Origin of the sequence: Micropruina sonneratiae (genome assembly GCF_025972045.1) — a bacterium.
Taxonomy (GTDB): Bacteria; Actinomycetota; Actinomycetes; order Propionibacteriales; family Propionibacteriaceae; genus Micropruina; species Micropruina sonneratiae.
The window spans coordinates 115,344-173,014 of record NZ_JAPDHX010000004.1; the positions used below are offsets into that span (position 1 = coordinate 115,344).

At 69.8% G+C, this 57,671-nt stretch carries 50 protein-coding genes and 1 pseudogene (2 of these 51 cut by a window edge); 13 read left to right on the plus strand and 38 right to left on the minus strand.

All coding sequences use genetic code 11. The annotated features are described in order from the left end of the window. From purF to purL, 3 genes are all read right to left on the minus strand, one after another. Nucleotides 1-1,348, minus strand: partial view of an amidophosphoribosyltransferase gene (gene purF, locus OIE40_RS11670; protein ID WP_264702458.1) — the 5' portion only. 125 nt of this gene lie to the left of the window's left edge; the window shows 1,348 of its 1,473 coding nt (coding positions 1-1,348); the start codon lies at nucleotides 1,346-1,348; its stop codon lies beyond the left edge, outside the window. Between the two features lie 82 nt (nucleotides 1,349-1,430). Continuing rightward, the gene (locus tag OIE40_RS11675; RefSeq protein WP_264702460.1) at nucleotides 1,431-3,554 is read right to left on the minus strand and encodes a DUF4870 domain-containing protein; all 2,124 of its coding nucleotides are present in this window, start codon (nucleotides 3,552-3,554) and stop codon (nucleotides 1,431-1,433) included. Nucleotides 3,555-3,721: 167 nt separating this feature from the next. Next, complete coding sequence (gene purL, locus OIE40_RS11680) at nucleotides 3,722-5,980, minus strand: phosphoribosylformylglycinamidine synthase subunit PurL (RefSeq protein ID WP_264702462.1); 2,259 nt, start codon at nucleotides 5,978-5,980, stop codon at nucleotides 3,722-3,724. Nucleotides 5,981-6,346: 366 nt separating this feature from the next. Here purL and OIE40_RS11685 point away from each other — a divergent pair, with 366 nt between their 5' ends. Then, nucleotides 6,347-7,279 carry an N-acetylglucosamine kinase gene (locus OIE40_RS11685; RefSeq protein ID WP_264702463.1) on the plus strand — a complete coding sequence of 311 codons (933 nt, stop codon included), beginning with the start codon at nucleotides 6,347-6,349 and terminating at the stop codon, nucleotides 7,277-7,279. 96 nt (nucleotides 7,280-7,375) lie between these two features. Here the strand turns inward: OIE40_RS11685 and purQ are convergent, their stop codons facing one another. After that, nucleotides 7,376-8,056: a phosphoribosylformylglycinamidine synthase subunit PurQ gene (gene purQ, locus OIE40_RS11690; RefSeq protein WP_264702464.1), complete on the minus strand. Its 681-nt coding sequence runs from the start codon at nucleotides 8,054-8,056 to the stop codon at nucleotides 7,376-7,378. Beyond that, entirely contained in the window at nucleotides 8,053-8,295 is a 243-nt protein-coding gene (purS, locus tag OIE40_RS11695) for a phosphoribosylformylglycinamidine synthase subunit PurS (protein ID WP_264702465.1), read from the minus strand. The genes purQ and purS overlap by 4 nt, the downstream gene beginning before the upstream one ends. 136 nt (nucleotides 8,296-8,431) lie before the next feature. On the opposite strand from purS, the gene OIE40_RS11700 reads away from it, so the two are divergent. Continuing rightward, entirely contained in the window at nucleotides 8,432-10,096 is a 1,665-nt protein-coding gene (locus OIE40_RS11700) for a glycosyltransferase family 61 protein (RefSeq protein WP_264702467.1), read from the plus strand. 27 nt (nucleotides 10,097-10,123) lie between these two features. Here OIE40_RS11700 and OIE40_RS11705 read toward each other — a convergent pair whose 3' ends face one another. From OIE40_RS11705 to OIE40_RS11720, 4 genes and pseudogenes are all read right to left on the minus strand, one after another. Then, nucleotides 10,124-10,897 (minus strand): trans-aconitate 2-methyltransferase, encoded by a 774-nt coding sequence (locus tag OIE40_RS11705; protein ID WP_264702469.1) that lies wholly within the window; start codon nucleotides 10,895-10,897, stop codon nucleotides 10,124-10,126. A gap of 96 nt (nucleotides 10,898-10,993) precedes the next feature. After that, nucleotides 10,994-11,842 (minus strand): annotated as a pseudogene (locus OIE40_RS11710) (phosphoribosylaminoimidazolesuccinocarboxamide synthase); the annotation flags it as partial. 97 nt (nucleotides 11,843-11,939) lie between these two features. After that, nucleotides 11,940-12,791, minus strand: a complete 852-nt coding sequence (locus OIE40_RS11715; protein WP_264702470.1) for a serine protein kinase RIO — start codon at nucleotides 12,789-12,791, stop codon at nucleotides 11,940-11,942. 185 nt (nucleotides 12,792-12,976) lie between these two features. Beyond that, complete coding sequence (locus OIE40_RS11720) at nucleotides 12,977-13,843, minus strand: alpha/beta hydrolase (protein ID WP_264702471.1); 867 nt, start codon at nucleotides 13,841-13,843, stop codon at nucleotides 12,977-12,979. Nucleotides 13,844-13,941: 98 nt separating this feature from the next. On the opposite strand from OIE40_RS11720, the gene OIE40_RS11725 reads away from it, so the two are divergent. Next, nucleotides 13,942-15,075, plus strand: a complete 1,134-nt coding sequence (locus tag OIE40_RS11725; RefSeq protein WP_264702473.1) for a DUF3048 domain-containing protein — start codon at nucleotides 13,942-13,944, stop codon at nucleotides 15,073-15,075. 43 nt (nucleotides 15,076-15,118) lie between these two features. On the opposite strand, the gene purB is transcribed toward OIE40_RS11725, so the two are convergent. The 4 genes from purB to OIE40_RS11745 all read right to left on the minus strand — a co-directional run bounded on the left by purB (nucleotide 15,119) and on the right by OIE40_RS11745 (nucleotide 19,451). Then, on the minus strand, nucleotides 15,119-16,549 hold the full coding sequence (purB, locus tag OIE40_RS11730) for an adenylosuccinate lyase (protein WP_264702475.1): 1,431 nt from the start codon (nucleotides 16,547-16,549) through the stop codon (nucleotides 15,119-15,121). Between the two features lie 167 nt (nucleotides 16,550-16,716). Then, nucleotides 16,717-18,066, minus strand: a complete 1,350-nt coding sequence (gene purD, locus OIE40_RS11735; protein ID WP_264702477.1) for a phosphoribosylamine--glycine ligase — start codon at nucleotides 18,064-18,066, stop codon at nucleotides 16,717-16,719. A gap of 135 nt (nucleotides 18,067-18,201) precedes the next feature. Further along, on the minus strand, nucleotides 18,202-18,858 hold the full coding sequence (locus OIE40_RS11740) for a class I SAM-dependent DNA methyltransferase (RefSeq protein WP_264702479.1): 657 nt from the start codon (nucleotides 18,856-18,858) through the stop codon (nucleotides 18,202-18,204). 56 nt (nucleotides 18,859-18,914) lie between these two features. After that, complete coding sequence (locus tag OIE40_RS11745) at nucleotides 18,915-19,451, minus strand: CGNR zinc finger domain-containing protein (RefSeq protein ID WP_264702481.1); 537 nt, start codon at nucleotides 19,449-19,451, stop codon at nucleotides 18,915-18,917. Between the two features lie 67 nt (nucleotides 19,452-19,518). Here OIE40_RS11745 and OIE40_RS11750 point away from each other — a divergent pair, with 67 nt between their 5' ends. Continuing rightward, entirely contained in the window at nucleotides 19,519-20,460 is a 942-nt protein-coding gene (locus OIE40_RS11750) for an EamA family transporter (RefSeq protein WP_264702482.1), read from the plus strand. Nucleotides 20,461-20,578: 118 nt separating this feature from the next. Beyond that, complete coding sequence (locus OIE40_RS11755; RefSeq protein ID WP_264702484.1) at nucleotides 20,579-20,851, plus strand: hypothetical protein; 273 nt, start codon at nucleotides 20,579-20,581, stop codon at nucleotides 20,849-20,851. A 9-nt stretch (nucleotides 20,852-20,860) separates the two neighbouring features. On the opposite strand, the gene OIE40_RS11760 is transcribed toward OIE40_RS11755, so the two are convergent. Next, complete coding sequence (locus tag OIE40_RS11760) at nucleotides 20,861-22,147, minus strand: adenylosuccinate synthase (RefSeq protein WP_264702485.1); 1,287 nt, start codon at nucleotides 22,145-22,147, stop codon at nucleotides 20,861-20,863. Nucleotides 22,148-22,525: 378 nt separating this feature from the next. Beyond that, nucleotides 22,526-22,957 (minus strand): DUF3151 domain-containing protein, encoded by a 432-nt coding sequence (locus OIE40_RS11765; RefSeq protein WP_264702487.1) that lies wholly within the window; start codon nucleotides 22,955-22,957, stop codon nucleotides 22,526-22,528. Nucleotides 22,958-23,126: 169 nt separating this feature from the next. Here OIE40_RS11765 and OIE40_RS11770 point away from each other — a divergent pair, with 169 nt between their 5' ends. Together OIE40_RS11770 and OIE40_RS11775 are read left to right on the plus strand one after the other, a co-directional pair. Further along, complete coding sequence (locus OIE40_RS11770; RefSeq protein ID WP_264702489.1) at nucleotides 23,127-24,086, plus strand: nitroreductase family protein; 960 nt, start codon at nucleotides 23,127-23,129, stop codon at nucleotides 24,084-24,086. 31 nt (nucleotides 24,087-24,117) lie between these two features. Then, nucleotides 24,118-25,995, plus strand: a complete 1,878-nt coding sequence (locus tag OIE40_RS11775) for an amylosucrase (RefSeq protein ID WP_264702491.1) — start codon at nucleotides 24,118-24,120, stop codon at nucleotides 25,993-25,995. 150 nt (nucleotides 25,996-26,145) lie between these two features. Here OIE40_RS11775 and fbaA read toward each other — a convergent pair whose 3' ends face one another. From fbaA to OIE40_RS11790, 3 genes are all read right to left on the minus strand, one after another. Further along, nucleotides 26,146-27,168, minus strand: a complete 1,023-nt coding sequence (gene fbaA / locus OIE40_RS11780) for a class II fructose-bisphosphate aldolase (protein WP_264702493.1) — start codon at nucleotides 27,166-27,168, stop codon at nucleotides 26,146-26,148. Nucleotides 27,169-27,308: 140 nt separating this feature from the next. Further along, a complete protein-coding gene (locus tag OIE40_RS11785; RefSeq protein WP_264702495.1) occupies nucleotides 27,309-27,833 on the minus strand; it encodes a hypothetical protein in 525 nt (174 codons plus the stop codon). Next, nucleotides 27,830-28,450 carry a TrmH family RNA methyltransferase gene (locus OIE40_RS11790; RefSeq protein ID WP_264702884.1) on the minus strand — a complete coding sequence of 207 codons (621 nt, stop codon included), beginning with the start codon at nucleotides 28,448-28,450 and terminating at the stop codon, nucleotides 27,830-27,832. Before OIE40_RS11790 ends, OIE40_RS11785 begins: the two co-directional genes overlap by 4 nt. A 167-nt stretch (nucleotides 28,451-28,617) precedes the next feature. Here OIE40_RS11790 and OIE40_RS11795 point away from each other — a divergent pair, with 167 nt between their 5' ends. After that, nucleotides 28,618-29,313, plus strand: a complete 696-nt coding sequence (locus OIE40_RS11795) for a DedA family protein (protein ID WP_264702497.1) — start codon at nucleotides 28,618-28,620, stop codon at nucleotides 29,311-29,313. 69 nt (nucleotides 29,314-29,382) lie between these two features. Here OIE40_RS11795 and OIE40_RS11800 read toward each other — a convergent pair whose 3' ends face one another. The 6 genes from OIE40_RS11800 to OIE40_RS11825 form a co-directional block, all read right to left on the minus strand. Beyond that, nucleotides 29,383-30,294: a LemA family protein gene (locus OIE40_RS11800; protein WP_264702499.1), complete on the minus strand. Its 912-nt coding sequence runs from the start codon at nucleotides 30,292-30,294 to the stop codon at nucleotides 29,383-29,385. Between the two features lie 186 nt (nucleotides 30,295-30,480). Then, nucleotides 30,481-31,026 carry an orotate phosphoribosyltransferase gene (gene pyrE, locus OIE40_RS11805; RefSeq protein ID WP_264702501.1) on the minus strand — a complete coding sequence of 182 codons (546 nt, stop codon included), beginning with the start codon at nucleotides 31,024-31,026 and terminating at the stop codon, nucleotides 30,481-30,483. A gap of 28 nt (nucleotides 31,027-31,054) precedes the next feature. Continuing rightward, entirely contained in the window at nucleotides 31,055-31,591 is a 537-nt protein-coding gene (locus OIE40_RS11810) for a sortase domain-containing protein (protein WP_264702503.1), read from the minus strand. Between the two features lie 26 nt (nucleotides 31,592-31,617). Next, the gene (locus tag OIE40_RS11815; protein ID WP_264702504.1) at nucleotides 31,618-31,749 is read right to left on the minus strand and encodes a hypothetical protein; all 132 of its coding nucleotides are present in this window, start codon (nucleotides 31,747-31,749) and stop codon (nucleotides 31,618-31,620) included. A 66-nt stretch (nucleotides 31,750-31,815) separates the two neighbouring features. Continuing rightward, nucleotides 31,816-32,628, minus strand: a complete 813-nt coding sequence (locus OIE40_RS11820) for a spermidine synthase (protein ID WP_264702506.1) — start codon at nucleotides 32,626-32,628, stop codon at nucleotides 31,816-31,818. Continuing rightward, a complete protein-coding gene (locus OIE40_RS11825; protein ID WP_264702508.1) occupies nucleotides 32,625-33,215 on the minus strand; it encodes a CPBP family intramembrane glutamic endopeptidase in 591 nt (196 codons plus the stop codon). The genes OIE40_RS11820 and OIE40_RS11825 overlap by 4 nt, the downstream gene beginning before the upstream one ends. A 48-nt stretch (nucleotides 33,216-33,263) precedes the next feature. Between OIE40_RS11825 and OIE40_RS11830 the strand changes: the two genes are divergently transcribed. Continuing rightward, complete coding sequence (locus OIE40_RS11830) at nucleotides 33,264-33,644, plus strand: DUF6394 family protein (protein WP_264702510.1); 381 nt, start codon at nucleotides 33,264-33,266, stop codon at nucleotides 33,642-33,644. A 17-nt stretch (nucleotides 33,645-33,661) separates the two neighbouring features. Then, on the plus strand, nucleotides 33,662-35,386 hold the full coding sequence (locus OIE40_RS11835) for a potassium channel family protein (protein ID WP_264702512.1): 1,725 nt from the start codon (nucleotides 33,662-33,664) through the stop codon (nucleotides 35,384-35,386). A gap of 87 nt (nucleotides 35,387-35,473) precedes the next feature. Here the strand turns inward: OIE40_RS11835 and OIE40_RS11840 are convergent, their stop codons facing one another. The 8 genes from OIE40_RS11840 to OIE40_RS11875 all read right to left on the minus strand — a co-directional run bounded on the left by OIE40_RS11840 (nucleotide 35,474) and on the right by OIE40_RS11875 (nucleotide 45,687). After that, a complete protein-coding gene (locus OIE40_RS11840) occupies nucleotides 35,474-36,730 on the minus strand; it encodes a hypothetical protein (protein WP_264702514.1) in 1,257 nt (418 codons plus the stop codon). A 10-nt stretch (nucleotides 36,731-36,740) separates the two neighbouring features. Continuing rightward, the gene (locus OIE40_RS11845) at nucleotides 36,741-38,018 is read right to left on the minus strand and encodes a sulfate adenylyltransferase subunit 1 (RefSeq protein WP_264702516.1); all 1,278 of its coding nucleotides are present in this window, start codon (nucleotides 38,016-38,018) and stop codon (nucleotides 36,741-36,743) included. Further along, a complete protein-coding gene (gene cysD, locus OIE40_RS11850) occupies nucleotides 38,018-38,920 on the minus strand; it encodes a sulfate adenylyltransferase subunit CysD (RefSeq protein ID WP_264702517.1) in 903 nt (300 codons plus the stop codon). The genes OIE40_RS11845 and cysD overlap by 1 nt, the downstream gene beginning before the upstream one ends. Next, entirely contained in the window at nucleotides 38,917-39,675 is a 759-nt protein-coding gene (locus OIE40_RS11855; RefSeq protein WP_264702519.1) for a 3'(2'),5'-bisphosphate nucleotidase CysQ, read from the minus strand. The genes cysD and OIE40_RS11855 overlap by 4 nt, the downstream gene beginning before the upstream one ends. Continuing rightward, on the minus strand, nucleotides 39,665-40,894 hold the full coding sequence (gene cysC / locus OIE40_RS11860) for an adenylyl-sulfate kinase (protein ID WP_264702520.1): 1,230 nt from the start codon (nucleotides 40,892-40,894) through the stop codon (nucleotides 39,665-39,667). Before cysC ends, OIE40_RS11855 begins: the two co-directional genes overlap by 11 nt. A 1-nt stretch (nucleotide 40,895) precedes the next feature. Continuing rightward, nucleotides 40,896-41,888: a sulfite exporter TauE/SafE family protein gene (locus tag OIE40_RS11865; protein ID WP_264702522.1), complete on the minus strand. Its 993-nt coding sequence runs from the start codon at nucleotides 41,886-41,888 to the stop codon at nucleotides 40,896-40,898. Nucleotides 41,889-42,099: 211 nt separating this feature from the next. Continuing rightward, the gene (gene clpB, locus OIE40_RS11870; protein ID WP_264702523.1) at nucleotides 42,100-44,682 is read right to left on the minus strand and encodes an ATP-dependent chaperone ClpB; all 2,583 of its coding nucleotides are present in this window, start codon (nucleotides 44,680-44,682) and stop codon (nucleotides 42,100-42,102) included. Between the two features lie 117 nt (nucleotides 44,683-44,799). Continuing rightward, nucleotides 44,800-45,687 (minus strand): class I SAM-dependent methyltransferase, encoded by an 888-nt coding sequence (locus tag OIE40_RS11875; RefSeq protein ID WP_264702524.1) that lies wholly within the window; start codon nucleotides 45,685-45,687, stop codon nucleotides 44,800-44,802. Between the two features lie 102 nt (nucleotides 45,688-45,789). On the opposite strand from OIE40_RS11875, the gene OIE40_RS11880 reads away from it, so the two are divergent. Together OIE40_RS11880 and OIE40_RS11885 are read left to right on the plus strand one after the other, a co-directional pair. After that, a complete protein-coding gene (locus OIE40_RS11880; protein ID WP_264702526.1) occupies nucleotides 45,790-46,899 on the plus strand; it encodes an OmpA family protein in 1,110 nt (369 codons plus the stop codon). 117 nt (nucleotides 46,900-47,016) lie between these two features. Next, on the plus strand, nucleotides 47,017-48,744 hold the full coding sequence (locus OIE40_RS11885) for an NAD-dependent malic enzyme (RefSeq protein WP_264702527.1): 1,728 nt from the start codon (nucleotides 47,017-47,019) through the stop codon (nucleotides 48,742-48,744). 202 nt (nucleotides 48,745-48,946) lie between these two features. On the opposite strand, the gene OIE40_RS11890 is transcribed toward OIE40_RS11885, so the two are convergent. From OIE40_RS11890 to OIE40_RS11915, 6 genes are all read right to left on the minus strand, one after another. Continuing rightward, the gene (locus OIE40_RS11890) at nucleotides 48,947-50,200 is read right to left on the minus strand and encodes a glucoamylase family protein (RefSeq protein ID WP_264702528.1); all 1,254 of its coding nucleotides are present in this window, start codon (nucleotides 50,198-50,200) and stop codon (nucleotides 48,947-48,949) included. Nucleotides 50,201-50,245: 45 nt separating this feature from the next. Next, nucleotides 50,246-51,256 (minus strand): LacI family DNA-binding transcriptional regulator, encoded by a 1,011-nt coding sequence (locus OIE40_RS11895; RefSeq protein WP_264702529.1) that lies wholly within the window; start codon nucleotides 51,254-51,256, stop codon nucleotides 50,246-50,248. 72 nt (nucleotides 51,257-51,328) lie between these two features. Next, on the minus strand, nucleotides 51,329-53,206 hold the full coding sequence (locus OIE40_RS11900) for an ABC transporter ATP-binding protein (protein WP_264702531.1): 1,878 nt from the start codon (nucleotides 53,204-53,206) through the stop codon (nucleotides 51,329-51,331). A 3-nt stretch (nucleotides 53,207-53,209) separates the two neighbouring features. Then, entirely contained in the window at nucleotides 53,210-54,151 is a 942-nt protein-coding gene (locus OIE40_RS11905) for an ABC transporter permease (RefSeq protein ID WP_264702533.1), read from the minus strand. Continuing rightward, nucleotides 54,148-55,140, minus strand: a complete 993-nt coding sequence (locus tag OIE40_RS11910) for an ABC transporter permease (RefSeq protein WP_264702535.1) — start codon at nucleotides 55,138-55,140, stop codon at nucleotides 54,148-54,150. Before OIE40_RS11910 ends, OIE40_RS11905 begins: the two co-directional genes overlap by 4 nt. Nucleotides 55,141-55,228: 88 nt before the next feature. Continuing rightward, nucleotides 55,229-56,917, minus strand: coding sequence for an ABC transporter substrate-binding protein (locus OIE40_RS11915; protein ID WP_264702537.1), 1,689 nt, complete (start codon nucleotides 56,915-56,917; stop codon nucleotides 55,229-55,231). Between the two features lie 167 nt (nucleotides 56,918-57,084). Here OIE40_RS11915 and OIE40_RS11920 point away from each other — a divergent pair, with 167 nt between their 5' ends. Further along, nucleotides 57,085-57,671, plus strand: the 5' end (the start) of a protein-coding gene (locus OIE40_RS11920; RefSeq protein ID WP_264702538.1) for a hypothetical protein. 2,719 nt of this gene lie beyond the right edge of the window; 587 of the gene's 3,306 nt are visible here — the first part of the coding sequence; its start codon is at nucleotides 57,085-57,087; its stop codon lies off the right edge, out of view.

A 57,671-nucleotide genomic window follows, 5' to 3' on the forward strand; every position in this document is an offset into this window, starting at 1 on the left:
GACCCTCAAGACTGATGTAGCCCAGCGAGTCGGCGCCGATCGAGCGGCAGATCTCCTCGGTGCTCAACCCGGGCGCGATCAGCTCGGCGCGGGTGGCGAAGTCGATGCCGTAGAAACACGGCCACTGCACCGGCGGCGAACTGATCCGCACGTGCACCTCGGCCGCCCCGGCCTCGCGCAGCATCTTCACCAGCGCACGCTGGGTGTTGCCGCGGACGATCGAATCGTCGACCACCACCAGCCGCTTGCCCTCGATGACGTCGCGGATCGGGTTGAGCTTCAACCGGATGCCGAGCTGCCGCATCGTGTTGGAGGGCTGGATGAAGGTGCGGCCCACGTAGGCGTTGCGGGTGAGCCCCAGCCCGTACGGAATGCCCGAGGCGTCCGCATAGCCGATGGCGGCCGGGATGCCGGACTCCGGGGTGGGGATGACCAGGTCGGCGTCCGCCGGCGATTCCAGGGCGAGGGTGCGGCCGATCTCGACGCGCACCGAGTGGATGCGCCGGTTGCTGATCTGGGTGTCCGGCCTGGCCAGATAGACGTACTCGAACAGGCAGCCCTTCGGGTCGGCCTCGGCGAAACGGGTGGAGCGCAGGCCGCCCTCGTCGATGGTGATCAGTTCGCCCGGCTCGACCTCGCGGATGAACGTCGCGCCGACGATGTCCAGCCCGGCGGTCTCCGACGCCACCACCCACCCGTTGGAGAGGCGTCCGAGCACCAGCGGGCGGATGCCCTGCGGGTCGCGCGCCGCATAGAGGGAGTGCTCGTCCATGAACACGAAACAGAAGGCGCCGCGCAGCCGTGGCAGCACCTCCATCGCCGCACCGTGCACGCCGAGGTGTGAGTAGGTGGCCATGATGGCCGTCACCAGGGCGGTGTCGCTGGTGGAATCCATCCGGTCCTTGTGCGGCACCTCCTGGCTGGCGTCGCGCTCCTTGAGCCAGGTCTCCAACTCGTCGGTATTGGTGAGGTTGCCGTTGTGGGCCAGCGCGAGGCCGCCGGAGTCGGTGGCCCGGAAGGTGGGCTGGGCGTTGTTCCAGACGCTGGCCCCGGTGGTCGAGTAGCGGCACTGGGCGATCGCGAGGTGCCCGTGCAGGGAGTTGAGGGTGGGTTCGTCGAACACCTGGGAGACGAGTCCCATGTCCTTGAACACCATCATCCGCTCGCCGTTGCTGACCGAGACGCCGGCGGATTCCTGGCCGCGGTGCTGCAGCGCGTACAGGCCGAAGTAGGACAGCTTCGCCACCTCTTCGCCCGGCGCCCACACCCCGAACACCCCACAGGCGTCCTGGGGTCCCTTGTCCTGCGGATCCAGATCGTGGGTCAGGCGGCCGTCCGGACGAAGCACGCGCTCACTCTACCGCCTGCGGACGGGCACCCCACGCGCGCCAGCGCCCGCCGGACGGGCCGGCGGGCGCTGGAGGGTGACGCTACTTGGCGATCTTGATCGAGAAGGGGTAGGTGTAGGGCCGGTTCTGATTCTCGGACAGGGTGCCCATGATCGAGAAGACCAGGCTGAGGATGCCGACCAGCGGCAGCAGCACGGCGCCGATGACGACCCCCATCAGGATGTAGCTGATGATGAAGCCGATGGCCACCGTGATCTGGAAGTTGAGCGCCTGGATGGCGGCGGCCCGGACCCGCGGGCTCTTGTTGCCCTGGGCGGTCAGCACGATGAGCGGGCCCAGCCAGCCGAGCACCCCGACGGTGATCAGCGACGCCACCGGACCCGACCAGTGCGCAGCCATCGCCCAGGTCTTCTCCTCGTTGGGGCTCATTCCGGAGTAGGGCTGCATGCCGTACCCGCCCTGCTGGCCGTAGCCACCGCCGTAGGGGTTCTGCTGCCCGTAGGGCGACTGCTGACCGTAGCCCTGTTGCCCGGCCGGATCGGCGTAGGGCTGCTGGGGCTGGCCCTGGCCGGGTTGCTGACCGAACGCGGACTGCGGCTGGCCGTAGCCGCCGGCCTGGACGCCGGAGGGTCCGGAGGCCGCCGACGGTGCCCCGTAGCCGCCCTGACCCTGGCCGTACGGGCCGGTCGGACCGGACGCCGCACTCGGAGCCTGGCCGTAGCCGGTCTGCCCATAGGGGGCGGTCTGGCCCGACGCCGCGCTTGGAGCCTGGCCATAACCGGACTGCCCGTAGCCGCTGGGCTGGCCGTACGGCGCGGTCGGACCGGAGGCCGCACCCGGCACCTGGCCGTACGGCGCGGTCGGGCCGGAGGCCGCACCCGGCACCTGGCCGTAGCCGGAGGTGTCCTGGCCGTACCCTGGCTGCGCCGGTTGGCCGTAGCCGGACTGCTGCCCGTAGGGTCCCTGCGGACCGGGCTGCCCATAGGGGGCGGGTTGGCCATAGGGCGTCGACTGGCCATAGCCGGGAGGCTGGGTGGGCTGGCCGTAGCCGGCCGCCGGCTGTTGCTGACCGTAGCCACCGGGCTGACCGTAGCCGCCCTGTTGCGCGTACGGGCTCTGCTCGAAGGGCCCACCCACACCGGGCGGAGTGGCGCCCAGATCGAACGCGCCGGGAGCGGACGTCGGCATGCTGCCGGGCAGGTCCAGGGGCGATCCGCCGGTGGCAGCGGGCTGCTGCGGTTGGCGATTGCTGGCGGCGGAGTCGAAATCCGTGCCGACCGGGGCGGGCGGTTCCGCCTGGCCGAGGTCGAGGCCGGCGGGGTCGAGGCCCTGGTGGGGGGTCGGCCCGGTCGACGCGTCGCCCTCGTCACCCACATCCTCGGCGGCCTGGGCGGGCGACTCGGGCATGCCCTCCGCCGTCGCCTCGCTCTCCTCGAACACGTCGTAGGGGTCGGCCGCCGGCCCGGAATGCTCCGGCGTCGACTCGAAGCCCGCCACGAAAAGAGCGGTCTCGGGCTGGTCGCCCTGGGTGGTGGGGGCGTCGGCGGCGAAGTCCTCGGCGCCGGCGTCGGTCGGGTCGCCGGCGGAGTTCTCGGCCTGGGTCGGCGACTCGGGCATGCCCTCGCCCGTTGCCTGCGCCTCATGCCGGTGCCCGGCCGGGGACTCCTCGGTCGCGTCCACCACGACGGCGTCCTCGACGAACGAATCGGAGTCGGCCTGCTGCGGCTCGTCGGCCGGCTCGTCGACGACCTCGGCGTCCACGACCTCGGCGTCGCCCTGCTCGACCGGTGCGGCACTCGCCCGCACGTCGAACTCGCCGCTCGGGTTGTCTTCGGTCGGGGCGTCGACGACGTCGGGGCGGTCATCGGGCACGTCACTCTGCCAGGGCTCGGGCTGGGCGGGTTCGGCGGGTTCTGCGGGTTCGGCGGGTTCGGTCGGCCACTGCTCGGGACTGCCCGACTCCTCGTCAGCCGGCGCGTCCTCGGTAGCCGGTTCGGACGGCTGATCGGCCGAGCCCGTCGAGTCCGACACGTCCGGCACGTCGGACGCCGCCACCGGCTGGTCGAACTCCCCCGGCACGGGCGCCGCCTGATCGCCCGAGGGCTCCGACGGACTCCCCCACGGCTGCTGCCCGGTTGCGGGCTCGGACGTCTCGGGATTCGCCTGCTCGCTCTCGACGGGGCGCTCCCACGGGTTCTGCGTCATCGCTTCCTCACTTGTCCTTGCGAAAGGTGCTGGGGCCGCTAAGCCTGGACCGGTCCATTCTTGCGCACGCGCCTGTCGACAACAGCAGGGTCTACCCGGAAGGGTCCCCCGATGGGTTGCGGGGCGGACGATCGCTCGCCGTGGGACGGCGGTGCGAACGACGCGGGTCAGTGCGCCATTGCCTCGCGCAGCGGAGCCTGCCAGCGGGTGCGGATCTCCTCCAGCGGCAGTGCGAAGCGGCCCACCACCTCGAGCTCGGCCAGCTCGGTGACCTCGCCTAGCCGGGTCAGGGTGATGTCGTGCCGGCGGCACAACTCCTCGAACTCCTGAGCGGTGGACGCCGGCAGCGACACCAGCACCCGGCCGGGTGTCTCGCTGAACAGCTGCACGGTGGGGTCACCGTCGGGCAGGGTCAGTGCCACACCCAGCCCACGACGCAGGCAGGATTCGACCAGCGCCTGTGACAGACCGCCGTCGGCCAGATCGTGCGCCGAGCTCAGCAGATGCGCCTTGGACGCCGCCACCAGCACCTGGGCCAGCCGCTGCTCGTGCTCGAAGTCGGGCAACGGCGGCATGCCGCCCAGATGCCCGTCGTGGATGACGTCCGCCCAGGTGGTGCCGGACAGGTCGTCCCGGGTGTCGCCGAGCAGGAAGATCGCGTCTCCGGGGTTGCTGAATCCGGCCGTGACCCGGTCGGCGACGTCGTCGATCACGCCCAGCACGCCCACCACCGGGGTCGGGATGATGTTGGTCTCGCCGGTCTGGTTGTAGAACGAGACGTTGCCGCCGGTGACCGGCGTCCCCAGGGCGCGACAGCCGTCCACCAGGCCCAGGATGGCCTCGGAGAACTGCCACATCACGCTGGGATCCTCGGGGCTGCCGAAGTTGAGGCAGTCGGTGATCGCCACCGGCTCGGCGCCGGTGACCGCCACGTTGCGGTACGCCTCGCACAACGCCAGCTGTGCCCCGAGGTACGGGTTCAGGTAGGCGAAGCGTGCGTTGCAGTCGGTGGCCAGGGCGATGCCCAGGCCGCTCTCCTCGTCGATCCGCAGCACCCCGCCGTCCTCGGGCTGCGCCAGCACGGTGTTGCCGCGCACGTAGCGGTCGTACTGGTCGGTGACCCAGGACTTGTCGCACAGGTTCGGCGACCCGGCCAGCCGCAGCACGGTGTCGGCCAGCTCCTCGCCGTCGCGGGCGCGGGGCAGCCGGCTGGCCGAATCGGCGTTCAGTGCGTCGATCCAGTCGGGCCGGGCGTAGGGGCGATGGTAGGTGGGGCCGTCGTGGGCGACCGTGACCGGGTCGACGTCGACGACCACCTCGCCGTCCCACTCGATGATCAACCGATCGCCGTCGGTGACTTCGCCGACCACGGTGGCCAGCACGTCCCACTTCGCGCAGATCTCAAGGAAGCGGTCGACGTTGTGCGGCTCGACGACCGCCATCATCCGCTCCTGCGACTCGCTCATCAGGATCTCTTCGGGCGCCAGCGTGTGGTCGCGCAGCGGCACCGTGTTGAGGTTGACGTGCATGCCGCCGTCGCCGGCGCTGGCCAGCTCGGAGGTCGCGCACGACAGCCCCGCAGCGCCGAGATCCTGGATGCCCTGGATCAGGTCCTCGGCGAACAGCTCCAGCGTGCACTCGATCAGCAGCTTCTCCATGAACGGGTCGCCGACCTGCACGCTGGGACGCTTGGCCGGGCCGTCGGCGTCGAAGGTCTCCGACGCCAGGATGGACGCCCCGCCGATGCCGTCGCCACCAGTGGCCGCGCCGTACAGGATCACCTTGTTGCCGGTGCCGCGGGCGAACGCCAGGTGCAGGTCGTCGTGCTTGAGAACGCCGACGCACAGTGCGTTGACCAGGGGATTTCCGTAGTAGGTGGGGTCGAAGACGACCTCGCCGCCGATGTTGGGCAGGCCGAGACAGTTGCCGTAGCCGCCGACCCCGGCGACGATGCCGGGCAGCACGCGGGCGGTGTCGGGGGCGTCCAGCGGGCCGAACCGCAGCGGGTCCATCACCCCAATCGGCCGGGCACCCATCGCGAGGATGTCGCGGACGATGCCGCCGACCCCGGTGGCCGCGCCCTGGTAGGGCTCGACGTAGGAGGGGTGGTTGTGCGATTCGATCTTGAACGTGACCGCCCAGTCACCGCCGATGTCGACCACGCCGGCCTGCTCGCCGATGCCGGCCAGCAGCTTGCCGCGCGGTGTCTCGTCACCCAGCACCCCGAACTTCTTCAGGTGCACCTTGGAGGACTTGTACGAGCAGTGCTCCGACCACATCACCGAGTACATGGCCAGCTCGCACGAGGTCGGCCGGCGTCCGAGGATCTCGCGGATCTTGTCGTACTCGTTCCCGCGCAGGCCCAGGGCAGCCCAGGGCTGTTCGAGATCAGGCGTTTCGGCGGCATGCGTCACGGTGTCGACCACGCCCCACAAGCTACCGTCTCGGCGCTCAGGGCCGTGCGGCGTCCGAGGTGCGGGGCTTGCCGGACAGTCGGCTGGCCGATGGGGGCGCCGCGCCGCGGCGGCGATGGCAGCGCTGCTGACGCGTGCGCATGCGCACCATTTCATCCAGTGCCTATATACCGTTTTTCGACGTCGATGGCCCCAGGGACGCTTCGAAAACGTTTCATTCCGGATCGACGTCGAGAATCGGTATATCCACCTCCGTTGAATTCCAGCCTGGCTAGGTGCGTCGACGAGAATCCGACCCTGCTCGATCGCTGCGGCAGGTTCGCCCTGAACGCGACCCGCCGGGCCGCTGGACGGTCCTAAACTTCGAGCCGAAGGGCGGTGATCACCGTGACCGACCAGGCAAGAGGCGTCCTCGCCATCGACTGCGGCCAGACCAGCATTTCGTGGAGCCTGCGCTCAGCCGACTCCGATCGGCAGCTGGGCCGCGGCAAGGGGGTCGACACCAGCCGCCCCATCGAGCCGCAGATCGCGGCGGCCGTCCGCAGCATCATCGAGCGGACCGGAGCGACGCCGTCGGTGCTGGCCTGCGGCTCCTCCGGGCTCGACCGGCCGGACGCCTCCGCGTGCCTCGCCGAGCTGACCGGAACCTCGATCGACGAGGTGCTGCTCGCCCACGACTCGACGATCTGCTACCTGGGCGCGCTGGGTGACGAGCAGGGCGTGATGATCGCCTGCGGCACGGGCGTGGTGACGTTGGGGGTCGGACCGACCGAGGTGGCCCGGGTGGACGGCTGGGGCTGGATCATGGGTGACGCCGGTTCGGCGTTCTGGATCGGCCGCAACGCCCTCGAGGCGGCCATGCGAGGGTATGACGGACGCCGCTCGTCGACGGTGTTGACCGAACTGATCGGCCGGAACTTCGACGATCTCGAACTGGCCTACCTCGAGCTGCAGTCCGATCCGGACAGGGTGTCCCGGGTCGCCTCCTACGCCGCCGTGGTCGACGAGGCGTCCGCCTCGGACCTGGTCGCGCGCAACATCCTGGACAAGGCGGCCGCCCATTTGGCCGAGGCCGTCGGGGCCGCGGCCCATCGCGTCGGGCTGGGTCGGCACGCGGCGCCCACCGTGTGCGCCCTGGGCCGTACGTTCGACTCCACCCGGGTGCGGGGCAAGTTCGTCGCCTACCTCACCATGGAGTGGCCGGACTTCCAACTGACCGCGCCCCGCGGCGACGGGCTGGGGGGCGCCGAGCTGCTGCCCGGGCTCGGCGACAGTCCGCTGGCCTCGCGAGTGAGCCGGGCGACGCGCTGAGGCGGTGCCGGCGGGGGCGTAGTCCCCTCGGTCCGCCAAGTCCGGGAACCGTCATCCCCGGCCCGCCCCGGGATCTCGTCCGGTGCAGGTGGACGATCAGCCGACGTGCGCGGTGAGGAACCGTTCCAGCGACGCGAAGAATCCGCGCCCATCGAGCGAAGGGGAGGTCAACTCCTCCATGTTGTGCTCCGGATGCGGCATCAGCCCGACGACGTTGCCGCGAGCGTTGGTGACGCCGGCGATGTCGTTCAGCGAGCCGTTGGGGTTGCCGTCCAGGTAGCGGAAGACCACCTGGTTCTCACCCTCGAGCCGCTCGATCGTGGCGGCGTCCGCGACGAAGCCGCCCTCGCCGTTCTTGAGCACGATGACGATCTCCTGGCCGGGCACGAAGGCGTTGGTCCAGACGGTGTCGACCGATTCGACACGCAGTTTCTGGTCGCGGCAGACGAACGTGCGGACATCGTTGCGGATCAGGGCGCCCGGCAGCAGGTGCGACTCGCACAGCACCTGGAAGCCGTTGCAGATGCCGAGCACCGGCAGGCCGCCCTCGGCCGCCCGGATCACCTCGGTCATGATCGGGCTGAACCGAGCGATCGCCCCGCAGCGCAGGTAGTCGCCGTAGGAGAAGCCACCCGGGAGGATCACCGCCTCGACCTCCTGCAGCGACTCGTGAGCGTGCCACAGCGCAACCGGCTCGTGACCGGCCAGCTTCACCGCACGCTGCGCGTCATGGTCGTCCAGAGAGCCGGGGAAGGTGACGACACCGATCCGGCTCACTGCTCGACCCGCACGTCGAACGCCTCGATCACCGTGTTGGCGAGCAGTTTCTCCGCAGCCTCACGGACCTGGCCGAGGACCTCGTCGGTGAGTTCACCGTCGACCTCGACCTCGAAACGCTTGCCCTGCCGCACCGTCAGGCCGGCGAAGCCGAGCCGCTGCAGGGCACCGGTCACGGCCTTGCCCTGCGGGTCAAGGATTTCGGCCTTGGGCATCACATCCACGATCACGCGCGCCATGCGGGCATCCTATCGGGGCCGGACGTGCACGCCCGGGGGCATCCATCCCGGGCGTGCAAACCCCTCGCGCCGCCCCGGCCGTTAGGGTGGAGAGCAACAGCGCCGACCGACCTTCTCGGTGGAGGAGTTTCGACACGTGTGGGAGCAACTCAAGCAAGCACTCGGGCAGCAGCCGGATTCCGGTGACGCCACGACCCGAAGACTGGTCAAGCTGCTGCGCAAGCACCTGCCCAGCGACGGCTACGCGACAGTGGTGGTGCTCACCCCCGCGGTGACCGGATCGGTCGAGGCGCTCCGGGACGCATTCCCGGAATGGTCGGTGATCTCGGCGGCCGAGGACACCGGCAACCTGCCCGAGCGGCTGGCGGCACGCCACCCGATCGACGTGATCATCGACGCCGATCGCGCCGACGACCGACGCAAGCGCTTCCGCCGGCTCTTCTACCACCTGACCCCCGGCGGGCTGTACGTGGTGCCGGGCGGGGCGGGCGAACTCGGCCCCGACCCTGGCGAGTTGGGCACCTACCTCGCCGAGGCCGCCACGCGGCCGCGGTCAGCGACGCTGCGCAGCCCCGGCCGCCGGTCGATCGCAGAGAACTCGCTGCGCGCGCTCCGCCAGCATGTGCGGGCCCGCGGCGTGAAGGACGACCTGGTGCTCTCCCACGACCTGCCCGACGTCCGGGTGAAGCTCGACGAACCACGGACGAACGCCTACCTCGGCAAGTCGGAACGACACGGCCGCGTGCTGGAGGTTCGGCCGGCGGGCAAGGCGCCACAACTCAGGGACTACACCGAAGGCCCGGTGCGCCGCGATCCGCCCGTCGACGGCCGGATCGGCAAGTCGAAGCTCAGCCTGCGGGAGTATCGCGACGCCATCGTGGGCATCGAGCAGGTCGTGATGACGGACGCCGCGATCATGGCCGACAGCTACCGGCACCACCAGCGTCGTTACTTGACCAGTCGCAGCGTGGTCGACGTGGCCCCCGGCTTCGGCATCCCGCGCCGCCGGGTACCGGCCGAACTGCCCCGCCTGCGTGGCAGCTACCTGCACCTCGACAACGAGATCCGGGGACACTTCGGGCACCTGATGACCGAGACCCTGTCCCGGGTGTGGAGCTGGCACGCCGCCCTCGAGGTCGATCCGGACGTCAAGGTGCTGCTCGGCGCGACCCGGACGCGGCCGGTGGTCGCCGAATGGGAGTACGGCTTCTACGAAGCGTGCGGCATCCCCCGCGACCGGATCGTGCTGATCGACGGGTACGTGCGGGTGGAGCGCCTGCTCTCCGGCACCCCGATGTTCAGCATCCCCCAGTACGTCCACCCCGGAATCGTCGACACCTGGAACGAGGTGGGTGACCGGCTCGCCGCGCAGGCCGCGCCGCGGGAGTGGCCGCGGCGATTCTTCGTGGCGCGCAGGACCAACCGGCGAAGCTGCACCAACGCCGCCGACGTCGAACGGCTGTTCGCCGAGCGCGGCTTCACGGCGCTCTATCCCGAGGACTACTCGCTGTACGACCAGGTAGCGCTGTTCCGTCAGGCCGAGGCGATCGGGGGCTGGTGCGGCAGCGGCACCTTCCACCTGGCGCTCGTGCGCGACCCCAAGCACCTGATCCGGATCGGGCCGGTCAGCTACCAGCCACGCAACGAGTTGCTGATCGCCGCCGTTCGCGGCCACCGCATCGACGACGTGACGTGTTCGGACGTCGAGGACGACAGCGACCGGCCGCGGTTCAGTTTCAACCTCGAGCGGGAGGGCCCGTACCTGACCAGCGTGCTCGAACGCGTGGGCGCGGAGCGGTGAGCGGCGCCGCGGCGTCCGGCAGGTGGATCACGCGGGACGATGCGCGACGACGAAGGTGCGGGTGAACGGCAGGATGGTGCCGTGCGGGCCGGGCGGGTACGCCTTGCGGAGTTCGGCGGCGTAGGCGTCGGTGAACTCGGCGGACTCGGCGTCGTCCAGCACCTCGATCAACGGACGCATGCTCGTGCCGCGCACCCAGTGCAACACCGGATCCGGTCCGGTCAGCACGTGCAGGTAGGTGGTCTGCCAGACGTCGACCCGCAGGCCGGCCCCCAGCAGCAGCGCCGCGTAGTGACCGGGGCTGCCGACGGCGTCCCCGTGCCGTAGCACGCCGGCCAGCCGGTCGCGCCAGCGCGGGGTGGCGGCCAGCTCACGCATCAGCGCATGCGAGGGTGAGGAGAAGTTGGCCGGCACCTGGAAGGCCAGCCACGCGTCGGGACGCAGCGAGGCCGCCCACACCCGCAGCAGTTCCCGATGGTCGGGCACCCACTGCAGGGTGGCGTTGCTCACCAGCAGGTCGAGGTCGAGCGGTGGCTGCCAGCTGTGTAGGTCGGCCAGCCGGAACCGCAGCCTGGCACTGGCCAGCGCCCGGGTCCGGTCGATCATCTCCTCGGACGAGTCGAGTCCCTCGATGATCGCGTCGGGCCAGCGACGGGCGAGGGTCGCCGTCAGGACGCCCGAGCCACATCCCAGGTCGACCACGCGGCGAGGGTTCTGCACGGCGACCCGGGCGAGGAGATCGTGGAACGGGCGGGCACGTTCGTCCGCGTAACGGGCGTACTCGGACGGATCCCAGCGCATCGCTCTCCTCACGGTTGCTGTCCCTCAGCAACGTAGCGAGCCGGTGCGCACGGCACCAGCGGTCGCCCCCGCGGAACGTCAGGCCGCGAACGCGCGTCCGGTCAGCCGCTCGTAGGCCTCGATGTACTTGGCCCTGGTGGCCGCGATCACCTGGTCGGGCAGCGGCGGCGCAGGGGTGTCGGACGCCTTGTCCCAGCCCGATTCGTGGGTGAGCCAGTCGCGGACGAACTGCTTGTCGAACGACGGCAGCGCCGCACCCGGACGCCACACGGCGGCGTCCCAGAAGCGGGACGAGTCGGGGGTCAGCACCTCGTCGCCGAGCACCAGGGTGCCGTCGGGACGGCGCCCGAACTCGAACTTGGTGTCGGCCAGGATGATGCCCCGGTCACGGGCGATGCCCTCGGCCCGGCCGTACACCTCGAGGGTCAGATCGCGCAGCTGCTCGGCGAGCTGCCGGCCGTGCAGTTCGACGACGGTCGCGAAGTCGACGTTCTCGTCGTGCTCGCCCAGGGGCGCCTTGATCGCCGGGGTGAAGATCGGCTCGGGCAGCCGGGATCCGTCGACCAGGCCGGGTGGCAGCGGGATGCCGCACACCGATCCGGATCGCTGGTACTCGGCCCAACCCGACCCGGTGAGGTACCCGCGGGCCACGCACTCGACCGGAACCATGTCGAGGTTCTGCACCACCACCGCGCGCCCGTGCACGCTGGGCGGGACATCGGTGCTGACCACATGGTTGGCCACCACGGGACGCAGCTGATCGAACCACCACAGCGACAACTGGTTCAGCACCGCGCCCTTGTCGGGGATCGGGGTCGAGAGCACCTGGTCGAACGCCGAGATGTTGTCGGTGGCCACCATCAGGATCGTGGAGTCGGGCAGCGCGTAGAGCCGCCGAACCTTTCCGGCGTGCAGCAGCGGAAGGTCGAGCTCGAAGTCCGTCACGCGGCACAGTCTAGGGAGATCGCGGCGGCGCTCCGATGCGACGTCCAGTGCCGAGGGCCGTCCGAGACCACCCCGCCGGGTCCCGACGGGGCCCGGTTCACCACGCGGCGGCCAGCACCTCGGCGATCAGCACCCCGGCGTCCACCTCGAGACCCTTGCGGTTGAACCAGTCGGCCATCGTGCGACAGTCCCGCTCGAGGTGGCCGATCCCGTGGGGGTTGCTGACCAGGTCGAGCACCTGCGGCACGTCGATGATCACGAGCTCGGGTTCAGGGCCGTCGGCGCCGGCGACCAGCACGTTGTACGGGCTCAGGTCGCCGTGCGCCAGTTGGAGTTCGCCGAACCTGATCAGCGCCTCGACCAGTTGCGCCCACAGCCAGCGCAACTGGTCGACCGCCAGCCGGCACTGGGCCAGCCGGGGGGCGGCCGCGTCACCGTCGGCGATGAACTCCATCAGGATCTCGCGGCCGTCGACCTGGACCGGGTACGGCACCCGGACGCCGGCGTCCGCCAGCCGCTTGAGCGTCGCGAACTCCGCCTCGGCCCACCGGGTCGCCTCGATCTGGCGTCCGAAGGCGGACTTGAGCCTGACGGCCCGGTTCTCGCGGCTGTCACGGCCCCGGCGTCCCTCGGTGTAACTGTCGGCCCGGTGGAACAGCCGGTGCTCGCTCGACCGGTACCGCTTGGCGGCGAGCAGGCAGGACTCGGCCCCCGGCACGGCGCGTTCCATCAGGAACACGTCGGCCTCCTTGCCGGTCTTGAGGACGCCGAGTTCGGTGTCCAGGGCGGCCTCGGAGGTGACCAGCCAGTCCGGCCAGGGCTCCGGCCCGCGTGAGGACCGGTCGACCTGACGCCAGGTCGACCAACGTTGATCGTCTCCGAGATCCTCGGAGAGTTCGGAATAGCTGAGTGCAGCCCAGTCGACGGGTGCAGGTTGTTCTGCTGACAACGGGTTTTCTCCTGAAAGAGGAGGCCCGTGCGGGAGGCCGGCTCAGCGGCCGGCGGTCAGTGGGTTCGGGCCTCGAATGGATAGGGACGCGGGCGCATCCCAGACAGTGATGGACACCACGCACCTCCTTCGTCGAGTCGAACGGACCGATTCAGGCTAGGCCTCGGCGGTCGCGGGGGCAACCGCTATCGCACCTGTTCGTCCGAACCGGGTGGCCCGGCGTCCAACTGACTGCCGCCCAGCCACCGGGCCATCGCCCGGGTGCCGAGTTCGAAGGCCGGGCTGGCGGGCTTGGCGAGGAAGCCGTGCGAGGTTCCGGGAACGTACCAACCCTCGTGCGGGACGCCGGCCTCGCTCAATCGGTGGGCGAAGTTCTCGGCCGACGCGCGCAGCAGGTCGCGGTCCGCGTTCAGTAGGTGCACCGGCGGCAGGCCGCGCAGGTCGGCCAGGCCGGGAAAGACGTGCGGGTTGGTCAGGTGCTCGGCCGAGCCGGCGTGATTCACCGCCGCCCGCCGCACCATCTCCTGCCCGACCCGCAGATCGGTGAGCCCGAACATCCGGCGGCGCAGCGCGGCCGACGCGGCGGGCAGGACGCCGTGGAACAACCCGTACTGGAACGCCAGCCCCGCCGGGGCCGGACCCTCGCCGTCCCGCAGCCGCAACGCCACGTTCGCGGCAAGACAGGCTCCGGCACTGGCCCCACCCAGCCACAGCGGGCCGCCGTGGGTGCGGGCGGCGTCCAGCCAGGCGTCCATCACCTGGTCCTGCGGGACGGGGTAGCGGAACGGGGACGGCCGCAGCTTCAGCGGCCCGACGACCGGAAAGCGCGGCAGCAGCCCGTACTCGACACTGGTCACCGGGAAGCCGGCCGCGGCCACCCGCAGCGACACCAGATGGGCTTCGGGTTCGTCGAGGGTGCCGACCACCCACCCGCCGCCGTGCACCCAGACCAGTCGCGGCCCGGCCACGGCGCCGGCCGGCAGGTACTCGCGGACCCGGACCTCACCGTGCCGCCCAGGCACCAGCCGCTCGGTCCACGTCGGCTCCGGCACCGGTCCCCCTCTGGCTCGCGCAGACGCCGAACAGGCGCTTCGCCCATGATGCCAGTGTCGTCCACGTCGGCCGGGACTCGGCCTGTACCTTGTGAGGCATGCGCGATCTGAGCCGTCGCACGGCGCTCATCGGGCTGCTCGGCACCGGGGCAGCTGTGGTCGGATGCACCGGCCAACCCACCACCTCGTCCTCACCCGACACCTCCCCGCCCGGCTCACCGAGCCCGACCCCCACGCCCACTCCGTCGGTCGACACCCGACCGCGCTGGCCGCTGTCGGGCCGGCTGCTCAGCGACGAGTCGAAGGCGGCGCACGCCGCAGTCGCGGTCAAGGTCCCGGACAATAGGAACGAACACCCGCAACGCGGCATCGAGAAGGCCGACATCGTCTTCGTCGAACTGGACGGCTACGTCGACGAGGCCACCGGTGACAGCGGCACCCGGCTGGTGCCGGTCTTCCACTCGAAGATGCCGGACGCGGTGGGCCCGGTGCGCTCGATCAGGCCCGTCGACATCGCGCTGCTCTCGCCGATGCACGCCATCATCGGCAACACCGGCGCCACCGGCTGGGTGAAGCGCTACGCCAAGCACAACGGCTCGTACATCGAGGGCATGTTGTCGTACATGAACACCCGCGGCACCGGCTCGTACTCGATCGACCCGAGCCGGGTCCGGGTACTCAACGGCACGACGTACTACGACCGGGCGGTGGTGTGCCACCCGGCCGTGCTGGCCAAGCAGACCAAAAAGTTCCGCGACGGCCCGCCGCAGCTCTACTTCCCCTTCGGCGACGCCTCGACGGCGAGCACCGTGGACGGACAGCAGGCGACCCGCATCCGGGTGCCGTGGCACAAGGCCGATAGCTACGAGATGAGCTACGCCTGGGACGCCGACTCGAAGACCTGGTTGCGCAGCATGCCCTGGGGTCCGCACGTGACCAGCGACGGCGTCCGGGTCGCCCCGGACAACGTGCTGGTGATCCGGGCGCGGCAGTACTACGACAAGATCTTCTCCGGCAGCGGCCACGACGAGCCGATGCACGCGATCATCGACGGCTCCGGAAAGTTCCACTACTTCAACGGCGGCCGGTACGTGACCGGCACCTGGCACAAGGGCGACACCACCGAGCCGTTCGAGTTCACCCTCGATTCGGGCGCACCGCTGGTGATGGCACCGGGACAGACCTACGTCGAACTACCGGACGTCGACGCGAAGATCGTCGTCAAGGGCTGACGCTCACGGGCCCTTCCCGGGCCCCACGCCCGGCGGGCCTGTTTCAGAGCACCGCGCCCGGCACGTACCCGGCGGCGCCCGGGTACAGCTTGGCGATCCGTTTCACCTTGTCAGCGACATCATCGACCTGGTCACGGGCGGAGCCGGTCAGCTCCAGCGGGTCGGCCTGGGTGGCGTCCAGCTGCTCGCGGCTCAGCCCGAGCCGTTCGTCCGCCGCCAACCGGTCGAGCAGGTCGTTGGTGCGGACGCCGCGGCGCAGGTCGAGCGCCACGGCCACCGCATGCTCCTTGATCGCCTCGTGCGCCGCCTCGCGTCCGACCCCGGCCCGGACGGCTGCCATCAGCACCTTGGTGGTGGTCAGGAACGGCAGGTACCGGGCAAGTTCGGCCTCAATGACCGCCGGGAACGCGCCGAACTCGGACAGCACCGTCAGGAACGTCTCGAACAGCCCGTCCAGTGCGTAGAAGGCGTCCGGCAGCGCCACCCGACGCACCACCGAGCAGGACACGTCCCCCTCGTTCCACTGGTCGCCGGCGAGTTCGCCGACCATCGTCGCGTAGCCGCGCAGCACGACGCTGAGCCCGTTGACCCGCTCGCACGAGCGGGTGTTCATCTTGTGCGGCATCGCCGAGCTGCCGACCTGGCCCTCCTTGAAGCCCTCGGTGACCAGCTCGTGGCCGGCCATCAGCCGTATGGTGGTCGCCAGGTTGGACGGTGCGGCGGCCACCTGCACCAGCGCGGTCAGCACCTCGTAGTCGAGCGAGCGCGGGTACACCTGGCCGGTCGAGGTGAAGATGCGGGGGAAGCCGAGGTACTGGCCGATCTGGTTCTCCAGCGCCACCTGCTTCTTGGCACTGCCGCCGAGCAGGTCGAGCATGTCCTGGGCGGTGCCCATCGGTCCCTTGATGCCGCGCGCCGGGTAGCGGTTGACCAGTTCGTCGACCCTCGCGTAGGCGACCAGCAACTCGTCGGCGGCGGTCGCGAACCGCTTGCCCAGGGTGGTGAGCTGCGCCGCGACGTTGTGGGAGCGTCCGGTCAGCGGCTGGTCGCGGTACTGCACCGCGAGCCGGGCCAGCGCCACCAGCACGGTGACGATCCGTTCCCGGACGAGCTTGACCCCGCTCAGCACCTGGAACTGCTCGATGTTCTCGGTGAGGTCACGGCTGGTCATGCCCTTGTGCACGTGCTCGTGCCCGGCCAGCGCGTTGAACTCCTCGATCCGCGCCTTGACGTCGTGCCGGGTGACCCGTTCGCGGGCGTCGATCGACGCCAGGTCGACCTGGTCGACGACGCGCTCGTAGTCGGCGATCACCGCCGCCGGGTCGTCGCCGCCGAAGTCGACACCGAGATCCTTCTGGGCCTTGAGCACGGCGATCCACAGCCGCCGCTCGGCGACGATCTTGTGCTCCGGGCTCCAGATCGCCCGCATCGCCTCGGACGCGTAACGACTGGCCAGCACGTTGGGAACGGTCATAGGTTCATCGTGTCATGTCGTCAGGATCGGGTCGGCACCGTGGTCGTCCGCGAACCGTCCTGAAAACGGTGCACTCGTCGCGGGCCGGAGGCCGGATCCCGCCTCAGCGTCACCGCTCGGGGTGGGACCAGTGCACGGTTTTCAGGCGACGTCCGGCCAGACCCGCCTCACCACTCCCCCGCGTCACCCTCTTCGACGTCGGCGACGTACTGGGCGAGGGTCGAGTTGACCCGGTAGGCGTCCGAGACCGCGATCTCGCCGCGCTCGGCACGCTCAGCGATGTCCCGACGGCAGAACAGGCTTGGCACGTCCAGGTCGTCGACCGCCGCGTAGGCGTCGGCCCTGGCCTGCCGCAGCGAGGACGCCTGGGCGACGACGCCGAGCACGCGTCCGCCGGCGGCGACCAGTTCGCCGGCGTCGTTGCGGGCCGTGCCGGCATGCACGATGTGCACGTTGTCGTCGGACCCCTCAAGCCGCGCCCCCGCCAGCACACCGCCCTTGGCCGGGGTGCCCGGGTACCCGTCGGCGGCGAGCACGACGACCACCGCCGAGCCCGGCTTCCAGGCCAGCTCGCCGATCTCGTCGAGGTTGCTGGTGGCGGCCGCGAACAGGACCTGGCCCAGCGGCGAGTCGAGTGCGGCCAGCACCGCCTGGGTCTCGGGGTCGCCGAAGCGGACATTGAACTCGACGACGCGCAGGCCGTTGCTGGTCAGCGCGAGGCCGGCGTACAGCAGGCCAACGAACGGCGTCCCCTGCCGGCCGAGTTCGGCGATCGTCGGCTCGACGACGCTCTCCATGATCTCGTCGACCAGTCCGGGCGGTGCCCACGGCAGCGGGGTGTAGGCGCCCATGCCGCCGGTGTTCGGTCCGCTGTCGCCGTCGCCGACCCGCTTGAAATCCTGGGCGGGCTGCAGCGGCAACGCGGTCAGGCCGTCGGTGATCGCGAACAGGCTCACTTCGGGACCGTCGAGGAACTCCTCCACGACGACCGGCAGGCAGCCGGCGGCGTGCTCGAGGGCGGCGCCGCGGTCGTCGGTGACGATCACTCCCTTGCCCGCGGCGAGGCCGTCGTCCTTCACCACGTGCGGTGCACCGAAATGGTCGAGTGCCTGCTCGACCTCGGCGAGGGTCTCGCAGAAGCGCGACCTGGCCGTGGGAACGCCGGCCGCGGTCATCACCTCCTTGGCGAACGCCTTCGAGCCCTCCAGCCGGGCGGCGGCCTTCGAAGGACCGAAGCAGGCGATGCCGGCGCCACGGACGGCGTCCGCCACCCCCGCGACCAGCGGCGCCTCGGGGCCGATCACCACCAGATCGACCCGGAGCCGGCGGGCGAGGGTGACCACCGCCTTGGGATCGTCGATGGCCAGCGGATGGTTGGTGGCCACGGTGGCGGTCCCAGGATTGCCCGGAGCACAGAACAGGCGGGTCACGGACGGGTCGTCGGCGAGCGCCAACGCCAGCGCGTGTTCGCGACCACCGTTGCCGACGACCAGGACGGAGAGTTGCTGGGTGTGCACCTGCTCAGCCTAGTGTTCCGGCGTCCGCGGGTCAGGAGCGCTTCGGTCGTGGAACGCGCGCCCCTTTCCGGTGCTCACGGCCACCGGGCCCGCGGTCCAGGTCCCCCGAGGTCCGGGTCGTCGCGACGACGCCGGTCAGCCCACCGGGACGGGGCGCTCGGCGTCCTTGCGGGCGGTGGCCAGGAACACCCCGAACTTGCGCGGGACGCCCTGGACCTCCTTCTCGATCTCGAGCACCTTGCGGACGGTGAGGTGCCCGAAGCCGGCGCCGGCGAGCGCCCGCCGCAGGGCGCCGCGGCTGAACCCGTGGTGACCGGTGAAGTCGGCGTCGTGGTATTCGCCCTGCTCGGGTTCGAGGTCGAGCGCCGCGAACCAGCCGCCCTCGGCGGTCGCCGCGAACAGTCGCTTCAGCAGCAGCGGGACGTCTTCGACGTGGTGCAGGACCATCATGCTGATCACCAGGTCGAACTGCTCCCCGGCCGGCAACGGAGCCCGCGTGAGGTCGTGCCGCTCGGCCCTGATCCCCGGCCGGCCGCACTCGGCGATCCGGCGGCGGGCCACCTCGACCATGCCCTCGGCCGAGTCCATCAGGACGATCTCACCCACCCGATCCGCCAGCGCGAAGGCCAGCAACCCGGTGCCCGCTCCGTAGTCGAGCACGGTCCAGGAGGGGTCGAGCGGGATCTCGTCGGCGATCGCCTTCGCCGCCTGACGTGCCCGCTCGACCTTGCGCCGATCATCGTCCCAGGTCGCCGCCTGACCGGAGAACCAGCGGGCGTCGTACTGTGTCATGTCTCTCATGCTGCCCCAGGACGGCGCCGCACGGAAGCGGAACGGACGCGGCCGCGTCAGCCCCCGGACCGGCGCCGGGCGCGGTACGAGGCCACGTTGACCCGGTTGCCGCAGGTCGGACCGCAGAACAACCGCGACCGGTTGCGGCTCAGGTCGACCAGCACGTCCTCGCAGTCCGGCGCCGCGCAGCGGCGCATCCGGTCCAGGTCACCGGCCCGCACCACGTCGATCATCGCCATGGCGTACTCGACGGTCATCCGCACGTGCAGCGGGGCGTCCGGATCGGTGGCGTGAATGTGCCAGTCGAAGCCGTCGTGCCGGACCAGTTGCGGCAGCGCCCCACCCTCACGCAGCAGATCGTTGATCAGCACGACCACGGAGGCCTCGTCGCCCGACCAGAAGCCGGCCAGCCGCCCCCGCACGGCCCGGACGCCGTCGAGCTCGGCCCGGTCGTGGGTGCGACCACCCGACCACTGCCAGCGTCGGCACAACTCGTCGAGGTCGCCGAGGGTGGTCAGCGTGTCGGGACGCCGGCTGTTGACCAGGGCCGCGAGTGCCTGCAGGGACAGTCTCGCGTCATGAGTGAACTGCATGTTGACTCCTGACGCCGATCTAGGATGTCATGACCATACCAACGCATCACTCATTACAGGAGCCATCATGGCCGAGCTGGCGGTAGCCGCCGAGTTACGCGGTTCTTCGGCGATGGTGGGCTGGACGGCAGCCATCGCCTCGGCCTGCGCCTTCGCCACCTCCGGCGCGTTCGCCAAGCCACTGCTGGCCGCCGGCTGGAGCGCGGGGGCAGTCGTCGCGGTCCGCCTCGGACTGGCGGCGCTGGTGCTGCTGGGCCCGGGCCTGGTCGCCCTGCAGGGCCGGTGGGGGCTGTTGGCGGCGCACTGGCGGCCACTGCTCGGCTACGGCATCTTCGGCGGTGCGTTGGCGCAGGTGGGCTTCTTCAACGCCGTGCAGTACGTGCCGGTCGCGCTGGGTCTGCTGCTGGAGTACCTGGGCATCGTCCTCGTCGTGCTGTGGGTGGCGCTGCGGAATCGGCGGCTGCCCGGTCGGTTGACGCTGGCCGGGGTGGTGATCGCGATCGCCGGGTTGGTGATCGTCCTCGACCCGGGCGGCATGGCCGGCCTCGACTGGCGTGGCGTCGGCTGGGGGCTCCTGGCCGCGTTCGGCCTGGCTAGCTACTTCGTCATCTCGGCCCAACCGACCCGGCTTCCTCCCTTGACGTTCGTCTCGGTCGGGCTAGGTATCGGCACCGCGGCGATCGTGGTGGCCGGGCTGGTCGGCCTGATGCCGCTGCACGCGACCGCGGCCGATGTCACCTTCGTCGGCCTGACGCTGCCGTGGTGGGTACCGCTGGTCGAGCTCGCACTGGTCGCGGCGGCCCTCGCCTACGCGCTCGGGTTCATCGGCGTCCAGTACCTGGGGTCGACGGTGGCCAGCTTCGTCGGCCTGACCGAGGTGCTCTTCGCTGTCGGCTGGGCCTGGCTGCTGCTGGCCGAGCTGCCCGGCCCGCTGCAGTTGGTCGGCGGCGTCGTCCTGTTGGCGGGGGTGGCCGCCGTCCAACGGGGACAGGCGGCCGACGCAACCTGATCGTTACCGGAAAGACTCTTTCCGAATAGTTTCTTCTCGGTTGGTGTGAGCAGCCGCCGCCGCATCGGACGGACGCCTCACCGAACCGGGAGTCGCACAATGAAGACTGGCGTCGGAGGTGGTGGCGCTGGCGGCGTCGTGCCTGCGACGGCTCGGGCTGCTGGAGGCATCGGTGCCGGTGGTGCTGGGCGGCGGCGTCCTGCAGGGCGGCGATCCGCGGCTGATGACCGGCATCGAGCGCGGCCTGGCGGCCGTTGCTCCGCTGGCCCGGCCGACCCGGGTGTCGGTGCCGCCCGTGGTGGGCGCGGTGTTGCTGGCACTGCAGCATCAGGGCGCCCCGGCGTCCGTTCTCGAGGCGGCCCGCGGGCAGGTCAGCGCCCGCTACGCCTGACCGGCCCGCTCAGAGCAGGTCGTGCAGCATGACCACCTGTTCGCGGCCCGGCCCGACACCGATGCCGGAGATCCGTGCGCCGGACAGCTCCTCGAGCCGGCGCACGTACGCCTGGCAGGTCGCGGGCAGGTCGGCGAAGTCGCGCGTCCCGGAGATGTCCTCGACCCAGCCGTCCAGTAACTCGTAGACCGGGACGGCGCGGGCGAAGTCGTGCTGCGTCATCGGCAGCCGGTCGGTGCGTTCGCCGTCCACGTCGTAGGCGACGCAGACCGGGATCTTCTCCCAGCCGGACAGGATGTCGAGCTTGGTCAGGAAGATGTCGGTGAACGCGTTCGCGGACGCCGCCGCCTCGACCACCAGCGCGTCGTACCAGCCGCAGCGACGCTTGCGCCCGGTGGTCGTGCCGAACTCGGCGCCGTCGTTGCGCAGCTTGTCGCCGTCGGCGTCCAGCAGTTCGGTGGGGAACGGGCCCTCGCCGACGCGGGTGGTGTACGCCTTGGCGATGCCCACCACCCGGTCGATGCGGGTCGGTCCGACGCCGGCGCCGATGCAGGCGCCGGCCGCGATCGGGTTGGACGAGGTGACGTAGGGGTAGGTGCCGTGGTCGACGTCCAGGTGGTGGGCCTGGGCACCCTCGAACAGCACCACATGGTCGGCGTTCAGCGCGTCGTTGAGCACCCGCGAGGTGTCGCAGACCATCGGCCGGAGACGTTCGGCGTGCCCGAGCAGCCGGTCGGCGATCTGGTCGGGGTCGATCGCGCGCTGGTTGTACACCTTCACCAGCAGGTGGTTCTTCTGCCACAGCGACGCCTCGACCTTGGCCCGCAGCATCTCCTCGTCGAACAGGTCCTGCACCCGGATGCCGAGCCGGTTGACCTTGTCGGAGTAGGCCGGGCCGACCCCACGTCCGGTGGTGCCGATCTTGCGCTTGCCGAGGAAGCGCTCCGACACCTTGTCGATGGTCTGGTGGAAGGGCGTGATCAGGTGCGCGTTGCTGGAGACCAGCAGCTTGCGGGCGGCGTCCACCCCGCGAGCGGCCAGCCCGTCGATCTCGTCGAACAACACGTCGAGGTCGATCACCACACCGTTGCCGATCACGGGCACGCTGTTCGGGCTGAGGATGCCCGAGGGCAGCAGGTGCAGGGCGTACTTCTCGCCACCGACGACCAGGGTGTGGCCCGCGTTGTTGCCGCCGGAATAGCGGACGGTGAAGTCGACCCGGTCACCCAACTGGTCGGTGGCCTTGCCCTTGCCCTCGTCGCCCCATTGCGCTCCGACGACCACGATGCCCGGCATCCGGTGATCCCTCCGCCTTCGGTACGGCCCGCACCCGGACCCTGACGCGGGTCAGCCTAACGGAGCCCGTTCGGGGTGGCTGGCCGATCCCGTCGGTGGCCGCGCGGGCGTCCGATCCAGCCGGGCCGCCGATGGTCGCGGTCTCCCCAGCTGGAGGGGGGCCCGGCGTTCTCAGCAACGCCGACTACTGGCAGGAACCGTGACTGCTTTCGTGTTGTGACACGAAAGCAGTCGGCGTTCCCGAGAACAGTGGGCGTTGCTGAGAACCGCAAGCCCCCCGGTGAGCGCCGAAGAGGTCGTGGCGGCTCCATCAGAAGGTGTTGGACGAGCCCGATCAGCAGGGTGCGGCGCGCCGAAGGTCCTCGGCAGGGATGGCGGTCAGCCGTCCGAGCGCCGGGTGAGTTCGGCATAGCCGGTCGGCGAGGAGTCGATCAGCAACTGGGCGCAGCGGTCGTACTCGGCGTCCTCACCGATCGACTTCGCGGCCTGCGCCAACGCCCAGACGGCGCGCAGAAAGCCCTGGTTCGGCTCATGCTCCCAGGGCACCGGGCCCGAGCCACGCCATCCGTTGCGGCGCAGGGCGTCCAGTCCCCGGTGGTAGCCGGTGCGGGCGAAGGCGTAGCCGGACAGCACCCCGGCGCGGTCACCGGACGCCAGCGCACGCTCGGCCAGCACCGCCCAGGCCAGGCTCGACCCGGGATACTCGGCGGCGACCTCCAACGGGTCCGCGTCCGAGGGCGCACTGGCCGCCGGATCGTCGGGCAGCAGGGTGGGACGGGCGTCGGGGTCGGCGAATGGAAGGTGGGCCATGGCGCCACCCTAATGGGGACTGTCCCCATTTCAGGCCGGCCCCTAATGGGGACAGTCCCAATTTCGGGCCGGCCCATAACCAGCCGCGCCCACCGGCAGTCAAGGGTCGGACCACCCGGCCACCCGCACGCCCTTCACCGTCATGCCACCGCAGCCGCATACTGGCGCGGTGACCTGGGTCGACGACGTCCTGGCGTCCGAGCCCACGGCTCGGCGCGCGCCCAGCCTGCTCAACAGCCAACCGGTCGTCCTGCGCCGCGGCGTCGAGCATCTCGAAGTCTGCTGGGATCCCGCCCGCACCCTGTCCGTGCTCGATCCCGACGGGGACCAGCTGTGGCTGAGCCTCGGCGCCTTCGTCGAGGCGCTGGTGCTCGCCGCCGCCGAGAACGCCGTCGGCGTGACCGTCGAATCGTCCTACGACCCGGCGCGTCACCGCTTCGCGGTGTTGCGGCCCGGCCGCCCCCGCGCCCCGCGCTACACGGCGGAGGAACTGCGCAACAGGGTCAGCGGCACCGGGCGCTTCGCCACCCCCTACCCGAGCCTGCACGAGGTGGCCGAGCTGGCCCGCGCTGCGGAGCTGCCGGCCGGCGTCCGGGTGCTGGCGTGGGAACATGCCCGGGCGGACGCCCTGGCCGAGCAGGCGCACCGCTGGCTGTTCGGCACCCCGGAGCCCCGCCGCGAGTTGCGCGCCTGGGTCCGGCCCGGCGCCGACGACGGCATCGAGCCCGAGGCCCTCGGGCTGCCACCGTGGCGTGCCTCGCTATTCCTCGCTGCCGGCGGCACCGTGGCCGAGGCGATGGGGGACGTGCTCGGCGGCCATCCGCGGGGTGTGGGCACCCTGGCCGCACTGGTCGACGACGAGGGCCGCGGTGGGCCGGTCCGGCTCGGCGTCCTGGGCGGAGCGTTGCTGCGGCTGGGGCTCCAGGCCATCAGGCACGGGCTGCGGTTGCAGTCGCTGCCGCACCTGACCGCCTGCCCGGCGACCCGCGATGACATGGCCCGCCTGGTCGCCGAGTCGGACGCCCCGGGTCGGGTCGCAGCCGTCGTCCGGGTCGGCGTCCCCGAGCACGAACCGCCGCTCAGCAGACGGCGTCCGACCCCCGTCGAGGTGGCGCTGCCGCCGATGTGAGTTTGGCGAGCGATCCTCCTATGCTGCAGCCATGGTCGACGACGACACCACCTTCCGCCTGCGCCTTGACCGGTACGGACCCGAACTACTGGCGGGCCTGCAGGGCGCCTACGGTGACGCCGCCCCGGCACTGTTCGAGCGGCTGACCGGCCTGATGCGCACCGCGTTCGCCGCCCGGCCCGGTGACCTGCGGGTGCTCGACGATGCCCGGCTGCTCACTCCCGACTGGCTGCAGAAACCGGACACGATCGGCTACGTGTGCTACGCCGACCGCTTCGCCGGTTCGCTGGCCGGGGTGGCCGAACGGATCGGCCACCTCAAGTCGCTCGGGGTCAGCTACCTGCACCTGATGCCGCTGCTGAAGCCGCGCGAGGGCGACAGCGACGGCGGCTACGCGGTCGCCGACTACCGGTCGGTCGATCCGCGACTGGGCACCATGGACGACCTGGCCGATCTCGCCGCCACCCTGCGCAACGACGGCATCTCGCTGGTGATCGACCTGGTGCTCAACCACGTCGCCCGCGAGCACGAGTGGGCGGCGAGGGCCCGCGCCGGCGAGCAGACCTACCGCGACTACTTCCACATCTACCCCGATCGCACCGAACCCGACGCCTTCGAGCGCACCCTGCCCGAGGTCTTCCCCGACTTCGCCCCGGGCAACTTCACCTGGGACGACGAGGTGCAGGGCTGGGTGTGGACGACGTTCAACTCGTTCCAGTGGGATCTCAACTGGGCCAATCCGGACGTCTTCGCCGAGTTCGCCGACATCGTCCTGTTCCTGGCGAACCAGGGCGTCGAGGTGCTCCGGCTGGACGCGATCGCCTTCATCTGGAAGGAACTCGGCACCGACTGCCAGAACGAGCCCCCTGTGCACGACCTGACCCAGGCGTTGCGGGCGGTGTTGCGGATCGTCGCGCCCGGTGTGGCCCTGAAGGCCGAGGCGATCGTCGGCCCGCAGGACCTGATCGCCTACCTGGGCCAGGGCGAGCACTACGGCAAGGTGTCCGACCTGGCGTACCACAACTCGGTCATGGTGCAACTGTGGGGTGCGCTCGCCTCGCGGCACACCCGGCTGTTCGAGGTGGCGCTGTCGAACTTCCCGGCGAAGCCGCCCTCAACGACCTGGGCCACCTACGCACGCTGTCACGACGACATCGGCTGGGCGATCGGCGACGCCGACGCCCGGGGCGCCTACCTGGAGGGCCGCAGCCATCGCGCGTTCCTGTCGGAGTTCTACGCCGGCGACTATCCGGGATCGTTCGCCCGCGGGCTGGTCTTCCAGCACAACCCGGTCACCGGGGACCGCCGGATCAGCGGGTCGCTGGCCAGCCTGGCCGGCCTGGAGGCAGCCATCGAGCACGACGACGCGGGCCAGTTGGCCGACGCGATCGCGCGGATCAACCTGCTGCACACCTTCGTCCTGGGTTTCGGCGGCGTCCCGCTGCTCTACATGGGCGACGAGATCGGCATGCTCAACGACCACTCCTACCTGCAGGACGCCGACCACGCCGGCGACAACCGGTGGGTGCACCGTCCCCGGATGGACTGGGCCGAGGTCGAGGCCGCGGGGGCCAACCCCGCCGGCCCGTCCGGCCAGGTGCTGGCCGGCCTGCGGCACACCGTCGGCGTCCGGCGCCGGCTGCCGCAGCTACACGCCGCGGTGGAGTCGCGGGTCCTGCCGAGCCCCGACGCGCGGGTGCTGGTGCTGACCCGTGACCACCCCGAGGGCACGCTGATCGAGGTCTACAACTTCAGCGAGGACGCCGTCGAACTGCCGTCCTACGTGCTGCACGACCGGCTCGGCGACGTCGCCACCGAGCAGATCAGTGGCTACGACTACTCGCTGCTGCCCGAGACCGTGCGGATCAGGCCCTACCAGCCGCTGTGGCTTACCACGCGCCCCTGGTGAGCCAGCCTGGCTGAGGCGCCCACCGCGCCGGGTCGGCCGGGGTGCTGTCCCGAAGCCATGGACGGTGCCGCGGCGGCACTACCCGCTGACCGCGCGAATGCCCGGGCCCCCAGCGGGCCCGGGCATTCGCGGTGCGTCGACGGGTGAGTGTCAGCCGACCGACTTGCCGGCCGAACGCAGGTTCTGGCAGGCCTCGACGACCCGCTCGGACATGCCGGCCTCGGCGGCCTTGCCCCAGGCGCGCGGGTCGTACATCTTCTTGTTGCCGACCTCGCCGTCGATCTTGAGAACGCCGTCGTAGTTGCCCAGCATCCAGCCGGCCACCGGCCGGGTGAACGCGTACTGGGTGTCGGTGTCGACGTTCATCTTGATCACGCCGTAGTCGACGGCGTCGCTGATCTCCTGCGGGGTCGATCCCGAGCCGCCGTGGAACACCAGGTCGAACGGCTTCTCGCGGCCGTACTTGGCGCCGACGGCGTCCTGGATCTCCTTGAGCACCTCAGGACGCAGCTTCACCGACCCCGGCTTGTAGACGCCGTGCACGTTGCCGAAGGTGAGCGCCGTGATGTAGCGGCCCTTCTCGCCCAGGCCGAGCACCTCGATGGTGCGCAGGCCGTCCTCGACGGTGGTGTACAGCTTGTCGTTGATCTCGGCGGCCACGCCGTCCTCTTCGCCGCCGACCACGCCGACCTCGATCTCGAGGATCTGCCGCGCCTTGCTGGTCAGTGCCAGCAGTTCGTCGGCGATCTGCAGGTTCTCCTCCATGGGGACGGCCGAGCCGTCCCACATGTGCGACTGGAACAGCGGCTCGAGGCCCTTGTCGACGCGCTCCTGCGAGATCGCGATGAGCGGCTTGACGTAGGTGTCGAGCTTCTCCTTCTGGCAGTGGTCGGTGTGCAGCACGATGTTGATCGGGTAGTTCTTGGCCACCACGTGTGCGTACTCGGCCAGCGCGACCGCACCGGTCACCATGTGCTTGATGGTGGGGCCGGAGGCGTATTCGGCGCCGCCGGTGCTGACCTGCACGATGCCGTCGGAACCCGCGGCGGCGAAGCCGGCCAGGGCGGCGTTGAGCGACTGCGATGAGGTGATGTTGATCGCCGGGTAGGCGAACGAGCCGGCCTTGGCGGCGTCCAGCATCTCGGCGTACTTCTCGGGTGTTGCGATGGGCATCCTGCGCTCCTCAATCGGGTTCGTGGCCGCACCGTTGCCGGTGGGGCCGGCGATGACACCCCCAGTCTTTCAGAGCGGTCCGGTCGGCGCACCCCCATTCGGCATGCTCGGACGCCACCGGGCGGACACGCCCGCGCGGCTCAGTCGTCCAGTCGGGACAGGTCGATCCAGTGCCGCCCGCCCGAGAGTGCGCGCACAGCGGAGTCGATGTTGGCCGGCAGCGCGGTCAGGTAGTCCATCGGGACGGACGCCGAACGCCCGTCCCGGCCTTCGACCCTGAGCCGAGGCGACCGACCGAGCCTGGACGGCGTGGCGCGGAAGGCGCCGATCTCGGGCCACGACAACCACAGGCCGGCCACCCAGACCCCAGCAGGAGTGGTGGCGAAGGCCGGACCGGTCACGACGTCCTTGGCGTCGCCGCGCGCCATCAGCAGGCCGGTCACCGACACGATCACCCACACCAGGCCGATCACCAGCGCGGAGCCGACCAGCCACGGCCCGAAGGCGCCCACCTGGTCGGCGAAGAAGTACCACACCGCCCCACCGATGGCCGTCGAGACGGCGGTGGAGATGAGTCGCTGGATCAGCATCGAGCGCCAGCGCGCCACCTTGGCCTGGACGGCCTGGGGCGCGTAGAACACCACGTACTCGGCGACTCCGTTCACGGCGCCATGGTAGTGGCGACGGTTCCCCGGCCGCCCCAGCGCAGGCTCCAGTGGTACATCGCGATCGCGGCCGCCGCACCCGCGTTGAGCGATCGGGTCGAGCCGTACTGGGTGATCGCGACCAGGGACTCACAACCGGCGATCACCTCGTCGGTGAGCCCCGGGCCCTCGGAACCGAACACCAGGCAGCACCGCTGCGGCAACTCGGCGGTCTCGAGCGGGACCGAGCCGGGCAGGTTGTCCACCCCGACCGGGGTGAGCGCGTCGGCCTCCAGAACGGCCAGGAAACCGGCGACGTCGGCGTGGTGCTCGACGTGCAGGTAGCGGTCGGTGACCATCGCCCCGCGGCGGTTCCAACGCCGACGCCCGAGGATGTGCACCTTGGAGACGTTGAACGCGTTGGCCGTACGCACGATGGAACCGATGTTGAAGTCGTGCTCCCAGTTCTGGATCGCCACCTCGAGCGGGTGTCGCCGGGTGTCGAGGTCGGCGACGATGGCGTCCAGCCGCCAGTAGCGGTAGCGGTCGGCCACGTTGCGGCGGTCGCCGTGGGCGAGCAGGTCGGGATCCAGCCGCGCATCCTGCGGCCAGGGTTGCGGATGCGGGCCCACCCCCACGTCCGGCGGGCCGGTGGGGTCGTCGAGGGAAGGGTCGTCGAGCGACGGGTCGATTGACGTCGCGGAGCCACCCGACGGCTGGGCCTCCGGTCCGGGCGACGTCGACCGAGCCGTCCGATACCCCTGCGCTTCTGGCTGCACGAGGCCCCACGGTATCCTGGCTGACCGTGACCCTGCTTTCGCTGCTCGTGCCACTCCTGCTACCCGACTGGATGGATCCGGAGTACCTCATCCACGCCCTGGGCAACTGGGCATTGTGGGGAGTGGCGCTCATCCTGATCATCGAGTGCTCGATCTTTCCGATCCTGCCCGGCGACTCCCTGCTGTTCACCGTGGGCATGTTCGTCGCCCTGACCCCGCCCGCCATCACCTTCCCCGGCATGAGCCAGCCGATGGTGCTGGTGGTGTCGTGCCTGGTGCTGATGGTCGCGGCCGTGCTGGGCAACGTGTTCGGCTACTACGTCGGCAGGTGGATCGGGCCGGCCATCTTCAAACCCCGCGAAGGCTTCTGGGGCAGGGTCTTCGATCCCAAGCGGGTGGACCAGACCCACGCGCTGATGGAGAGGTACGGCCCGCGCGCACTGGTGCTGGCCCGGTTCGTGCCGTTCGCACGCACGTTCATCACCCTGATCGCGGGCATCGGCCGGATGGACTTCCGCCGCTTCATCACCTGGACGGGTGTGGGTGCGGTGATCTGGGCCGCGGGGCTGACGGTGCTCGGCTACTTCCTCGGCACGATTCCGTTCATCAGCCACAACCTCGAACTGGTGCTGGTGATCATCGTGCTGATCTCGGTGGTTCCGATGCTGGTGGAGTACCTGCGTGAGCGGCACAAGCTCAAGAAGGAGGCGGCGGCCGACTGACCACGGCTGCCCCGCCCCCGCACATGACGACGGCCCCGGAACTCTCCGGGGCCGTCTGTGCTGTGCGGGTCAGGTCTGAGGCGGGGTGTAGCCGCCCTGCTGCGGCTGGTTGCCCTGGCCCTGCTGCGGCTGCTGCCCGGGCTGGCCGTACTGCTGCGGCTGCTGGCCGTACTGCTGCGGCTGCTGGCCGTACTGCTGTGGCTGCTGGCCGTACTGCTGGGGCTGCTGGTCGTACTGCGGCTGCTGGCCCTGGTTGAACTCGCCGGGCGCCGGCGCGGAGTAATTCTGGCCCTGGTAGGCCTGGGGGTTCGGCAGGTCGCTGGACGACGTGGGCGCGGCGTTCAACTGGGCGTTGGTCGGTTCGGCGGGCGACTGTGCCGAGTCGCCGCGGTAACTGATCTCGCCGAAGTTCACGTCGGGAGCGCGGCGCACCTCGGCATCGTTGACCTCGAAGTAGGTCGCCTTCTCGAACTTGTACATGCCGGCCAGGATGTTGGACGGGAACGAGTCGACCTTGGTGTTGTAGTTGCGCACATTGGCGTTGTAGAAACGGCGTCCGGCGGCGATCCGGTCCTCGGTCTCGACCAGTTCACGCTGCAGTTCGAGGAAGTTCTGGTTGCTCTGCAACTGGGGGTACGCCTCGACGCTGACGATCAGGTTGCGAACCGCCGCGGAGAGCTGCTCCTCGGCCTGGGCCCGCTGCTCGGCGGTGCCGCCCTGCTGGGCGAGCGCGGCCGCCTGATTGCGCATCCGGGTCACGCCCTCGAGGGTGTTCCGCTCGTGGGCGGCGTAGGCGCGCACCGTTTCCACCAGTCGGGGGATCAGGTCGTAGCGGCGGTTCAGTTCGACGTCGATCTGACGCCAGGATTCCTGGATCATGTTCCGGTCGCGCTGGAAGCCGTTGTACAGCGACACCGCGTACAGGCCGATCAGAACGGCGATGACCACCAGGATCACCAGGAACCACAAAATGCCTTCCATGGGCAACTCCTTGTCGTGGAAAGGTTCGCGGCCAGCCTAACCGTTCACCACGTCATTGCCGCGAGACGTGCGCGCACGCCTGTCCGGGGATGTCCCGGGGACGCCGATCGAGCGCCGGGTACGCCGCACACCGACTCGCGTTCCGGGTACGGGGAGCGCCGGCGAACGGCCGCAGCGCCCGGCGGCTCAGGCCAGGTCGAGGTCGACCAGGTCGAGGGCGTAGCGGTAGGGCACGCCCGCCTCGGCCTCGATCCGTTCGGCCGCACCGGTGCCCCGGTCGACGATCACCGCGACACCCACCACTTCGCCGCCCTCGGCTCGGACGGCCTCCACGGCCTCCAGAGGCGAACCGCCGGTGGTGGAGGTGTCCTCGACGACCAGCACCCGGCGTCCGTCGACCGAAGCCCCCTCGATCCGGCGTTGCATGCCGTGCGCCTTCGCCTGCTTGCGGATGACGATGGCGTCCAACCGGCCACCGGCGGCGGCGCGGGCGTGCATCATGGCGGTGGCCACCGGGTCGGCGCCCATCGTCATGCCGCCGACGACGTCGAACTCCCAGTCGGCGACCAGGTCGTTCATCACCCGGCCGACCAGCGGGGCGGCAGCCCCGTTCAGCGTCACCCGCCGCATGTCGACGTAGTAGTCGGCCTTCGTGCCCGAGGTGAGCGTGACCCGGCCACGCACCACCGCCAGCGCCTTCGTCTGTTCGATCAGTTCGTCACGATCCGCCATGGCCCTCACCCTAGACGCGCCAGGGCACTCACTTGGTGAGGGTCTCGATCAGCTCGCCGAACGCGATCGAGCGCTCGGGTGAGTGGAAGAAGTTGCGGCAGGTGACGAGCGTGATCAGCGCCTGGGTGGGCTCGGGCGCCTCCCGCTCGGTGCCGGGCGGGGTGGGCACCGGATCGATCACCCAGGTCTCGGACTTGTCGACGGTCAGGTCCTTGGCCGAGCTGGTGAGGGCGCAGATGAAGATCTTCTTCCGGGTCTCGACCACGACTCGTGCGCCGGGTTTGAGATCGAGCAGCTGCACGAAGGGTCCGGACGCCCCGCGGTGCCCGGCGACGGCGAAATTGCCGATCGCCCCGGGGGCCGCCGTGTGGTCGAACCAGCCGACTCCTGCGTTGAGGGCGTCCTCGCTGGTGCCGGTCATCACGGCGACCTCGACGTCGTCGCCGAACTCGGGGATGCGCAGCAGGGCGACCGCGTTGTCGGGGATCTTGGACGACGGGGTGCGGCCCTCCCCCCACTGCTTCCTCACCTCGTCGACGCGCTGTTGAGCGGCCTTGGTGTCCATAACCGGATTGAAGTAGGCGTCCCAGACTACAGCCCGAGGAAGGTCATTCCGGTCACCAGCATCAGCACGCCGAGCACGGTGAGCCAACCACCGCGCCGGCGGCGCGGCTGCTCGTCCGGCGGCGGCGCCGGACGGGTCAACGTATCTGTCTCCCTCACCCGCCCATTGTGGAGACGCGCACCGGCGGCAACAAATCACCGGCCCGGTGACATCGGCCGGGCTCGTCAGGTGTACCAGCTGCGCCCGTTCGCGGGTGCGTGCGAATCGCGGGGGGCGTCGTCGGTGAAGGGCTCCGCCGCGCCGAGCCAGCGACGCAACGGCGCCCCGGCCAGGGCGCGGTAGCCGAACAGGGCCAGCCGGGCGGAGTTCTCCAGCTCGGCCACCGGCAGCGGCGTCCGGGACGCCACCGCCACCAGGTTGCCGTAGCGGCGTCCCTTCCACACCGCGGTCTCCGCGGTCACCAGCACGTGCCGCAGGGACGTGGCGAGGCCCGCCAGGCAGCTGCGGGACCAAACGAACGGCGCCTCGTCGGCAAGGTTCATCACCAGCACCCCGTCGGCGCGCAACACCCGGGCCGCGTCGGCGAAGAACTCCGCGGTGGCCAGCGACCCGGGCACGTGCAGGCCGTCGAAGGCGTCCACTACGAGGGCGTCGGCGTAGCTGTCGGGCATGGCCGCCACGCCGCTGCGGCCGTCGGTCTCGCGCACCTTGATGCCCGACCGCTTCTCCAGCGGCAGCTTGCGGCGCACCTCGGCGAGCAACTCGGCGTCCGGTTCGCAGACCACCTGCGCCGTCCCGGGCCGCACGGCCGCCACCCAGCGCGGCAGCGTCATGCCGCCGCCACCCAGGTGCACCACCCGCTGACGTGGTTCGGCCGGACGCCGCAACACCGTTGCCCGCAGCACCTCGGAGATCCGCTGCACGTACTCGAACTCCAGCCGCAGCGGATCGTCGGGATCCACCCAGGACTGCTGGGTGGCACCGGTGCGCACCAGGAACGCGCCGCGCACCTCCCGGTCGGGCTCGACCCGGCTCACCGCAGCACCAGAGCGACCAGGCCGGCGAGCAGGTTGCCGGCGCCGTGGGCGGCCCAGGACAGCAGCAGCGACCCGGTGCGCTGCCGCAGCCAGCCGGCCAGGAAGGCCGAGCCGACACCGAGCACCATCGCGACGAGCGCGGCCGCCGGCTCGCGATCGACGAACAGCCAGTGCATCACCAGCCGCAGCACGCCGCAGGCCAGCGCCTGGAGGACGTTGGCCACCAACGGTCCGGACCGGCGCTCACCCAGCCAGCGCAGCAGGAAGCCGCGGAAGAACAGCTCCTCGGCCAGTGCCGTCTGGAACACAGCAGTCACTGCGACGGCCAGCACCACGGCCAGGCCGGAGCCGGTCGACGTCCAGGGGCCCGTCCCGCCGATCAACGCCCCACCGAAGAAGCCGAGACCGCAGACCACCGTTGCCGCCAGCACCAGGGGGTCACGGCCGTCGGTCACGGGGGTGAACCCGAGCCAGCGCAGGAAGGACCCATCGGGCCGGGACGCCTGCAACCACCAGGCGAGCGGCACCAGCGCGAACACCGCGACCTGGGCAGGCACGCCGACGAGTAGCGTTGTCAGCAGGTCCACTGCTCCAGTGTGGGGCCATAGAGTGTGCTCAACCCTCAGGGAGGACCCATGAACTCGGAAAAGGTCATCTTCGGCTTCTTCATCACGCTCGCCGCGAGCCTCAACTTCGGGTTCTGGACCGGCGAGATGGATCGCATCGAGTTGCACAACGTGTGGGAGCTGGCCGGGGCGATCGTGGTCAGCCTGATCGCCACCGTGCTCAAGTTCGGCGACCGCACCCAGCTCGGGGCCGTCCATCTGGCCACCTCGCTCGTCGCCGACGTCCAGCTGATCGCCGGCGCGGTCATCTGGACCTGGGCGGCCACGTCGCCGGGCGGCCTGACCCCGGCCGACATGGCGCTGGTCGTGTCGATGTCGGGCGGGGCGCTGTTGGCGAACCTGATCTCGGTGGTGCTGATGATCTCCGAAATCATCACCGCGCGCCGCTAGGCGATCCGAAGGGCGCCATGAACGACGTCATGTACCTGTTCCTGCGGCGGATGCGGGTGCCGCTGGTGCTGGTCATCATGCTCTACACGGTCAGCGTGTTCGGCCTGGCGATCGTGCCCGGCCAGGACGACGCCGGCAACCCCACGCCGGGCATGGGCCTGTTCAACGCCTTCTACGTCATCAGCTACACCGCCACCACGATCGGCTTCGGTGAGCTGCCGCACCCCTACTCGCCGATCCAGCGGATGTGGATGACGCTGTCCATCTACCTGACGGTGACCGGCTGGTCGTACGCGGTCGTGACCGTCGTGGGCCTGCTGCAGGAGCCGGCCTTCCAGAACGCGCTGCGCCAAGGCCGGTACGCGCGCCGCATCCGCAACCTGCGCGAGCCGTTCTACATCGTGTGCGGGGTCGGCGAGACCGGCACCCTGGTCTGTCACGGCCTCGACCGGCTCGGGCTGCGGTTCGTGGTGATCGACTCCGACGCCAGCCGGATCGAGCAGATCAAGCTGGAAGGTTTCCAGGCCGACCCGCCGACGGTGATCGCGGACGCGTCCCAGCCCGGCAATTTGACCGGCGCCGGACTGCTCTCCCCGCACTGCCGCGGCGTGATGGCCCTGGCCGTGGACGACGCCGCCAACCGGGCGATCGCCGTCACCGCCCGGCTGCTCCGGCCGGGCCTGCCGGTGATGGCCCGGGTCGGCGACGCCAACACCGACCACTCGATGGGCGCCTTCGGCGGCGACATGGTGACCAACCCGTTCGAACGCTTCTCGACGTACCTGGCCCTCGCGGTGGCGCGCCCCGAGCGGTACCGGATGGGACAGATCCTGACCGGCTTTCCCGGCGACGACCTGCCGGAGCTGCACCACCCCCCGCGAGGGCACTGGATCATGTGCGGCTACGGCCGCTTCGGGCACGGCGTCAAGGAGGCGCTGACCCGGGCCGGCAACGAGGTCACGGTGATCGACAAGCTGCACTACGGCGAGGAGGGAGTCGACATCGAGGGCACCGGCACCGAGTCGGCGAGCCTGCGCCAGGCCGGCATCGAGAATGCCGTCGGAATCGTGGCCGGCAACGCCAGCGACCTGAAGAACCTGGCCATCGCACTGCTCGCCCGCGACCTCAAGCCCGACATCTTCGTCGTCACCCGGCAGAACCAGATCAGCAACACGAGCCTGTTCGAAGCGTTCCACGACGACCTGTGCATGCAGCCCAGCCGCATCGTCGCCCGGGAGTTCCTGGCCCTGATCACCACCCCGCTGCTGGCCCGGTTCCGCTACGAGATCCGGGGGGCGTCGGAGAAGTGGAGCGCCGAGCTGGCGCAGGCGTTGTCGTACCTCAACGCCGGCTACGTGCCCGAACTGTGGGGCGTCACCATCGACACCGAGCACGCCGGTGCGGTAGTGGACGCGATCACCCATCGGCACTGGGTCAACGTCGGCCACCTGTTGGTCGACCCCTACGACTATGAGAAGCCGGCCAACGCGCTGGTGCTGATGGTGCTGCGCGGCGACGACAGCGAGATCCTCCCCACCACCGCCTACCAGCTCGAGGTCGGTGACCGGCTGTTGATCGCCGGCTCGCGCGAGGCCGCCCGCCGGCTCGAGCTCGCCATGAACAACCCGAATGTGCTGTATTACGTCCGCACCGGCCGCGAACGCGGCGGCGGCTGGATCTGGCACGAACTGCGTTCGGTCAAGCGTCGCTGGATCAAGCACCGGGCGACGCGCGGGCACTGAGCCGGGACGAGACGGCACGGGAATCCCGTGGATCCGACCAGCGGAGCGAGAGCCCTACCTGGCCCGCTCCGGCCCGTCGGTTGGGAGTCAGTCGCTGCCGTTGCCCTGCAGGCGTGCCGTAACCCGGCCGGCGAGCTCTGCCGGCAGCCGGCCCAGCCCGCGGACCTTGCCCACCGCGCGGCTGCCGATCTCCTGCAGCATGCCGCGCCAGTTGTAGGTGACGTCCCGACGGATCTTGCGCATCGCAGACTCCTCGGTGCGCTCGAAGTGGGCATCGCGTCCGATGGCGGCGGCCACGGTGCCGGCGATCGCCTCGACGGCGAGATCGATCGGGATCGAGTCGACGTGCCGGTGGTCGACGAACGGCCCCGGATCCGGCCGGGACTCCAGGTTGGCCACCTCGCCCAGCACCCGCACCCCGTTGTCCCGGATCGCGGCCAGCACCACCTGCTCCTGTTGCAGAGCCAACTCGTGGGCCCAGCCGGGCAGCTGCAGCCGGGCCTCGTCGGCGCCGGGGGTGCGCAGCACGAACCGGCCCGTCGCCCCGTGGTAGACCAACCATTCGTGGTTGAGCCACTCGACGTCGTTGTCGCGGATGACGCCGTTGAGCCGGCGCAGCAGTTCGGCCTCGGGCACCGTCAGGCTGCGGTTGACGCTGCGCCCGCCGGGAGCGGCCCGCAGCAGCAGGTCACGCGGCAGCCCGAGCATCCGTTCGAACGCGTGGAAGGAGTGGTCGTGGTCGCGTGGATCGAGCGGCACCACCGTGACGTTCTCGGGACCGACCAGTCCGCACCAGCGGTCGATCAGTGCGGCGTGGTCGTAACGCACCCGGCGCTCGGGGCTGCCCACCTTCTTGGGTTTGAGGACCTTCTTCAGCCATCCGTCGAAGCTGCCCCGGCCGCCGTTGCGCTTCAGCGTCTCCTGCCACATCGACGGCAGCATCTTCGCGTACGGCCGTAGGGTCAGCGCGATGTGCAGGCTCGGCCCGAGCTCGTCGCGCCACTGCTGCGCCTGTTCCTGGGTGGCGGACGCCGCGTACTCGTGCCCGAACCAGATCCGCCGGTCCTTCTCGGCGCGGATCTCCTCGAGCAGCGCCGTCCACACGCCGATGGAGGGGGCGGACGACACCCGCTCGCCCTCGACCCGCCAGCCGAAGCCGCGCTCCAGGAACGCGTTGACCGCCTTGCGGTGGTTGACGCCCTTGCCCGGGTACAAGACGCCGTGGCCGAGCAGTTCCTCCCGGCAGGCCGCCGCAGCAGCCTGCACCGCCGTCGTGCCGGTCTTCGGTGGCCCTATGTAGAACAGTGTCGTGTGCGGGGGCAGCAGCCAGGGGTCGTCGCTCATCGTCGTCCGATCACTCCAGGAAGCCGGCCCCCACGGTGCGGTTGCTGGCCTCGTCGACGAGGATCACCGACCCGGTCGTCCGGTTCTCCTCGTAGTGGTCCATGAACAGCGGCCGGGTGCAGCGCAGCCGCACGCGTCCGATCTCGTTGAGGGCGAGTTTTCCTGCCTGCTCGTCACGATGCAACGTGTTGATGTCGATTCGGTACAGGATTTCGCGGACCTTGACCCGTGCCCACACCGTGGTGTGCTTGATCGCCAGGGTCCGGCCCGGGGTCAGCGAGGTGGTCTCGTCCATCCAGCAGACCCGCAGGTCGAGGTCCTGGACGGCGGGGGCCGGATTGTTGGGCCGCACCAGCATGTCGCCACGGCTGATGTCGATCTCGTCGGCCAGCCGCAGCACCACCGACATGGGCGGGTAGGCGTCCTGCGAGGGTCCGGTGGGGGTGTCGATGGCGGCCACCCTGGTGCTGAATCCCGAGGGCAGCGCCATGATCTCGTCGCCGACCTTGATCACCCCCGAGGCGACGGTGCCGGCGTAGCCGCGGTAGTCGCGGGCCTTGGCCGACTGGGGCCGGATGACGTACTGCACCGGGAAGCGCACGTCGGTGAGGTTGCGGTCGGACGCGACGTGCAGGTGTTCCAGGTGGTAGAGCAGGGCCGGCCCGTCGTACCAGGGCGTGTTGTCGCTGCGGGTCACCACGTTGTCGCCGAGCAACGCCGAGATCGGGATGAACTGCAGGTCACCGACCTTCAGCCGTGACGCGAACCCGGAGAACTCCGCCACGATCCGCTCATAGACGCTCTCGTCGAAGTCGACCAGGTCCATCTTGTTGATGCACACCACCAGATGCCGGACGCCCAGCAGTGTCGCCAGGAACGAGTGCCGCCGGGACTGCTCGGTCATCCCCTTGCGGGCGTCGATCAGGATCAGCGCCGCGTCGGCGGTGGACGCCCCGGTCACCATGTTGCGGGTGTACTGCGGGTGTCCCGGGGTGTCGGCGATGATGAACTTGCGCCGCGGAGTGGCGAAGTAGCGGTAAGCCACGTCGATGGTGATGCCCTGCTCGCGCTCGGCGCGCAGCCCGTCGGTCAGCAGCGACAGGTCCACGTAGTCGTTGCCGCGCTGGTTGGAGACCCGCTCGACCGACTCGTACTGGTCGGTGAAGATCGACTTCGAGTCGTAGAGCAGCCGGCCGATCAGGGTCGACTTGCCGTCGTCCACGCTGCCGGCGGTCGCGAACCGCAGCAGGTCCCCGGAGCTGGTCTCGGTCGTGGTCGCCTCGCTCATCAGAAGTACCCTTCCTTCTTCCGGTCCTCCATCGCCGCTTCGCTGACCCGGTCATCACCGCGGGTCGCGCCGCGCTCGGTCAACCGGGCGGCCGCGATCTCGGCCACGATCGCCTCGTTGGTGTCGGCCACAGACTCCACGGCTGCGGTCAGGTTGGCGTCACCCATCGTCCGGTAGCGCACCGACGTGGTGATGATCTCCTCGCCGTCGCGCGGGGTGATGAACTCGTTGACCGCGTACAGCATGCCGTCGCGCTGCACGACCTCGCGCTGCTGTGCGTAGTACAGGTTGGGCAGCGGGATGTTCTCCTCGGCGATGTAGGCCCAGGTGTCCAACTCGGTCCAGTTCGACAACGGGAAGACCCGGATCGACTCCCCCGCGTTCACCCGCGAGTTGTACAGGTTCCACAGTTCGGGGCGCTGGTTCTTCGGATCCCACTGGCCGAAGTCGTCGCGGAACGAGAAGACCCGCTCCTTGGCGCGCGCCTTCTCCTCATCGCGCCGGGCGCCGCCGAACAGCGCGGTGAAGCGATGCTCCTCGACGGCGTCCAGCAGCACCGGGGTCTGGATGCGGTTGCGCGAGCCGTTCGGCTCCTCGGTGACCAGGCCGCGCTCGATCGCGTCCGGCACCGAGGCGACGACGAGCTGCACCTCCAGCTGACCCAGCCACCAGTCGCGGAAGGCGATCACCTCGGGGAAGTTCAGCCCGGTGTCGACGTGCATGAACGGGAACGGGATGCGTGCCGGCGCGAACGCCTTCCGGGCCAGCACGCTCATCACCACCGAATCCTTGCCGCCGGAGAACAGCAGGCAGGGCCGCTCCATCTCGGCCGCGACCTCGCGGATGATGTGGATGCTCTCGGCCTCCAGTGCGCGCAGCTGACTCAGTACGTACCCGCTCATCGTTCTCCTTCGATCTGCGCAACGACATCCAGCAGTCGCTCAGCATGCTCGACCCGACACACCATCAGGTCCGGCAACCACGGATCGGAATTGTTGTAGACAAGCGGCGAACCGTCCAATCGACTGGTGTGCAAGCCCGCCGCAGCCGCCACCGCGACGGGTGCGGCCGAGTCCCACTCGTACTGCCCGCCACCATGGATGTAGGCGTCCACCTCGCCGGTCACCACCGCCATCGCCTTCACCCCGGCCGACCCCATCGCGACAAGTTCAACCGGAATCAACTCACCGATGGAGGCCACCAGTGTCGGCGGCCGGGACCGGCTGACCGCAAGGCGCAACGGACCGTCGGTCCGCAACGGAGGCAATGGTTCGGCCGGGTCCGTGGCGTAGACACGGTCACGGCCCGGTAGCGCCACTGCGCCAGCGGTGAGGCCGGAGTTGCGCTCCCACAGGGCCACGTGCACCGCGAAGTCGGTTCGCCAGTTGCCATCGGTGCGCTCGGCATACTCACGGGTACCATCCAGAGGGTCGACGATCCAAACCCGATCTGCATCCAGGCGCGACCGGTCGTCCTTGGCTTCCTCGGACAGCACCGCATCTCCCGGACGCCATCGACGCAGTTCATCGAGCAGGAACTCGTTGGCCCTGCGGTCTCCCTCGGGACCAGACACGTCGACTGACGCGTCACGCAGACCCAGCAGCACCCGCCCGGCGCCCCTGGCCAGTTCGGAGGCGATCCTCGCGTCAGATGTCATAACCCATCAACTCCTGCTCACTCATCTGTTCGATCTCACGGGGAGTTCGACCGAACTCCACACCGCGTCGCACCGCGCGCGCCTCCAGTTCGCCGATGACCAGGGCAACGGCGTCGTCGACGCCGATGTTCGTGGTGTCGATGACCAGATCCGCGTCCTCTGGCGGCTCGTACGGCGAATCGATGCCGGTGAAGTTGGTGAGCAGCCCGGCCCGGGCCTGGGCATAGAGGCCCTTGCGGTCGCGCCTCTCGCACTCCTCCAGTGGAGTGGAGATCCACACCTCGATGAAGTCGGCCCCGTCGCTGGCCATTCGGCGGGCTTCCGCACGCCCCTCGGCGAACGGCGCGATCAGGGCGGTGATCGCTATCCCTCCGTGCCGGGCGAGCAGGGCAGCAACCCAGCTGGTCCGACGGACGTTCGCCTCACGGCCGGCGACATCGAACCCGAGTCCGGCCGACAGCATGCGCCGCACGTCGTCGCCGTCCAGCAGGGTGACCTCTCGTTCCGAACGCGGCTCCAGGGCGTTATGAAAGGCTTTGGCAACTGTCGACTTACCCGAGCCGGAAAGGCCCGTGAAGAAGACGACGGTGCCGCCCCGGTCTCGATGGGGTTGGTCCGCACCTGCGACCTCGCCGACTTCGACGAAGTGCCGGGCGAGATAGGCCGAGGCCAGGGCGGGGGCCGATGGCAGGCGGGGCCTCTCGAAGACACCGCGACTTCCGGGTGTCGGCCATGGGACACGCACGATGGCGTGGCTTCCGCGCGGCCGATCAGCGGTGACTGCCGGCAACTCGGCCAGCAGGCGGCGTCCGACCCGGGTCCGCCCGGCCAGTGCCAGCCAGCGCACGCGGGTGTGCGGTGCGGTCAGCGCGTCCACTCTGACCAGGTCGGCCGAACTCGGTAGCCCACGCACGACGACGGCCAGGTCACTCGGGCCATCCGGCTCGTCGCCGATGGTGCCGGACGACACCTGCGCGACCCTGCGCAGCATGGACGTCTCCAAGGCACCCGCGTTGAGATGGCCGAGTAGCAACGGGGTCGCTTCGGTGTCCTTGACCACCACGGCGTCCACGCCGGTCAATGCGGCCAACGCGCCGTGGGTGAGGCGAAGCCGGGGGCCGACTAGACCCCGCTGCACCAGTTCGACAACATCCAGATCTCCGGCTTCGGCAGTCACGGTCGGCAGCTGGGCGATGCTCGCCCAATCCACCTCTGCCACCTCAGGGATCATTTCCGTCCTCGCGCTCAGTCAACGAATGCCGCTGCGGCTCGACCCTATGCTCATCGGGCGGCTGGAGTGGAGATGGTTCAGGTTGCTGGGCGCTGGGCTGGTAGCGGCGCTTCAACATCGCCCACGCGAGCGGCCCGATCACCACGGCCCCGCCGGTCGCTATCAGGACACCCTCGGTGGGCACGCCCAGGAGCTTGAGACCCGAGGCCATCAGCAGCACGGCGAGAGCTCGTCGGATGACGCCGCCGGGCGCCCGGGAAGAGATCTGGGCACCGATGAACGCCCCCGGAATCGCGCCCAGGAGCATGGACCCGGTGACTCCCAAGGAGACTTGGCCATACATCAGGTGGCCCACTGAAGCTGCCGCCACGAGGGGAATCGCCTGGACAAGGTCGGTACCGACCAGTTGGGACGGCTTCAGGGTCGGGTACAACACGAGAAGCAGAGTGAGGATCAAGGAGCCGGCCCCGACCGAGGTCATGCCGACCATTAGGCCACCCAGCGCGCCCAGCGCCACAGTGGGGAGGCGCCGAACCTCGACCTCGGCCGAAGTCATCGGCGCCGCCCCCTCGCCCCACGGGAGACGCTTCCGACTCATCTGGAACCAAGCCCGGATGATGAGTCCGGCCGAGGCCAGCAGGAGCGCGGTGCCCAGCATTCCGAGCAGGACCTGCTCGAACCCGGGCAGCACCTTCAGGTGGTCGACGAGCATCGCGCCCAGGAAGGCAGCGGGAACCGAACCGATGCAGAGCCACAGCACCAGCTGGAGATTGGCTGTCTTGCGCACGATGTGCACGATTGCCCCGGCGGGCTTCATGAACAGGCTCGAGACGACATCGCTCGAGATAGCGGTGAGTGGGTCGATCCTGAAGAAGAAGACCAGAACCGGCGTCATCAGGGCGCCGCCGCCCATGCCCGTCAAACCCACCACGATTCCCACGAGTAGGCCGGCCAGAGCGATTCCGACGTCCAGCGTCCCCACCCCAATTCGGTTCAAGCTCCGGCAAGCACGATCTCGTGGCCATGTCTGGCGAGGCACGTCCGGCGGCTGCCGACCTCGCAACGCGGCTCAGCATATCGGGCAACTCGATCCAGCCCCATTCGCCCACGACTCTGGGTGAGGTTGTCGCCTGAGCCACGCGAAGCGGGCCCGGGTGGAATCTCCTCCACCCGGGCCCGTTCGGTGCCGCCGGTCAGCCCTCGACGATCACCAGGCCGCTGTTGTCGGCGTCCACGTCGAACGACACGGTGTCGCCGTCGAGCGTCTCACCCGACAGCATCCGGCGGGCCAGGGCGTCCTCGATCGTGGTCTGCACCAGCCGCTTCAACGGACGCGCCCCGTACACCGGGTCGAAGCCGGTCAACGCCAGCCAGTCCTTGCCGGCCTGGGTGACCTCGACCCGGATCCGCCGTTCGGCCAGCCGGGCGTTGAGCCGGTCGAGCTGGATGTCGACGATGCGGGACAGGTCGGCGGTGTCCAGCGGCGTGAACATGACGATCTCGTCGAGCCGGTTCAGGAACTCCGGCTTGAACGCCTGCCGCACCACCCCCATCACGGCCTGCTGCTTGAGCTCGGCGTCCAGGCTGGTGTCGGCCAGGTACTGCGAGCCGAGGTTGCTGGTCATGATCAGGATCACGTTGCGGAAGTCGACCGTGCGGCCCTGACCGTCGGTGAGCCGTCCGTCGTCGAGCACCTGCAGCAGGATGTTGAACACCTCGGGGTGCGCCTTCTCGACCTCGTCGAGCAGGATCACCGAGTACGGACGCCGACGCACGGCCTCGGTGAGCTGGCCGCCCTCCTCGTAGCCGATGTAGCCGGGAGGGGCACCGACCAGCCGCGACACCGAGTGCTTCTCACCGTATTCGCTCATGTCGATGCGGACCATCGAACGCTCGTCGTCGAACAGGAACTCGGCCAGCGACTTGGCCAGCTCGGTCTTGCCGACACCGGTCGGGCCGAGGAACAGGAACGAGCCGGTGGGCCGGTTCGGGTCGGAGATGCCGGCCCGGGAGCGGCGCACGGCGTCGGAGACGGCCACCACGGCCTGGCGCTGGCCGATCAGCCGCTCGCCCAGCCGCTCCTCCATCTGCAGCAGCTTCTCGCTCTCGCCCTGCAGCAGCCGGCCGACCGGGATGCCGGTCCACGAGCCGACCACCTCGGCGATGTCGGTGGCCGAGACCTCCTCGGACACCATCGGGGTGACGTCGGACTCCTCCTTCTCGGCGGTCTCGGCCTGCGCCTGCAGGGCGGGGATCTCGCCGTAGAGGATCTCGGACGCCTTGGTCAGGTCGCCCTCGCGCTGCGCGCGTTCGGCCGCGACCCGCAGCTCGTCGATCCTCGCCTTCAGCTCACCGACCCGGTTCAGCCCGGACTTCTCCGCCTCCCAGCGGCCCTCGAGTCCACGCAACTCCTCCTGGGCGTCGGCCAGTTCGGCCTGCAGCCGCTCGTGCCGCTCGACCGAGGCCGGGTCGGTCTCCTTCTCCAGGGCGAAGGACTGCATGGTCATCCGGTCGATGCTGCGGCGCAGCTGGTCGATCTCCTCCGGCGAGGAGTCGATCTCCATCCGCAGCCGGGACGCCGCCTCGTCGATCAGGTCGATCGCCTTGTCGGGAAGCTGCCGGCTGGTGATGTAGCGGTTCGACAACGAAGCCGCGGCGACCAGCGCGCCGTCGGTGATCCGCACCTTGTGGTGTGCCTCGTAGCGTTCGCGCAGGCCGCGCAGGATCGCGATGGTGTCCTCGACGCTCGGCTCGCCGACGAACACCTGCTGGAAGCGGCGCTCCAGCGCCGGGTCCTTCTCGATCCGCTCGCGGTACTCGTCCAACGTGGTGGCGCCGATCATCCGCAGCTCACCGCGGGCCAGCATCGGCTTGAGCATGTTCCCGGCGTCCATCGACGAGTCGCCCGAGGCGCCCGCGCCGACGACGGTGTGCAGCTCGTCGATGAAGGTGATGACCTGTCCCTCGGCGTCGCGGATCTCGTTCAGGACGGCCTTCAGCCGCTCCTCGAACTCGCCGCGGTACTTGGCGCCGGCGACCATCGACGCCAGGTCGAGCGAGACGACGCGGCGTCCCTTCAGCGAATCGGGGACGTCGCCGGCGACCACTCGCTGCGCCAGCCCCTCGACGACGGCGGTCTTGCCGACGCCGGGTTCGCCGATCAGCACCGGGTTGTTCTTGGTGCGCCGGGCGAGCACCTGTACGACCCGGCGGATCTCGGAGTCACGGCCGATCACCGGGTCGAGCTTGCCGTCGCGGGCCCGCTCGGTCAGGTCGACGGAGTACTTGTCGAGGGTGGATTCGCCACCCTCCTGCTCGGCGGAGGTGATCCGCTTGTCACCCCTGGCGGCGTTGAAGGCGTGGGCGAGCTTGGTCGGTTCGGCGCCGAACTGCAGCAGGATCTTCTGCGCGTCGCTGACGATCGTGGCCAGCGCGATCATCAGGTGTTCGGTGGCGACGAACTCGTCGCCCAGCTGCTCGGCGCGGGTCTCGGCGTCGGCCAGCACCCGGGCCATCGAGCCGGACAGGCCGGGCTGGCTGACCGAGTTGCCGGACGCGCTGGGCAGCTTGGTGATCGCCCCCTGGGCGGCGGCGTCCACCACCTTGGGGTCGGCGCCGACCGCGCTGAGCAGGCTGCCGACGGTGTTGTCGGGCACCATCAGCAGGGCGTGCAGCAGGTGCACCGGCTCGGCGCTGGGGTTGCCGTTGGTGAGCGCGTTACGCAGTGCGGCCGAGACGGCGTCGCGGCTCTTGGCGGTGAGCTTGGAAGTGTCCATGTGGTAATTGTCTCCCTGTGAAACAAAGTTGAGTCCACTAGACTCAACCATACCTGTGTGGCGGCTATTCCGCTTGTTACGACGAGTTCTGTGGCGTGCTGGCCGCCGCTGCAAGGCTCAGCTGGGGTTCTCGTCCAGCGTGGCCGTCAGCGTGAAAGTCGCCGGCAGCCGCTCCGGACGCCGCTGCAGCCGGTACTCGCCGGTGCCGGGGTCCAGGCGCATCAGGCCGGGCAGTGCCTCCCAGGGCACGCTGTCGTGTTCGTCCAGGCCGGTCAGCCGCAACCCGCTGGCGAGGACGGCGGTGACGATCTCACCCAGCCCGTGATTCCACTCCACCGATTCGGGGGACGCCACCGCGCCCGTCCCGCTGTAGCTGCCCGGATCGCTCCACCGGACCGGCGCGGATTGCTCGAAATAGGGCAGTTCGAGAGCGACGGTCTGCTCGCCCGGGCCGCTGATCCAGGGCTGTTGGGCGCGATCGGGGTGCTCGTCCGCCACACGCTGCGCCAACGCAGCCAGGAGCACCGGGTGCGCGTCGCGGACGAACAGCCGTCCCCCGGGACGCAGCAGGCCGGCCACCGTCTGCGCCCACCGCCGGATGTCCGGCAGCCAGCACAGCGCACCCACCCCCGTGTAGACTAGGTCGAACCGCTCGCCGCCCAGCACCTCCACGGCGTCGTAGACGTCGGCCCGCACGTAGTCGATGCCGACTCCTGCCCTGGCCGCCAGGTCGCGCGCCGCCGCCACCGCCTCCCCGGACAGATCCAGGCCACTCATCCTGGCGCCCAGCCGGGCCAGGCTGAGGGTGTCGGTGCCCAGGTGACACTGCAGGTGGACGGCGTCCAGCCCGGCGAGGTCCCCCAACCTGGGCCGGTCGAAGCGCACCACGTCGGACAGCGCGGACGGGTCGGCGAGCAGGTCGGCGATGCCGTAGCCGCCGGCCAGGTGGACCGGCACCCGCGCGTCCCAGTTCGCCCGGTTGACCACGCGGTAGTCGTCGCTCATGACCCCGACGGTAGCGGCAGCCCCCGGCCGCCCGTGAGGTGGCTGGGTAGGCTGATCGCTGACCATCCGTGATCGACGGCTCCCTTCCGGCAGGAGAACCCGATGGGCCTCCGCTCCCCGCGACCGCTGGTCGCGACCCTGCTGACCGTTGCCCTGCTGACCACCGGCCTGCTGGCCGGGTGCACTCCGGCGTCCGCTCCCTCGGCGAGCCCGAGCGCCTCCGCCCCGCCCGTCGGCGGCAGCGTGATCAGCACCGGCAACTCGACCAATCAGATGGTCGCCACCCTGCCGCAGGCGGTCGCCGACCAGTGGAACGCCCTGGCCGCCGACGGCAAGGGTGTCGAGTGGCTGAACACCCCGAACACCACCGACATCGTCCGGACGCCGGTGGCGGTGGGCGGCGACCAGAGCCAGGCGCTGGTGGACGCCGTCAACGGCGTTCAGGGCGCCGGGACGGACCGCTCGGTGCTGGCCGCCCTGAACGACCTGGACTCGCCCGCCGGATCACCGGTGTGGGTGTTCTCGCCGCTGCTCGACACCCGCGACCCGCTGGACTTCACCGAGCTGGCCTTCGACGAGGACCCGGCAGCGGTGGTCAAGGCGGTGAAGAAGGCGAAGGACCTGCCCGACCTGAAGGGACGCCAGGTCAGCTTCGTGATCAACCCGGTCGCCGGTGACCAGGCCGCGCTCAGCGACCTGCAGACCGGCTACCTGCACGCGGTCTGGCAGGAACTGGCCGACGCCGCCGGCGCCGAACGGGTGGAGTTCTTCGACGGCACCGGCACCGTGGCTGGCGCCGGCTCGGGGCCCGTGGTGGCCGTACCCGAGCCCGACGACGTCGACACCACCACCACCGGCACAGAGGTCGTCTGCCGGCTGCCGACCCCGGCCCTGTTCGTGATCAACACCCCCAACCTGATCGACCGCGGCAAGACCCTGCAGGGGTTGAAGAAGTGCCTGGCCAAGGCGCCCGACAACTACCGCGTGGTGGTCGAGGGACACACCTCGGGCGACCCCTCCGACAACGGCAGGGCGACCGTCGAGTTGTCCAAGCAGCGCGCCACCGTCGTGGCGGTGCTGCTCAAGGACCTGGACGTGCCGGCCAAGGCCATCTACAAGGTGGTCGGCTACGGGCGCAGCAACCCCCTGGTCGACCCGCCCACCGACCCGCGCAACCGGGCCGTGGTGGTGCGCTTCGAGGTACTCAAGTAGCCCGGCGACAGCACGGTTCGGGCCACGTCGTCCCACCATCCCGACCTGAGCCCCTGATCGCAGGTTCCTCGCCCGGCGGCACTAGGCTCGGTGGCCTGCCCGAACTGGAGGACAACGATGCCGGCACCCGACTTCCACCTCGACACCAGCAGCAGCCGCGACGTGGTGCTGAGGATCGCCACCCGCGGCCGGCAGATCCTGCGCAATCCGATCTCGAACCGGGGCACCGCGTTCACCCTGAGCGAGCGTGAGCGCCTCGACCTGTCCGGGCTGCTGCCGAGCCGGGTGACCACCATCGAGGAGCAGCTCCGGCGCACGTTCGCGCAGTACCGCCGCTCACCCTCGCCGCTGGCCAAGTTCATCTACCTCTCCCAGTTGCGTGACCGCAACGAGGTGTTGTTCTACCGGTTGCTCAGCGAGAACCTCGAGGAGATGCTGCCGATCATCTACACCCCCACCGTCGGTGAGGCGATCGAACGCTTCAGCCACGAGTACGTCGGCTCACGCGGCCTGTTCCTGTCCATCGACCGGCCCGACCTGATCGAACAGTCGCTGCACAACTACGTGCCCGACCCCGATGAGATCGACCTGGTGGTGGTCACCGACTCCGAAGGCATCCTGGGCATCGGCGATCAGGGCATCGGCGGCATCCAGATCGCCAACGGCAAGCTCAGCGTGTACACCGCCGCCGCCGGCATCCACCCGCGCAGGGCGATCCCCATCGTGCTGGACGTCGGCACCGACAACCTGGGACTGCTGAACAGCGACCTTTACCTGGGCGAACGGCACGCCCGGGCACGCGGCGAGGCCTACGACGACTTCATCGACGCCTTCGTGACCGCGATCACCCGCCAGTTCCCCAACGCGATGCTGCACTGGGAGGACTTCGGCGCCGGCAACGCGCATCGCATCCTGCACCGCTACTCCGACTCGATCTGCACCTTCAACGACGACATCCAGGGCACCGCCGCGGTCGTGCTGGCGGCCGTCCTGGCGGCGGTGAGGCTGACCGGGGTGCCGCTGCGCCAGCACAAGGTGCTGGTCTACGGGGCGGGGACGGCCGGGGTCGGCATCGCCGACATCGTCCGCGAGGCGATGGCGCACGAGGCCGGCAACCCCGCGGACTACTACCCGCAGTTCTACGCGTTCAACAGCCGCGGGCTGATCGTGGCCGACAACCAGGGGGTGCGCGACTACCAGCAGCCCTACGCCCGGCAGCGCTCGGAGGTCGAGGGCTGGGAGCTGGAGAACCCGTCCCGGATCAGCCTGCTCGAGACGGTGCGTGCGGTGCAGCCGACCATCCTGATCGGCACCTCGGCACAGCCGGGCGCCTTCGACGCCGACGTGGTCAAGGCGATGGCGCAGGGCTGCGAGCGGCCGATCATCCTGCCGCTGTCCAACCCGACCAGCCGCTCGGAGGCGCACCCCACCGACCTGCTGGAGTGGACGGACGGACGGGCGCTGATCGCCACCGGCAGCCCCTACGGCACGCTGCGGCACGGCGAGGTGTACCACACGATCGCGCAGGCCAACAACGCGCTGATCTTCCCCGGCCTGGGCCTGGGCGTGTCGGCGGTGCGGGCGAAGCGGGTCACCGACGAGATGATCTACGCAGCGGCCGCGGCGCTCGCCGGACTGGTCAACGAGTACCGGCCAGGCGCCGCACTGCTGCCGTCGATGAACGACCTGCGCCTGGTGTCGGCCACCGTGGCGATGGCGGTGGCCCGGACCGCCGAGGAGCAGGGCCTGGCCCGTGCCCCGCTGAGCAACCCGATCGACGCGATCTACCAACGGATGTGGAAGCCCGACTACCCGCGCCTGGAGGTGCTGAACAAGGGCGACTGAGCCGCGCCCGCCCGTTGCACGTCCCGCCGCAGATCCCGGGTCGAGCCCGGGATGACGGTGGTCAGAGGGTCGCGGCGGCGGTCGTCATCCCGGCGCAAGCCGGGATCTCATGAGGCGCGACAGCGGGTGCCGCCGCCCGGCACCCGACGCGACCCACAGCAGAAGTGGGCAACGAGCAGAGCCGGGTGGGACGGCGCGCAAGCTACAGCGCCGGCTCGGCCTCGAGCAGGGGCCGGAGCTCGGCGTCCAACTCGCCGTCGGTGCAGTACCGCTGCAGGACGCCGTCGGCTAGCACGTTCGCCAGCGCCGCGAGCACCATCGACTGATCGAGGCTGAGGTAGCGCCGCGCCACCTTCCCCGACCGGACGCCGACCGCGTCGCAGAAGCCGCCCGGGCCGTAGCAGCCCAGATCACGCTCGAGGCGGGCCAGGCAGTCGGTCGCCTCGACGGGTTCGACCATCAGCGCCATCGCCACGGCGTGCGGAGTGACCACACCGTCCCCCCAGCCGGTTTCGCGGCCGACCGCGTACGGCGTCCGCTCGACGTCGCTGGGATACTCCGTCGGTGACAGCCCGATCGGCGCCACACCCCATTCCGAGTAGCCACCGTCGGGGGTGCTGGCCGGCGAGAAACCCCAGTAGCCGAAGCGGGCATCATCGAGACCGAACGTCCGGTGCGCCGCCACCGTGTTGCGATGCGACGCGCCGAACGCCGCCGGCGACCAGTCGGCCTCGGGGATGAGCAACTGCGGCATCAGGGCCTCGAACATCGACCCGCCCCAGGTCGGGATCACCGCCAGGCCGCGGTACTCGCGGCGTTCACGGGGCAGGCCGCGGTAGTGACCGGCGGGGATCTGGCCGAGGCCGATGCCGAGGTAGCTGCAGATCCGCGGTTCGCTCATCAGGTGCCCGTAGTGGTGCCCGGTGGGTCGCAGCCCGTCGGCGTCGACGAAGAACCCGCCCCACAGCTCACCGACCTCCGGGTCGTGGAAGCGGCCGAAGTCCATCGACCCCAGCAGCGCCCCGGCCGGCCCGGCCACCTCGGGCACCGCGTTGCGCACCACCAACAGTCCGGCCCCCAGCCAGCCGTTGTCGACGCTGGACAGGAACTGCCTGATCACTCCCCCGTCGGGCATCACCTCCAGCCGGGCGCCGGTCGCCTCGTCGTACCAGTTGAAGAACATGCCGGAGGCAACGTCTCGCCGCATGGCCGCAAGCGTGTCGAGGGCCGCAGCACACCGCGCAGCGCAGTCGCGGGGCTCGATCAGGCCCAGTTCGCGGGCCGCGACCGCGCACCACAGCAGCCCGCCTATGTTGGTCGGCGAGGTGTAGCGGCTGCGGCTCGACGGGTCCAGGTCGGCGGCCAGATGGTCGGCGGGCAGGCCGGTGCGCGGGTCGGTGAGGGCGGCCAGGCTGCGCCAGGTGTCCGCCGCCCAGCGCCGCAGATCGTCAGTCATCGGAGCCTTTCGTCGTCACGAAGAGGACCCGGCGTCCGCCGGAACTCAGTTGTCACGCCGCTCGACGCAGCCGCAGCTTGAGCGCACGACCAGCTGCGAGGGCACCAGGATCTCGTCGCTGTCGGTCGAGGAGCGCACGATCAGGTCGTGCAGGCGCTGCGCCGCCATCCGGCCCACCTCCCGGGCCGGCTGCCGCACGGTGGTCAGCCCCGTGTACCGCGCGGCCATCACGTCGTCCCAGCCGGTCACCGCCAGATCCTCCGGCACCCGGACGCCGCGCCGCCGCAGCTCGAGCACGACACCGAGGGCCAGCTCGTCGTTGGCGCAGACCAGGGCGTCCAGGTGGCCGTCGGCGACGACCGCCTCGGCCACCTCCGCCGCCTGCGACTCCCCGAACAGCGCCCGCAGCGGCGGCCCGGCCTGGTCGAGCCCGGCAGCCTCCAGCGCGTCGAGGAAGCCTCGGTGGCGATGGGCGGCGTCCCGCGCCTGGTCGGGATCGCCGGCGAACAGCAACCGTCGGTGGCCGTGGTCGCGCAGCAGATGGATGACCAGTTCCTCGGTGGCGCGGCGATTCTCGACGTTCACCCCGGCGCAGCCTTCGACCGGGTCGCGGTTGAGCAACACGGTCGGCACCCGCCGGGCCACCTCACGGGCCACCTCGTCGGAGGTGGTGCCGTGTGCCAGCACCATGCCGTCCATCTTCGCGGCCAGGTCGAAGACCCTGTCCTCGACCGCCTCGATGCCTTCGGTGGAGATCAGCGACACGCTCTGGCCGAACTCCGGCGCCCGCGATTCGTAGCCGACCAGCAGTTCGGAGTAGTACGGCCCGCCCAGCGAGTAGAGCACCAGGCCGTGCTGCTCCACGCGCAGGGCGGTCGCGCGTCCGGCCCGCAACGGCACGTAGCCGAGCTCACGGACGGCGTCCAGCACCTTCGCCTTGGTGGCCGGCGAGCTCGGGGTCGACCCCTGCAGCACGCGTGACACCGTCGCGATCGACACGCCCGCGCGTTCGGCCACGGTGTAGATGGTGACCGGCCGTTCCTCCTCGGCGCTCACGCTGCCCACCCTACTGAGCCGGGCCCACCCCACGACAGGAACCGGCACCCGCGCCAGGTGCATCACAGACCCTCAGGCCGGTCGGTCCAGCTTGTCGAACGGGTTGGGGATGGCGTCGAGGAGCTTGCGCGTGTAGTCGTCGCTCGGGTCCCGGATGACAGTGAGCGCCCGGCCCTGCTCGACCACCCTGCCCTGCGAGAGCACGATGATCTCGTCGGCCAGCATCCGGGCACTGAGCAAATCGTGGGTGATGTAGAGGATGCCGACGTCGGACTCCTGCACGAGGTCGTGCAGCAATTCCAGGATCTCGGCCCGGATCGACACGTCGAGCGACGAGATCGGCTCGTCGGCGACGATCAGCTCAGGGTTGCTGGCCAGCGCCCGGGCGATCACCACCCGTTGCCGCTGGCCACCGGACAGCTCATAGGCGTAGCGGTTGCGGTAGCGGGACGCCGGGGTGAGGGCCACCTTCTCGAGCAGTTCCTCGACCCGCTGCTTGAGCGCCTCCCCGGACAGGCCGAGGAAGTTCCTCAGCGGCCGGGACAGGATGTAGCCCAGCGTCTTGGTGGGGTTCAGCGAACTGTACGGGTCCTGGAACACCATCTGCACCTTGCTGCGGTAGTCGCGCAGCTGACCCGGACGCAGCCCCACCACGTCGATCGCCCGTCCCTCCCGGGTGTGGAACATGATGGTTCCGGCCGTCGGCTTCTCGACACCGGTGATCAGCTTGGCCAGCGTCGACTTGCCCGATCCCGACTGCCCGACCAGCGCGGTCACCGCGCCCCGGCGCAGCTCGAAGGCGACGTCGTCGACGGCGGTGAAATCGCTGAACGTGAACCCGTTGCGGGTTCGGTAGGTCTTGCTCACGTCGCTCAGGGTGAGGAAGGCGTGCTGGGACAACGCCTCCTTGCTCTCGTCGTCGCTCTTGACGAACTCCGGCCCGGCGAATTTGGCCGACCTGGCCGGCACCTCGACCCCGTCCTCGGGCTCGGCCTGCAACTGCGCGACGTGGCAGGCCACCCGGGCACCGTCCACCGCGAGCAACTCCGGTTCGACGCTCAGGCAGCGGTCGATCCGTTCCGGGCAGCGCGGCGCGAACAGGCAGCCCGCGTGCTCGCGGGTCAGGTCCGGCGGCCGTCCCGGCACGTAGGTGATGCGGACCGTCTGGGCGCGAGGGTCGCCGTAGGAGCCGAGCAGGCCCTTGGAGTAGGGGTGCAGCGGGTTGCGCATCAGATCGGCCGAGTCGTGCTCCTCGACGATCCTGCCCGCGTACATCACCAGGATCCGGTCGGACAGGTCGAGCACGGTGCCCATGTCGTGGCTGATGAACAGCACGGCGAACTTCTGCTCGGCCTGCAGCGTGCGGACCGCCTCGAGGATCGAGCGCTGGACCACGACGTCCAGGCCGGTGGTGGGCTCGTCGAGCAGGACGAAGCGCGGCTTGTTGACCAGGGCCAACGCCAGGTTGATCCGCTGCTTCATGCCGCCGGAGAGTTCGTGCGGGTAGGCGGTGAGGAACTTCTCCTCGATCATCACCATGCCGAACAGTTGCCGCACCCGGTCGACCACGGCGTCGCCGCGCAGGTCGGAATGCAGTTCGATGGCGTCGCGGAACTGGTCGACCACACGGACGACGGGGTTGAGCGCGTTCATCGAGGACTGGAACACCGTGGAGATGTCCCGCCAGCGGTAGGGGCGCAGTTCGTCCTGCGTCATCGTCGCCAGGTCGTTGCCGTCGAAGACGATGGAGCCGCCGGAGATCCGACCCGGGCGTTCGACCAGTCGCAGCAGTGCGTTGGCCAGCGTCGACTTGCCCGAGCCGGACTCACCGATCAGGCCGACGAACTCGCCCTCGGCGATCTCGAACGACACGTCGTCGACGGCCTGGACGGGCTTGTGCAACCGCGGTTCGTAGCGGACGCCGAGATTCTTCACTTCGAGCAGTGCCATGGCTCAGCCGTCCTCTCGCAGGTGCGGGTTGCTCAACAGGTCGATGCCGAAGTTCACGAAGGTGAACGCGGTGATCAGGATCGCCAGGGCCAGGCCGGGCACGAACAGCCAGATCCACAGGCCCTGGGCCAGCGCGCCCTGCTGGTTGGCCTGGTAGAGCATGGTCCCCCACGACACCGAACTGGTGTCGCCGAGGCCGAGGAAGGACAGCCCCGCCTCGGCGCCGACCGCGCCGGTGGCCGCGCCGAAGAAGCCGGCCATGATCAGCGACGACATGCTGGGCATGATCTCCCGGAACACGATCGTCCACGACCGGTCGCCGGAGAACTTGGCGGCGGTGACGAAGTCGCGGTTGCGCAGCGTGATGATCTGGGATCTCTTCGCCCGGGCCGCCCCGGCCCACGAGGTGATTGCGATCACGAAGATCGTGAACCAGATCGACCGGTCCTCGGTGTAGGCCATCAGGGTGATGATCAGCGGCAGGATCGGCACTACCAGGGCGACGTTGGTGACGAACGACAACACCTCGTCGATCCAGGTGCCTTCGAAGTAGCCCGAGATCATGCCGACCACCAACGCGATGATCGTCGCGAACAGGCCGCCGAACAGTCCGACCAGCAGCGACACCCGGGTGCCCCAGATCAGCTGGGAGGCGATGTCGCCGCCGGAGGTGGTGGTGCCCAGCCAGTGTTCGGCGCTCGGTTCGAGCAGAGCCTCGAAATCGGTCCGGGTCCCCTCGTAGGGGGCGATCCAGGGCGCAAAGACGCCCAGCAGGATGTACAGGCCCAGGATCACGATGCCCACCCGCGCCTTGCGGTTGGCCCAGATGATCGACCACCACCGCGGACCGGCGGCCTCGACGGCCTCGGCCTCGGCGGCGGCGAGTTCTTCGCCGCCGACCGGCAGGTTGGAGGAGTCGGTGGGTTGGGTGACGCCGGTGCTCATGACTGTGCCTTCCGGGCGCGGGGATCGAGAATGCCGTACAACATGTCGGCGATCAGGTTGGCCAGCAGGACGCCGACGATGGTGAACAGCAGCAGGGCCTGCAGCAGCGGGTAGTCCTTGTTGTCGATCGCCTGGGCGGTGAGCCGGCCCAGGCCCGGATAGTCGAAGACCTGCTCGATCAGGATCTGCCCGCCCAGCATCGAGCCCAGCGCCAGGGCCAGGCCGGTGATCGAGGGCAGCAGGGCATTGCGCGCGGCGTAGCGCAGCGCGATCTGGGTGTCGGGGACGCCCTTGGCCCGGGCCAGTCGCACGTAGTCCTCACCCAGGTTCATGATCATCGTGTTGCGCATGCCGAGGATCCAGCCGATCGGACCGGTGATCAGCAGCACCGAGGCGGGCAGGATCGAGTGGTAGATGGCGTCCCCGATGAACTCGGCGTTCCAGCCGGGGGTGCTGGCGTCGTAGCCGCCGGCGGTCGGGAACCAGCCGAGCACGTAGCCGAACGCGAACAGGATGAGCAGCGCCAGCCAGAAGGCGGGCAGGGTGCCGATGAAGGTCGAGCCGAGGGTGACGATCGAGTCGAAGCGGGTGTTGCGCCGCCAGGCCGCGAAGGCGCCCAGCAGGGTGCCGACCACGAACGAGATGAGCAGCGTGGTGCCGACCAGCACCAGCGTCCACGGCAGCGCCACCCCGATCACCGTCGCGACGTCATAGGGGAAGTAGGTGTAGGACAGGCCCAGCTCACCGCGGCTCAGCGAGCCGAGATAGTTCCAGTACTGCTCCCACAGGTTCTTGCCGGCCGGGTCGCCCAGCATCGCCCGCAATGCCTCGATCTTCGCCGGGTCGAGCTCGGCGTCCCTGCCCTGCAGCTTCTTGAACATGATCTCGGCCGGATCGCCGGGCTGCAGCCTGGGAATGATGAAGTTCAGGGTCACCGCCGCCCACAACGTGGCGAGGAAGAACCCGATCCGCCTCAGGAAATAGCGCATCGTCGCGCTCCTTTCGGGCTAGCTGGACGCCGGGGCGGGGCATGGCGGTGAGGAGTGCGCCATGCCCCGCTGGCCGGGGTCGCGGTGGCTACTTGGCCGACCGCAGGTGCGTCATGATCACCAGCATGTCGCTGTTGGTCGCGTACGGATCTTCCTCACTGGGCCAGCCGACGGCCTTGTCGGTGCGGTAGATCATCCGGGCGGGTGCGTAGATCAACGAGGTCACCGGGAACTGGGTGATCATCGTGTTCACCAGCTCGCCGACCAGCTTCTTCTGCTCGCCCGGGTCGGTCGATCCCGACAGCGCGGCCACGGTGGCGTCGGTGGCCGGATCGTTCCACCGCTGCACGTTGGACTGCACCTTGGTCTTGGTGGGGATCTGGTCGCTGGCCAGCTTCGAGCCGATGTTGCGGGCCACCTCGCAGCCGCCGTGCAGGTACTCCAGCACCATGTCGAACTCGCCGGACTTCTTCTGGGCGTCCACGTTGTCGGGGGCGCTCTTGACGGTGGAGGCGTCCAGCTTCATCGACTTGAGGTTGCGGACGATGACCTCGACCGTCGACTCGTAGTCGATCCAGCCGGCCTGCACGGTGAACTTGATCTTCAGCGGCGAGCCGTCGGGGTTGGTGCGCATGCCGTCGGCACCCACCGCGTAGCCGGCGGCGTCGAGCAGCTGCTCGGCCTTGGCGGTGTCGAAGGGCAGCACGGTGTCAGTCTTCAGGTCGTCCGGCATCAGGTCCTCGGCGTAGGGCAGCTTCAGGCCGGTCTGCGACGCGGGCTTCATGATGCCGTAGGTGGCCTTGGTGCTGATCTCGTCCTTGTTGATGCCCTGGCTGTAGGCCTCGCGGAACTTCACGTCGTTGAACGGCGCCTTGGTCAGGTTGGGGGTGAGCACCGTGGTGCCGGCCGGCGCGTACCAGAAGTGGTTCAGCGTCGGGTTCTTGTCGACGAAGGCGACCTGCGGGTTGGGGATCTCGCCCCAGTAGGCGTCCAGTCCCCCGGCGTTCAGCTTCAGTGCTGCCTGGGTGGCGTCGTAGTTGCCCTCGAGCACCAGCTTCTCGACCTTGATCTTGTCGGCCTGCCAGTAGTCGGCGCGGCGATCCAGCACCAGCTTGCGGCCGTTGTACGAGGCCAGCGTGAACGGTCCGGTGCCGACCGGCTCCTTGTCGATGTACTTGACCGGGTCGTCGATCTTCTCCCAGATGTGCTTCGGCAGCACCTTCACGGCGATGATCGAGTCGAACTTCGCGGCAGCGTTGCCGCTGAAGGTGATCGTCACGTTGTTGCCGTTCACGGCCACGTCGGTGGCGTGCTTGCCGAAGGTGTCGTTCCAGACGCCGGCGGTGTCCAGAGCGGGAAAGTCCTTGCCGATGTCCAGGGAGAACTTGACGTCGTCGGGGGTCAGCGGCTGGCCGTCGCTCCAGGTGACTCCCTCACGAACGGTGAAGGTGAGCTTGTCGGGGCCCTCCCACTTGTACTCGGTGGCCAGCCACGGCGTCATCGTGCAGTTCAACGAGTTGCGGATCATCAGCGGCTCGTAGAAGTACGTCTTGGTCAGCGCGTTCGGCGAGAACGGGTTGAAGTTGACCAGGCCACCGACGTTCTCGGCCACCTCGGCCGGCAGCGTCACCTGCTCGATCATGGCGTCGGTGCCGGCGGTGTTGCCGTCGGTGGGACCGGGCTGGTTCTGGTTGGTCTGGATTCGCCCGGAACAGGCGGTCAAGGCGAGAGCGCCGGCCATGGCCAGCGCCGCGAACCCTGTGATTCGGCGCGTCATCGGATCTCCTCACGTGGTCGATTCTTGTCAGCATGATCCGCACATACCCGGGGCGTCAACGGATTGTGCGCATGAAAGTACTTTCATGGCCCAGTGCGCCTACTTTCAGTTATTTACACGCCCGCAACGGGTGTTCAAGGCCACATTTTCGGTGGTAGACAAAACGAATGACCATGAGCACAGTGCGTCATGACGGATGCCTGGCCACCCCCACCGGCTGGGGTGGCCTGGCCCGCCTGGACCTGGCGGGCCTGTCCATGCTGCAGTACCCGGCGAGTAGCTGTGAGGCCGGTGCAGGTGGAGTGTGGCTACGGGTCCTGCACGGTGAACGAGCACACCCGGTGCGGCTGGCGGACCCCTCCGCTCCCGTGCCGGTCTCGCGCTACCCCGACGGGTTCGCGGTGTCGTCGCACACCGATTCGCTGCAGTATTCGCTGCGCTTTTCGCTGCACGAACCCGAATTAATGTGGCAATGGTCGGTGAGCGTGACCAATAACGGCACGTCGGCAATCGAATTCGACACGGTGATGGCCGCCGATATCGCATTGGCGCCTTTCGATGTGGTACGTATCAACGAGTTCTACGTCAGCCAGTACCTCGATGTGACGCCGTTGTGGCACCAGCGCTGGGGCCGGTGTCTGGCGGTGCGCCAGAACATGCCCGGACCGAGGGCGCCCTGGGTGCTGTTGGGCTGCTACGGCGGCGGAGCGGGGTGGGCGAGTGACGCCAGGCAACTCGGCCCGGTGGTCGACGC

Bases quoted from the DNA above. Each gene is read 5' to 3' on its own strand.
- OIE40_RS11675 (WP_264702460.1), bottom strand. From the start codon at position 3,554: ATGACGCAGAACCCGTGGGAGCGCCCCGTCGAGAGCGAGCAGGCGAAT.
- purS (WP_264702465.1), bottom strand. From the start codon at position 8,295: ATGGCGCGCGTGATCGTGGATGTGATGCCCAAGGCCGAAATCCTTGAC.
- OIE40_RS11705 (WP_264702469.1), bottom strand. From the start codon at position 10,897: ATGCGCTGGGATCCGTCCGAGTACGCCCGTTACGCGGACGAACGTGCC.
- OIE40_RS11725 (WP_264702473.1), top strand. From the start codon at position 13,942: ATGCGCGATCTGAGCCGTCGCACGGCGCTCATCGGGCTGCTCGGCACC.
- purB (WP_264702475.1), bottom strand. From the start codon at position 16,549: ATGACCGTTCCCAACGTGCTGGCCAGTCGTTACGCGTCCGAGGCGATG.
- OIE40_RS11740 (WP_264702479.1), bottom strand. From the start codon at position 18,858: ATGACACAGTACGACGCCCGCTGGTTCTCCGGTCAGGCGGCGACCTGG.
- OIE40_RS11745 (WP_264702481.1), bottom strand. From the start codon at position 19,451: ATGCAGTTCACTCATGACGCGAGACTGTCCCTGCAGGCACTCGCGGCC.
- OIE40_RS11750 (WP_264702482.1), top strand. From the start codon at position 19,519: ATGGCCGAGCTGGCGGTAGCCGCCGAGTTACGCGGTTCTTCGGCGATG.
- OIE40_RS11760 (WP_264702485.1), bottom strand. From the start codon at position 22,147: ATGCCGGGCATCGTGGTCGTCGGAGCGCAATGGGGCGACGAGGGCAAG.
- OIE40_RS11765 (WP_264702487.1), bottom strand. From the start codon at position 22,957: ATGGCCCACCTTCCATTCGCCGACCCCGACGCCCGTCCCACCCTGCTG.
- OIE40_RS11775 (WP_264702491.1), top strand. From the start codon at position 24,118: ATGGTCGACGACGACACCACCTTCCGCCTGCGCCTTGACCGGTACGGA.
- fbaA (WP_264702493.1), bottom strand. From the start codon at position 27,168: ATGCCCATCGCAACACCCGAGAAGTACGCCGAGATGCTGGACGCCGCC.
- OIE40_RS11800 (WP_264702499.1), bottom strand. From the start codon at position 30,294: ATGGAAGGCATTTTGTGGTTCCTGGTGATCCTGGTGGTCATCGCCGTT.
- pyrE (WP_264702501.1), bottom strand. From the start codon at position 31,026: ATGGCGGATCGTGACGAACTGATCGAACAGACGAAGGCGCTGGCGGTG.
- OIE40_RS11810 (WP_264702503.1), bottom strand. From the start codon at position 31,591: ATGGACACCAAGGCCGCTCAACAGCGCGTCGACGAGGTGAGGAAGCAG.
- OIE40_RS11830 (WP_264702510.1), top strand. From the start codon at position 33,264: ATGAACTCGGAAAAGGTCATCTTCGGCTTCTTCATCACGCTCGCCGCG.
- OIE40_RS11835 (WP_264702512.1), top strand. From the start codon at position 33,662: ATGAACGACGTCATGTACCTGTTCCTGCGGCGGATGCGGGTGCCGCTG.
- OIE40_RS11840 (WP_264702514.1), bottom strand. From the start codon at position 36,730: ATGAGCGACGACCCCTGGCTGCTGCCCCCGCACACGACACTGTTCTAC.
- OIE40_RS11845 (WP_264702516.1), bottom strand. From the start codon at position 38,018: ATGAGCGAGGCGACCACGACCGAGACCAGCTCCGGGGACCTGCTGCGG.
- cysD (WP_264702517.1), bottom strand. From the start codon at position 38,920: ATGAGCGGGTACGTACTGAGTCAGCTGCGCGCACTGGAGGCCGAGAGC.
- OIE40_RS11855 (WP_264702519.1), bottom strand. From the start codon at position 39,675: ATGACATCTGACGCGAGGATCGCCTCCGAACTGGCCAGGGGCGCCGGG.
- clpB (WP_264702523.1), bottom strand. From the start codon at position 44,682: ATGGACACTTCCAAGCTCACCGCCAAGAGCCGCGACGCCGTCTCGGCC.
- OIE40_RS11875 (WP_264702524.1), bottom strand. From the start codon at position 45,687: ATGAGCGACGACTACCGCGTGGTCAACCGGGCGAACTGGGACGCGCGG.
- OIE40_RS11880 (WP_264702526.1), top strand. From the start codon at position 45,790: ATGGGCCTCCGCTCCCCGCGACCGCTGGTCGCGACCCTGCTGACCGTT.
- OIE40_RS11885 (WP_264702527.1), top strand. From the start codon at position 47,017: ATGCCGGCACCCGACTTCCACCTCGACACCAGCAGCAGCCGCGACGTG.
- OIE40_RS11890 (WP_264702528.1), bottom strand. From the start codon at position 50,200: ATGACTGACGATCTGCGGCGCTGGGCGGCGGACACCTGGCGCAGCCTG.
- OIE40_RS11900 (WP_264702531.1), bottom strand. From the start codon at position 53,206: ATGGCACTGCTCGAAGTGAAGAATCTCGGCGTCCGCTACGAACCGCGG.
- OIE40_RS11905 (WP_264702533.1), bottom strand. From the start codon at position 54,151: ATGAGCACCGGCGTCACCCAACCCACCGACTCCTCCAACCTGCCGGTC.
- OIE40_RS11910 (WP_264702535.1), bottom strand. From the start codon at position 55,140: ATGCGCTATTTCCTGAGGCGGATCGGGTTCTTCCTCGCCACGTTGTGG.
- OIE40_RS11915 (WP_264702537.1), bottom strand. From the start codon at position 56,917: ATGACGCGCCGAATCACAGGGTTCGCGGCGCTGGCCATGGCCGGCGCT.